This is a genomic window from Ruegeria sp. HKCCD7559 (assembly GCF_013110575.1).
GTDB lineage: Bacteria > Pseudomonadota > Alphaproteobacteria > Rhodobacterales > Rhodobacteraceae > Ruegeria.
The window spans coordinates 1-56,309 of the sequence record NZ_WVQU01000001.1; the positions used below are offsets into that span (position 1 = coordinate 1).

A 56,309-nucleotide genomic window follows, 5' to 3' on the forward strand; every position below is an offset into this window, starting at 1 on the left:
CGTCGGTCAGCCAAAACAGATCAGACATGTTCACCGCCCGTTTTTCGAACCGTGAGTCACGCAACCCCGCTGAAATCAATGGGTCCTGACCCTAGCTCGAGATCTCGACCCGACATTCGAGACCACCGAGGGTACTGGAAGCGCCCAAAATCAGATGGGTGTCATAAGCTTTCAGCAAATCGACTGCTATTGTCAGTCCTAGCCCGCTGCCGGTGACCGATGTGTCCAAACGACCGCCGGACCGAAGTGCATCGCGGCGGGCGTCTTCCGGAATCCCGGGGCCGTCGTCTTCGATGCTGATTTCGATGCAACCGGGGTTGCGCTTGGCCGTCAAGCGTACACTTTTCCGGCACCACTTGACTGCGTTGTCCAGCAAGTTGCCCAACACCTCTTCAATATCTTGTGCATCCATGCGTACCCAGAGACCGGGGTCACGCACGATCTGCAGAGATTTGCCTTCGCGATCCGCTATTGTTGCAAACAGCCGTTCCAGCCTGTCGATAGCGTTTGTCAAATCCGTTCTCGAATGGGTTAAGTCCGCGGTATGCAAGGCTCTCAATCTGGCGAGAGATCGGCTCAATTGAGCATCGATCCGGTCCAACGCCTCCCGCGCGGTGCCCGTTGCAACTCCTGCACCGGAAAGCGTTTCCAGTTCGTTCCGCAAAATTGTGGCAGGAGTTTTCAAAGCGTGGGCCAAGTCGGCTGCCTGACGGCGAGATCCTGACACGATCTCACGATTCCGACGCAGAAGTTTGTTCAGGTCTTCAACCAGTGGAGCGACCTCTTCCGGATAATCAGCTGGTCTGAGATCTTCATCCTGATCCCAGCGATGCGCGACATCGGAACGCAATCTTCTTAAAGGCCCAAGTATGATAGTCATCAATAGAAGAGATCCGGCCACCCCTATCAGACCGACAAGGGCAAATACGGGCAATAGGCTTTGTTGTGCGGCACGGCGTTCGGCGGCAAGTTGAACCCGACTTTCGGCGACACTTACGCCCCAGACAGAGCCGTCTTCGTACGTGATTTTTTGAAAGGCACTGCGCAGGACCTCACCTTCGGGGCCATTCGTAGTCCACAGTGTTGGCGTATCTGGGTTGCCGGAAGGCTCGGCGATAACTTCGTCAAACAGTGACGCAGACGTAAAGATTTCTCCTTCGTCGTTGCTAACTTGCCAGTATCTACCAGAGTATGGAGAACTGTAAGCCGGATCGAACATCAGATCCCGGAGTGAATCGGGGCTTTGGGTGGTGACGCTCAATCCCACTACAAGCTGTGTGTGGCGGTCCAACAAAGCAGTGTCGAAGCGATCTGATACGCGGTTGTTGATGTAAGAAAAGACGGCAAGTGTACCTAATCCAACAGACACGGCTCCGGATGCAAAGCCTCCTAACAATGCCCGTTGACGCAGTGACAACATCAGGCAGAGTCAATCATATATCCGCGGCCCCGTACCGTTGTAATCAAGTCGGAGCCAAGTTTTTTGCGCAGACGGGTTATGAAGACTGCAATGGTATTGGAATCCCTGTCGCCGTCGTATTCATAGATATGTTCAGAAAGCTCGGTTCTTGAAATCATGCGCCCGGCATTGAGGGCCAGATAGGTAAACACAGCGATTTCCTGAGCCGTTAGATCGATCGGAACGCCATCAACCGTCACGCGCCCGTTGCGCGTATCCAGAACGACGTTACCCATCTCGATCACCGGGTTCAACTGGCCACTTTGCCGCCGCAAAATGGCGCGGACCCGGGCCGCCAGTTCTGGCATGTGGAACGGTTTGGTCATGTAGTCGTCCGCACCGGCATCAAGCCCATCGACACGCTCACTCCAGCCATCGCGGGCGGTGAGTATCAGAACCGGAGTTTGCACGCCCGAACCACGCCACTCGCGCAGCACCGAGATACCGTCCCGTTCCGGCAGGCCGATATCCAGAATGATCACGTCGTACGGTTCGGTCGCGCCCAGATGTAACGCGTCGAGACCGTTGTTTACCACATCCACTACGCGACCTTCGGCATTCAACAGCTTTTTGATCTGATCGCAGAGGTGCGGTTCATCTTCTGCAAGCAAAACTCTCATGCACCAGCACTATATGCGCGTGTCTCGAAGTTTAAACATCATCTTTTTCCGCCGCTGTTTCCCCCGCCATTGCCGCCGGAGTTTCCACCACCGTTGCCGCCGCTGTTTCCCCCGCCATTGCCGCCGGAGTTTCCACCACCGTTGCCGCCGCTGTTTCCCCCGCCATTACCGCCGGAGTTTCCGCCACCGTTGCCGCCGCTGTTTCCCCCGCCGTTACCGCCGGAGTTTCCGCCACCGTTACCACCGCTGTTACCGTTGCCGCCACGGTTTCCATTGATGCCATTGTTCGCCGACTTCCCTTGCGATGCAGCAGCAGGATTGCCTGGCGCTGTCTTGGCAGCTTCAGTTACCTGCCGCCCAACACTTGACCGATTGGGTACAACAACACCAGTTTTTGCATTGACGATAACGCTGATTATCTTTCCATTCGGCTTTTTGACCAGAATTCGATAATAGACTTCATCTGTCTGAAAGGCACGCGCATTAACTGGGGTGCCGCCAAAAACTCGCTCTACACCCTTGATAACCTTTTTAAGCCGAATGGCTTGTCCCGAACTTGTCGCCTTGCGTAACTCCGCCTGCTTCAGTTCGCGGGCAGCCGCATCGCTTTCTCCGGGCTGGAGAACCGCGAAAAGGCAGGCAAGGATCAAAAGCTTTTTCATCTTCGGTACTTTTTACGGCACTGACGCCCGATCAACCTAACGAAGGTTACATGAACCGTTGATGAACGACCAGTTTCCCGTGGGTTCAACATCAATGGGGTTAGATGACAAAAACTAGGACAAGAACCCGGCAAGGACATACGGCCTGTCGGAATCAAGTTTGTAATAGCGCTGACGACAGAAACTCAAAATTGAACAACGAGAAACGCCATGAAAAACACAATGACCGGATTGTTGAAAACCTCAGCTGTTGCCATCGCCCTGATGAGTTCCGCCGCGCTCGTTGGGGCGGTCGCCTTTCCTGATTCTGCCTACGCGAAAGGCGGCAACGGAAAAGGCGGCGGCAACGGCGGAGGAAACAGCGGCGGCAACGGTGGCGGCAACGGAGGCGGTAACGGTGGCGGTCACGGCGGAGGGAACTCTGGCGGTAATGGCGGTGGGAACGGAAATGGCCATGGTAGCGGAAATGACGGAGCCGGAAACAGTAGTGGCAAAGGTTTAGGAAAGGGCGCATCCAAAAATGCAGGAAAGTCTGCAACTGGCAAGACAAGTAACAAAGCAACTGGAATCTCAGGATCGCGATCCCAATCTTCAAAAGGGAAAAAATTCTCTTTGAAAGAGATATTTGGTGGCAGGAAGTCCAAGGCCAATAAACCCAAATCCAAAGCAACGAAAACCGCGCGAACAATCACGTCATCGCCTACGGTCACCAGTTCAGTGCGCCCGGAAAAGCGTCCGACAGGACACAAAATGGCTTCGTTACTTGGGGCTCATCCGTCAGAGTTGGGCGCGTTGAACGCAGCAAATGCGAGTGAGACGGCCCTACTGAACGCCGCACCCAACTCACGAGTCGGCCGAATTGCTACTTATCGTGAAACGGTATTGGCTGGCGATGATCTGCGGGCGGCGCTGGAGGAGCAGCAGGATCTTCTGGACGGGATGACGCCGCCAGATCGTTCTGTTTCTGAAATCGAACAGGATCTTGAAGCGGCACAAACTGATGTTCAGGAAAAGCAGGATCGTGTGACCGAACTTGAAGAGGCGCTGGAAGACGCTGGTGGCACCGACCCAGACATCGAGGCAGCGCTTGAGGAAGCAAACAACGATCTACAGGACGCCATCGACACGGCTGAAAGTTTGGAAACCGAGAAACAGGATGCTGTCGAATATGAAGAAGCGGTTGCTGAGGTCGAGGACTTGACTGAGGCTGTTGAAGATCAAGGGCTGACTGAACGCGAAGCACTGGAAAACGCGGCAAACAAGCCCGTTACAGACGAGGTTGAGGCGGCAGTAAAATCACTGCTTGGGTTAGATGGCTAACAGTATTGGCTTGTTATTCTGCAAGCCGATGGTGGCCGGGTCGACCATGTCTTTACCACGAGCATGGCCGGCCCGGCGTCGTGTCGACACCACCTGACTAGATGGATGGAGATACGCTTTTAGCGTCGTGAACGCATTGAGGTTTCTCAATAATAGACCCGCTCCGATACGGAGCGGGCTTTGCAGTATCCTGATTTGGTCGCCGTAACCTGGAAGCGTGATGGCTTGTAATCGTCGTTTCAGGCGTCCTTGTTTGTCTCATCCAGTCGCTTGTTGTTAATGATGTCAGTTAGTGCATTCTCGATAGGAGGGAAGCGATTGGTGCTCGAATTTTCGGCGTTGGAACGCGCGCCGTGAACGGCGACATTTGAGGACTGCATAGTTGCAGGAACACAAGGCTCAACCCCAATGGCAGACTTGATCATTCTTTTCCCCTTCGACAAAGACGGGCTTTTTTTAGATAGCCCTGCGGGGAGTAGTATGAGCTAAACACTTTGAACACTCAGAGAATACATTGTTCACGTTCGGTTAATGTTGTCGCCCCGGTGTGAACAAAAGGTTGGGGGTAATCTTGCTGCTTGGAATAACCCGCCAATCAGGCGAACCCATCCAGCAGTGGCATTATTTGAGCAGGGCGGTTCAAAGAATGCTGTTGTTTTTAATCGGTATTGCGCTTCTTAGCTGGTACCGTTGTTCTGGATTCATGGAAACCGCCTTGCCAGCGGTGACATGTTTATTCGAGATGCTGCGGTATTTTATGTGGTACTCTTAGATTCAGATTATTAAAAATCTTATAAAAACATAAAATTATGATATTTATTCGAAGACTCCTCGGTCCGCCACTGGTTTCCTCTCGCCCAACGATTGGCGGCGACTTGCTGCGCCCAAATTCACAAGGCGCTGTTCTGCCTGTTCCTAAGCAAGTCCGGTGGCCAATCTTTGCAGGGCCGTCTCATTTTGATCTTTGTCAAGGTTGAACGCGGGCCGCCGAGATACAGTCACCAATGTATCAGGAGGTCTTGCATGGAAAGACTGGTCGAAATTGGGCGGACATTTGTTCAGGCGATGCGTGATCGCAATGGCTTGGCAAGTGTTGACGAGATGTACGCGGAAAACGCTCAGTCCATAGAGGCGGTTGTGCCTCCGGTGCGGCAATTTCGGATTACAAAGGGTCGCGACGCCATCAAGGCAAAGCGGGAAGATTGGCTGAAAACGCATGAAATCCAAACGCTTACGGCAGATGGCCCTTTTGTTCATCCGCCCAATCGCTTTGGGGTGCGTTTCAATGCCGAGGTCGTGCAGAAAGACACCGGACAACGAATGAACCTTAGCGAAATTGCCATTTATTCAGTTGAGGATGGCAAGATTGTATTGGAAGAGTTCTTTATGTTGCCAATATAGCGAACGGTACCTGGCAACACGGCTTCCCAAGCGCTCGCTGCCATTTCAGGAAGCCTCGCCAGGTCCGGCGCTGCAATCAAGTACGTCCAATCAAAATGGGCGGTTGACTGGTCGGTCCGGGGCCTGGTGGGCAGATGGAATTAGGTTTGCAGCATTTTAGCACTCTGCCCGGATCGGAGAACCCAGATGACCGAACTCTCACCTGACAGGCTGTCTGCCGAGGTCGGGGTTTGTGCGGCAGATACCGACGAGAATGCCCCGCCACACCCCTATGAGAAACTTGACCGCGCAACGCGCGCGGCCCTTGCCCGTGCCACCGCCGGTGTTTCCCCGCATTCGATAATGGCCACCTGGATCGATTGGGCCCTGCACCTGGGTCGTTCCCCCGGCCGCCAGCTTGAACTGACAGAACGCGCGGCACGCGATGCGGCCAAACTCTGGGTCTATGCCAGCGAGATGGCGACCGGCGCGAAGGCCACTCCGCCTTTTCAGCCATGTAAGCAGGATCACCGTTTTAATGCGCCCGGCTGGCAAAAGGCGCCGTTTTCCCTTTGGCAGCAGGCTTTTCTGAGCGCACAGGATTGGTGGCAGGCCGCAACGGACGAAATGCCCGGCATCGCCCCCCGCGACGCCGAACGCGGGCAATTTCAGGTTCGTCAGGCACTTGATCTTGTCTCTCCTTCGAACTTCCCGTGGTCAAACCCGGAAATCATCAATCGCACCTTTCAGACCGGCGGTCGCAATTTGATAGAGGGCGCCGCTCACTTTCTTGAGGATGTTGCCCATACCATAACGCAACAGCACGAACCTGCCCCTGAGGGTTATGAAATCGGTAAAGACATTGCCGCGACCCCCGGCAGGGTTGTTTATCGCAACGCGCTGTTCGAGCTGATTCAATACACACCAAGCACCAAGCGCGTGCAGGCGGAACCGATCCTTTTCGTGCCTGCATGGATCATGAAATATTATGTGCTCGATCTGTCCCCGGAAAACTCCATGGTGCGGCATCTGGTCGAGCAGGGCTTTACCGTGTTCATGATTTCCTGGGTCAACCCCACCGCTGATCAGGCTGATCTCAGCCTCGAGGATTATCGCCTGAACGGTGTCATGGCCGCGATCGAGGCCATCGAGAAAATCGTTCCGGGCCAAAAGATCCACGCCAATGGGTATTGCCTTGGCGGCACACTTCTGGCGGTTGCTGCCGCGGTGATGCAACGCGATGGCGATGACAGGCTTGCAAGCGTTACGCTGATGGCGGCGCAGGTTGATTTTGCCGAAGCCGGTGAGCTTTTGCTGTTTATCGATGACAGCCAGGTCGCTTTTGTAGAAGACCTGATGTGGTTGCAGGGCTATCTTGACCGCCCTCAGATGACGCGAACTTTTACGACAATCCGCGCCGAGGATCTGATCTATGCCCGGGCTGTCCGTCGCTATTTTCTGGGTGAAGACGACCTGCCTACGGAGCTGACCGTCTGGAACAATGACACGACCCGGATGCCGGCGCGAATGCATTCCGAATATTTGCGCGGTCTGTTCCTGGAAAACCGGCTGAGCGCTGGGCGCTTTTCTGTCGAAGGTCGGGTCGTTGCGCTCAAGGATATACGCGTACCCATGTTTGTGGTCGGAACGGAGTCCGACCATATTGCCCCGTGGCGATCAGTGTACAAAATTCGGCTGTTTACCGACGGAGACCTCACCTTCGTGCTGACCAACGGTGGTCACAATGGCGGCATCCTGAGCGAGCCGGGGCACAAGCACCGCCACTATCGGTTGGGCCACAGGCCGGCGGACGCGCTGTATACCTCGCCGGATGAGTGGTTCGAGTCGGCCGAAGTAAAGCAAGGTTCCTGGTGGCCTGCGATGGTGGATTGGATCAAAGACCGTTCATCGGGCGAAACCGCGCCGCCGCCGATGGGCGGAAAGCGAAGGGGGGCTGAAAACCTGCCCAAAGCGCCGGGCAGCTACATTCTTCAGGCCTGAAACCGGCGGCGAAGGTCAGACCCGTCAGTGCCCGGTCGATCTCCTTTGGACATCCTGCGCAAGCCCTTCAGGTGAAGTTGAGATTTTGGTCGCTCGGTTGGATCTGGGACTTTGCGATGGATCAAGCCTTGCTGCGGCGCAGGTGTGTTATCGTGCAGGTCGTCGAAACCCTGTGCCACATTTGCGGGTTAGTCGAAGGCCAAGCCCGCAATTTGCAACGAAAAGAGGCAATACACAGATGATTTCGGGCGGATGTATCTGGAGAGTTGGACCATGACACGCGCAATGGTTTTGAACGAGCCCGGCCGCGCGCTGAGACTGGAAGACATCGAACTTCCGACGCCGGGCCCTCATGACATCGAAATCCAGATCGAGGCTTGTGGTGTTTGCCGAACGGATCTTCACATCGTCGATGGTGACCTCGAACATCCTGAACTTCCACTGGTTCCGGGCCACGAAATCGTTGGGCGGATCGTGCGAAAGGGGGATGCCGTTACAGGGCTGGATGCCGGTCAGCGCGTGGGTGTGCCATGGCTTGGATCCACATGTGGGAAATGTCCGTATTGCCATCGCGCACAGGAAAACCTGTGTGACGCGCCGGTGTTCACGGGATACACGCGAAACGGAGGATTTGCCGAAGCCTGCCTTGCGGATGCACGGTATGTTTTTGCCCTGCCAGAGGTTGCCGATCCGGTTGCACTGGCGCCGTTGTTATGTGCCGGGCTTATCGGGTTTCGCTGTCTGCGAATGGCCCAGGATGCCAAGGAAATCGGCTTTTATGGCTTCGGAGCTGCCGCGCATATCCTTGCACAACTGGCCGTCTGGCAGGGCCGGAATGTATATGCGCTGACCCGGCCCGGCGATATCGAGGCACAGGAGTTTGCGCGTGATCTTGGTGCGGTTTGGTCTGGTGGGTCTGACGAGCGACCACCGGTGGAACTGGATGCTGCAATCATATTCGCACCTGTCGGGGCCCTTGTGCCCAAAGCGCTGCAAGCTGTCCGCAAGGGCGGCCGCGTGGTTTGCGGCGGAATTCACATGAGCGACATTCCGTCCTTTCCCTACAGCGATCTTTGGGGGGAACGCCAAATCCTGTCTGTCGCAAACCTGACGCGCCAGGATGGTGAGGCGTTTTTTGCAATGGCCCAAGCCGCTGGCATCCAGACACGGACCCAAAGATATTCACTGAAGGACGCCAACACAGCCCTCGCGGATCTGAGCGCCGGACGATTGCAAGGGGCAGCGGTATTGGTTCCCTGACCAATGGTCTGTCGCGCCCCGCACCGGCTTGACAAGTCACAGCGGACGTCAGCATCCGAAATTAGGGTGGTGCCTTAGGCAAACGGATCCTGATCGTGGAATGGACGAAACACCGGAACACGAAAGACCGCTCAGCGTACTGGGATGTCGCCCACGCGTGCAGGATATGATCATACCGGCGGACTCGTGGACGATCATGCGCCAACAATCAAACTGGACCGTCAGATGAGCGAAGAGCTTGTTTCCATTCAGTGTGTTGAAAATGCTGGCTTTGTATTGCAAATCGGCTTTTGGTGCCGCAGAGAACGAATATTGGTGTCATCCCTGACAACCGTGTCATTGATATTTACATTTAAATATATGAAAAATATGTATTTAAATTAAATCAAACAAAAAAGTTTTTCAAACGATCTTGGTTTTCGTCAAGACGTTTACAAAATTTTGTTTCAAATCCAGTAATTTGTTGTGAAATTTTCCACCGCCTTTCCATTATTGAAATGCACATAAGTGCGCTTTCGTCTGCTGGAAGAGGAGCCAGACGACGAGAGAAAGGGAAATGGGAGGAATTAATGACCAATAAATCTGTCACACGCCGCGGCGTGTTGAAGTCTGGTGCCGTTGCAGGCACCGGTCTGGCCCTGCCTACGATCTTCACGGCTTCGTCGGCGGCCGCTTACACCAACGAACCAACCGGAGGGTCCGTGACCCTGGGCTTCAATGTTCCCCAGACCGGGCCGTATGCGGAAGAGGGCAATGACGAGCTGCTGGCGCAACAGCTGGCGGTGGAACACCTGAACGGAGAGGGTGACGGCGGTTGCCTGAACACCTTCACGTCGAAGGCGCTGAAGGGCAATGGCATCCTCGGCAAGAAGGTCGAGTTCGTCACAGGTGACACCCAGACCAAGTCAGACGCCGCACGTGCGTCCGCAAAGTCGATGATCGAAAAAGACGGTGCGATCATGATCAACGGCGGGTCGTCCTCGGGCGTGGCCGTTGCGGTTCAGGGCCTGTGTCAAGAAGCGGGTGTGATCTTTATGGCGGGTCTGACCCACGCCAACGACACGACCGGCAAGGACAAGAAGGCCAATGGTTTCCGCCATTTCTTCAACGCCTACATGTCGGGCGCTGCGCTTGCGCCGGTGCTGGCGGCCGAGATGGGCAACGACCGCCGCGCCTATCACCTGACGGCGGACTACAACTGGGGCTGGACCCAGGAAGAGTCGATCGTCGCCTCGACCGAAGCCCTGGGATGGGAAACGGTCAACACCGTCAAAACGCCGCTCGCGTCAACAGACTTCTCGTCCTACATCACTCCGGTTCTGAACTCGGGCGCGGATGTTCTGGTTCTGAACCACTATGGCGGCAATATGGTGAATTCGCTGACCAACGCGATTCAGTTCGGCCTGCTCGACAAAGTTGCCAACGGCAAGGACTTCAAGATCGTCGTGCCGCTGTATTCGGAGCTGATGGCCGCCGGTGCGGGCGAGAACATCAAGGGCGTGCTGGGTTCAATGAACTGGAACTGGCAGTTGCAGGATGAAGGCACAAAAGCCTTCGTGAAATCCTTCGGCGAGAAATACGGCAAGCCGCCGTCCAACTCGGCCCAGACCTGCTATGCTCAGGTTCTGCTGTACGCGGATGCGTGCGAGCGCGCCGGCACCTTCAACCCATGCGGCGTCGTCGAGGCCCTGGAAGGCTTCGAGTTCGACGGGCTGGGTAACGGTCCGACCCTGTACCGCGCCGATGACCACCAGTGCTTCAAAGACGTGCTGGTCGTGCGTGGCAACATGAACCCGACCAACGCCTATGACACGCTGGAGATCGTCGAGATCACCCCACGCGCGCAGGTCGAATACGATCCGGAGCATCCGATGTTTGCCGGTGGCGCACTGGGTGAGTGTAACCCGGGCGCATAAGACCGCGTATCAAAGTCTGGCTGCCAAAATGGTGGCCAGACATCTACAGCAGGGTTGATCCTGTTGTGCCACTCAATTCACACTGACCAACCCTGAGGTGGGCCAATGGACGCCATCCTATTGCAAATTCTGAACGGTCTGGACAAAGGGTCGGCTTATGCGCTGATTGCGCTAGGGCTGACGCTTATTTTTGGGACGCTCGGCGTTGTGAACTTTGCCCATGGGGCCCTGTTCATGATCGGTGCGTTCTGTGCCGTCACTTTGCAAAAGCTCATGAACCTGAGCTTTGTAACCATCGACGAGAGCCAAACCGACTTTCTTGGCAACCCGCTGAAAGTGGAAACCCCTTATGTCGAGGCATGGTTCGGCCCGGAGTTTGGTGCGACGATCATCGACTGGTCCGTTCCATTGGCAATCCTGTTTGCGATCCCGATCATGCTGGCGGTTGGCTATGTGATGGAACGCGGGCTTATCAAGCATTTCTACAAGCGCCCCCACGCGGACCAGATCCTTGTCACGTTCGGCCTGGCGATCGTGTTGCAGGAAATCGTAAAGTACTTCTTCGGTGCCAACCCCATTCAGACGCCGCCGCCCGACGCGCTGAGTGGCTCTATCGACCTCGGCACGATGATCGGGTTTGATCCCAACGCGATCATCTACCCGATCTGGCGCCTGGTCTATTTTGGCTTTGCGGTTGCCATTATCGGTGCCGTCTTCTCATTCCTGCAATTCACCACCTTCGGCATGGTTGTGCGCGCCGGCATGGCGGATCGCGAAACTGTGGGTTTGCTGGGGATCAATATCGACCGGCGTTTTACGATCATGTTCGGTATCGCTGCCGCGGTGGCCGGTTTGGCGGGCGTCATGTACGGGCCGCTCAACCCACCAAACTATCACATGGGGATGGATTTTCTGGTCCTCAGCTTCGTTGTGGTTGTCGTTGGTGGCATGGGTTCTCTTCCCGGCGCGGTGCTGGCTGGCTTTCTGCTGGGCATTCTCGAAAGCTTCGCCTCTACGACCTGGGCCACAACGACGATCCCGGGCATCAACCAAATCATCATCTACCTTGTTGCCATTATTGTGCTGCTCACACGCCCGCGCGGTTTGATGGGACGCAAAGGCGTGATGGAGGAATAATCGATGTTGGGACTGAACAAAAAAGATACCAGCCTGCTGATCATCGTCGGCATCCTGACGATGCTGGCACCCTTCATCCTGAATCCGTTCCCGGAAGGCAGCGCCATGGCGCAGTTCAACGCGGGCTATCCGGATCTGATGCAGCGTTTTGTGATTTTCGGCATCTTTGCCATCGGCTTCAACATCCTGTTCGGCCTTACCGGATACCTGTCATTCGGACACGCGGCCTTTCTGGGCGTTGGATCCTATTCCGCCGTATGGATGTTTAAGCTGCTGAGTTACAACATCATCCCGGCCATCGCACTCAGCGTTGTGGTCGCCGGGGTATTCTCATTGCTGATCGGATTTGTCAGCCTGCGCCGGTCGGGCATCTATTTTTCGATCCTCACGCTGGCCTTCGCCCAGATGAGCTTTGCGTTGGCTTACTCGGTGTTGTCCAACCCCAAGTTCAACTTGACGAACGGGGAAACGGGATTGCAGGTTTACGCGGATGATCCACAGATTCTGCAAGGGGCGAACTCGCCGGACCTGCCGCATCTGTTCGGGTTGCCGATGCGCGCAACCTACACGCTGGACGTGGGCGCATGGAGTTTTGATTTCAACGCGGGATACTATCTGTGTGCGGTGATCATGATGGTGGTATTCTATCTGTCCATCCGAATTTTTCGTTCACCTTTCGGGATGATGCTGCGGGCCGTCAAATCAAACCAGCAGCGGATGAACTACACTGGCCTGAACTCGAAACCGTACACGCTGGCAGCTTTTGTCATCTCGGGCATGTATGCCGGCCTGGCTGGTGGGCTGATGGCCGCAATGGACCCGCTGGCAGGTGCCGAACGCATGCAGTGGACCGCATCGGGCGAGGTCGTTCTGATGACGATCCTGGGCGGCACCGGCACACTGATCGGGCCGGTGCTGGGTGCAGGCTTCATCAAGTACTTCGAAAATATTTTCTCGAAGATCAACGACAACGTGTTGCACAGCTGGTTTGCATTCCTGCCTGACGGGCTGGAGGACGCTGTGGTTTTCTTGATCCATCCGTTCATCGGCAAGGGATGGCATCTGACGCTGGGCATTCTTTTCATGCTTGTCGTTATCTACTTGCCGGGTGGTCTTGTCGAAGGTGGTCAGCGTTTGCTGAACCGGCTCAAGCGCAAGAAATCAAAATCCGACGACGCGACGTCGGGCAAAACGGAACCGGCGGAATAAGGGGCGAGCCATGGCAATTCTAAGAGTCAAAGACGTCAGCAAGCGCTTCGGCGGCCTCAAGGCGCTCACGGATGTGAGTCTCAGCGTCGAGGAGAATTCGGTTCACGCAATCATCGGGCCCAATGGTGCGGGCAAGTCGACCTTGCTGAATTGTCTGGTCGGCAAGCTCATGCCAGATACCGGGTCCGTATTGTTCGACAACGCATCGGTCTTGGGGCTTGAACCCTTCCAGATCAACCAGATGGGCATAAGCCGCGTGTTTCAAACACCAGAGATTTTTGGTGAATTGACGGTGATGGAGAACATGTTGATTCCGATCTTCGCCATGCGGGATGGCGCGTTCCGGATGCATGCATACGAGACCATCGCCAACGAAAAAGCTGTTGTTGAACAGGCCGAAGCCATGCTGGAAGAGATGAACATGGCCGACAAGCGTGAGATGCATGCGGCCTCGCTGTCGCGCGGCGACAAGCGCCGGCTCGAGATTGGCATGTGCCTCAGCCAGAATCCGAGGCTGTTGCTGCTGGACGAACCGACGGCGGGGATGGCGAGGGCGGATACCAACAACACGATCGACCTGCTGAAACAGATCAAGGAAGAACGCGACATCACCATCGCGATCATCGAGCATGACATGCATGTTGTCTTCAGCCTTGCCGAACGCATCACTGTTCTGGCCCAGGGGACACCCCTGGTTGAAGATACTCCTGAAAACATCCGCGGAAACCCAAAGGTTCGCGAAGCCTATCTGGGCGAGGCTGCGTAAGGAAACGCTATGAACGAGAAACCTGACTTTTCGAAAAACGCCAATCTGGCCAGCACCGCCCCTGCGTTTCTTTCCGTTTGGGATATGCACTCCTATTACGGAGAAAGCTATATCGTGCAGGGTGTCAGCTTCAATGTGCATGAAGGCGAGATTCTTGCTCTTCTTGGGCGAAACGGTGCGGGCAAAACCTCGACACTGCGCTCGATTGCAAGGGTCGCAGAACCCGAAGTAAGACATGGCGAAATCTGGTTGGACCACAAACCGCTGCACAACATGACAAGCTATGAAGCAGCAGCGGCTGGCCTTGGCCTTGTACCGGAAGACAGGCGCATTATTCCCGGCTTGACAGTCGAAGAAAATCTGCAACTTGCACAGATTGCTCCTCCGATCGGATGGTCCCTTGAACGGCTTTACGAGCTGTTTCCGCGTCTCGGTGAGCGCAGGAAGCAGGAAGGGATTACATTGTCGGGTGGCGAACAGCAGATGCTGTCAATCGCCAGAGCGCTTGCCAGGGACATCAAGGTACTGCTTTTGGATGAGCCGTATGAAGGTTTGGCGCCTGTTATCGTCGACGAAATCGAAAAAACCCTCATACATGTCAAGCAGCAGGGTATGACCACGATCATCGTTGAACAGAACGCCGTGCGCGCTTTGGAGTTGGCGGACCGCGCGATCATTCTTGACACCGGTACCATCGTGTTCGACGGAACGGCAAAAGAAGTGCTTGAGGACACCAGTCTTCGTGAGGAGTATCTGGCGATCTGAGCGTTGTTCTGATTGGCAAACAGACCCGATGGGTATCACCAGTTCGTGGCTCACCATGACCCGCGTTCAGGGCAGATACTGCCCATTCGCGCGATCAAAGGTGTTTCACCCCAAAAAATGATGATCGTCGGCTCAAACCCGAATGCGGGTTTGCGGCATTAGGTTCTGTCGGGCCTGCGCTGAATGCGCGCCTCATGCAACGCGCCCCAAAGGACGAGGGGCAAGTTTGCAATGCTTCGCGACATCCGCCACTGCGCCGACCAGAAGATTGCGCCGCGGTGTTCCAGGTCGTTGTGCAATGGATAAGAAAGTCAGGCTCTGCCCCTGGGCTGCCAGTGCCTTCGCCGCAGGGGCCTGCAAGCCGAACCTTCCCCAAATCATTTCGGGCAACCGTTTGATCGTGTGCCCATGGTTTCGATCGATCTGCAAACGCGCCGACGAAATCTGTGCCCGGAGTTGGGCAGTGGGTCTCGCTTTACTTCCGGCTTGTACTATCCGGCTGGCCCATTTCGGCTTCCGGTTCCCAGCACCTTCACTTCCAGCCAGTGGAACATCAGGGCAATAATACCGGCAACGAGAATGTAGAATACGGCCAGCAGGATGAGCGGCTCGTAGATGATGAACGTGTCGGACCGCACCCGCGATGACACGGCATAGATATCAACCACCGTAATCGTGGCGACCAAGGGCGTCGCCTTCAACTGGAGGATGGTTTCACCGCCCAGGGTTGGCAGAACGTTGCGGATTGCCTGCGGTAGCCAGATGCGGCGGAACATTGTCAGCCTGGGCATGCCAAACGCCCTTGCCGCCTCCAGCTGACCTTTGGCGACGCCTTTGAAGGCTCCGCGCATTACCTCACCTTCGTAGCCGGCATAAGAAAGCGTTAGTGCCAGCACCGCATAAGGCCAGGCCTGACGCAGATACGGCCAAAGCTCGGACGATCGTATCCAGGGGAATTGAGGGAACAATGAGCCGAGGCCATAATACAGCAACCAAAGCTGCAAAAGCAGGGGTGTGCCCCGAATGATGGTGCAAAACGCCTTGGCGGGGGCCGCAAGGTACCAGGGTCCAACGGCCTGGGCCAACCCGAGTGGTACGGCCAGCAGAAATCCGAGAACGACGGTGACAACAAGCAGCCAGAGCGTGGTCCAGATTCCCTGCAAGGCAAGCGGGGCGTATTTTGGCAACCAGTCCCATCGCAAAGACATGGCACACCAGATTACGATCCCGGCAAAGATCAGCATCATCACGATGCGATGGGGTTGCATCAAAGACCTGAGATCGATCATCTGCCACCTCCTTTCAGAGAAGGTTGACCGCGACGCGCCCATTTTTCGATCCGCGCGAAGATGGCGCCCGAAAACAGGGTGACCATGAGATAGAGAAAACCCGCCGCCAGAAAGAAGGTGAAATAGGCGCGTGTGCTGCTGGCGGCCTGCCGGGTTTCCAGTGTCAGTTCGTTGAATCCCACGACCGCGAGCAGGGCGGTGTCCTTGGTGGCGATCAGCCACAAGTTGGCCAGGCCGGGTACGGCAAAGCTCATCATAGCGGGGATCGTCACGCGGCGCATGGTCATGAAGGCGGGCATCCCGTAGGATTTGGCGGCCTCGATCTGTCCGGGTGGAACCGCCTGTATGGCTCCGCGCAGGATCTCGGTTGCATATGCGCCCTGTACAACGCCCAGAACCCAAATGCCCGCAGCGACGCCATTGACCTCGACCCGACCTCCACCCATTGCAGCAGAGATTTTGTTGATGATGTCAGATCCCACGTAATACAGGATCAGGATCAGGACCAGTTCCGGCACGGCCCGGATCACGGTCGTGTAGATGGCAAGAAGATCGCGCGTGACCTTCCCGCCATAAAGCTTGCCATAGGCTCCGAACAATCCGATCACGAGGCCGAGCGCATATGCACCAAAAGCGATCTGCAATGAGTGGGACAATCCGCGCAGCAGATTGCCCCCCCAACCCGGTGGCGACAGCGACAGAAGCTCTGCGCTCTGCGCCAATCCAAGCGATTCCAACAGTCCGGTCACGGCAGCCGCTTAGTAGATGCTGGCCGAGAAATAGTTCGAAGTGATCTTCTCGTGCGTTCCATCGGCAAGAATTGCCGCGATGCCCTTGTTCAGCGCTGCAAGCAGGTCATCGTCGCCCTTGCGAACACCCGCACCAACACCCCGGCCCAGGATGGCCGGATCATCTGCGACGGCGCCTTTGATTTCACAGCATACCCCGGCATCCGAGTTCACGAAGTCCGCCATGGCGATACTGTCGGCCTGAGTGGCGTCAATACGACCTGCGAACAGGTCCTGGTTGGCCTCATCCTGAGTTTGATAAACCTTCAGTTCGGAATCCTTGAAATATTCCTGCGCATAAGCCTGGTGGATGGTCGACGCCTGAACGCCGACAACCTTACCGGCCAGCGACTCGGGGGTCGCTTCGATATCCATCGATTTGTCCGCGACGATGACGGCAGGTGTGTTGTAGTAAGGATCGCTGAAATCAATGGTTTTCAGCCGCTCTTCGGTGATCGACATAGACGCCATGATGGCGTCGATCTGCTGTCCGGTCAGCGACGGGATGATACCATCCCAGGCGACCGGCGTGATGACACAGTCAAGTTCCGCAGCAGCGCAGACCGCATTGATAACATCGATCTCCCAGCCGACCCAATTGCCTGAACTGTCCAGCGACGCGAATGGCGGGTAAGGTTCGGCTGCGATGCCGATCTTGACCTCTTCTGCACTGGCGATACCAGCCGAAAGGACAGCGGCGGCAAGGCCGGACGCGAGCAGTTTCTTGACGTTCATTTTGATACTCCCTTTTGGTTTATTTGTTTTGTTATTCCGATTCAGGCGACCGAGCTGAGGAACTGCTTCAGGCGCTCTGATTTTGGGTTTCCGAAGACCTCGGCAGGTGGGCCCTGCTCTTCGATGCGGCCCTCGAAGAGATAGACAACGTGGTCTGCGACTTCGCGTGCGAATTTCATTTCATGGGTGACAAGCAGCATTGTGCGCCCTTCGGCGGCAAGATCGCGGATCACGGTCAGAACTTCGCCAACAAGCTCGGGATCAAGCGCCGACGTCGGTTCATCGAAAAGCATCACCGAAGGATCGACCGCAAGCGCCCGGGCAATGGCGGCGCGCTGTTGCTGACCACCCGAAAGATAGGCCGGATAGGTGTCAGCCTTGTCGCCAAGGCCCACCCGCGTCAGCAATTCATGCGCCCGTGCGATCGCCTGGGCCTTTGGCACCCTGAGCACATGCACTGGCACTTCGATCACGTTTTCCAGAAGCGTGCGGTGTGTCCACAGATTGAACTGCTGGAAAACCATGGCCAGACGCGTGCGGATACGTTCGATCTGGCGGCGGTTGGAGGGGCTGCCATCGGTGTGCATTTCAACGGGTTCCCCGCCGATGGTTATCTTTCCGGAACTCGGCGTTTCCAGAAAGTTGATGCAGCGCAGCATGGTGGATTTTCCAGAGCCTGACCCCCCGATAATGGCAACAACATCCCCCTTGTTTGCGGTCAGGGATACGCCTTTCAAAACCTCCAGCGTGCCAAAGGATTTGTGCAGATCCTCAACCTTGATCGCTTCGTCGGGCGTGGTTGTTTCGGGTGCGGGTGAAACTGCTTTGGCTGTGTCCATATCCAAGAATCTTCTGATTTCAGCTTGCAGTAAGCCCCGAATCTCGCAATTATGCAAGTGTATAATAACTCCGTGCCATGGATGACACTGACGTGCAGGACGAAAGCCGCAAATTCAAACGTGAGTCTGCCGAGGTTCGCCGCGAGGCGCTGATTCTGGCGACTTTGGACCTGATCGCCGAGATGGGCGTTCGGGGTGCCACGGTGCGCGAGATCGCAGCCCGTGCGAATGTGACCCAAGGTTTGATCCGGCACTATTTCTCATCCAAGGACGAACTGGTTCAGGCGGCATATGAGCACCACATGAATACGCTGACGGACCAGACAGCGGCGTCATCAGGAACCGGAAGCGCGGTTTCTCAGTTGACCAACTTCGTCGACGCGTCACTGCGACAGCCGATCGTCGATCCAAGCGCCGTGGCGTTGTGGGCGGGTTTCCTGAACAAGGTGCAGCATGACCCGAAAATGCAGCGCATTCACCAGCGAACCTATGACTATTTCCGGGATCACCTCGAGAAGCTGATCGTCGCGGCATTGCAGGAAGCCGGGCGTTCGGTTGACGCGTCAGAGGCAATGCAACTGGCCATCGCCTGCAACGCGGTGATCGACGGCCTGTGGCTGGAAGGGGGCGCGCTTCCGGATGCGTTTTCCGAAGGCCAGCTGGCGCGGATCGGTTTGGATTCCGTCAGCGCCATCGTCGGGATTCCATTGACCAAAGGGGTGGAGCAGTCATGAAGACCACATCGGTGACAGAACGGTTGGCGGGCTTGGGTGGCGCCAAATGGGGCGTACATCTGAAAGCCCGCGACCTTATCAAGGCCGGAGCGGACATCGTCGAAATGACGATAGGAGAACCGGACGTTCCGGTGCCGGACGTGCTGGTCGAAGCCACCGTTGCATCATTGCGGGCGCAGCGGACAGGGTACTCCAACGGGCGCGGTGAAGCAGGGCTGCTTGACGCTCTGGCTGCGCGCTATTCTGCCTCTCGCGGGCGGGCTTTCGAGCCCGGGAATTTTCTGTGCTTTCCCGGCACGCAAACCGCCCTTTTCGCAGCCATGGCCGGGGTCGCCGAGGCGGGCGACGAAGTTCTGGTCGGCGACCCGATGTACGCGACCTATGAAGGTGTCATTCGTGCATCCGGGGCCGAGATGGTACCCGTACCGCTGCGGCCCGAGAAAGGGTTTCGCATGCAGGCCGCAGATATCGCGGCCCGCATCACTCCGCGCAGCCGCGCCATTCTTCTGACAACACCGCATAACCCGACTGGCGCGATCCTGACCGCCGCGGACATTGCCGAGATCGGGCAGCTGGCGATTGCGCGTGATTTGTGGATCATCTCGGACGAGGTCTATGAAGAACTGATCTTTGACGGTGCACGATTTGTTTCACCATTGGCAGATCCGGAACTGGCGGAACGTGTCATTGGCGTATCATCCATCTCGAAGTCTCATGCCGCTCCGGGGTTCCGCAGTGGCTGGTGTGTCGGGCCCGCCGCGTTCTGCGAAGCGCTGCTGCCCTATTCCGAAACCATGCTTTTTGGCAATCAGCCGTTTATCGCGGACATGACCGAAAAAGCGATCCGTGACGGGTCCGAGGTTGCCCCCGGGATGGCCGCCCGCTTTTCTGGCCGCGCCACCCTGTTGGCCGATCGTCTTGAAGCTGAAACGGATCTGATTGTTCACCGGCCCGAAGCGGGAATGTTCGCACTCATCAATGTCTCTGCCACCGGGCTGGATGGCGAAGCCTATGCCTGGGATCTGCTCCAGGCCGGGGTGGCCGTCATGCCGGGATCCGCCTTTGGTGACAGCCTGAAGGACTGGGTGCGGGTCGCTTTGACGATCAATGACACGGATTTTGGTACTGCGGTTTCCCGTATCATCGATCACGCCAACAGCAAATCACGCGAGGTCGCATGAGCGGTATGACAATTGGCGAAGCTCTGGTTGCCGGGCTGCGCCAGCGGGATGTGACCTGCGTCTTCGGAATTCCGGGCGTTCACACGGTGGAACTGTACCGAGGGCTTGCCGCTTCAGGCATACGACATGTGACGCCCAGACACGAACAGGGGGCGGGTTTCATGGCCGATGGCTATGCCCGTGTGTCGGGTAAACCGGGTGTTGCCTTTGTGATCACCGGCCCCGGATTGACCAATACGCTGACGCCGATGGCGCAGGCGCGGGCCGATTCAATACCGATGCTGGTGGTGTCCGGCGTCAACAAAACCGGATCGCTTGGCAAGGGCTTGGGGCATCTGCACGAATTGCCGGACCAAATCGGGCTGGCGAAAACGGTTGCGTTGGTGTCCGAACAGGTCACCGGCCCCAGCGCTCTGGCCCCGGTTTTGGACCGCGTTTTTCACGGCCTCAGCAATGGTCGCTGCGGGCCGGCGCATATCGAGGTTCCGTTGGATGTCGCAGCGGCGTACTATCAGGAAACAGCAGTCGAGACGCCTGACCCTGATCCTCCGGTCAGCCCGGCATTGATTAGACAGGCCGCAGGGCAACTGACTGAGGCAAAGAAAGTCGTCATTCTGGCGGGCGGCGGCGCGAAACGTGCCGAGGCGGGATTGCAAGCACTGGCCGAAGCTCTGGGTGCCCCTGTTGTGCAAACCGTCAACGCGCGCGGCTTGATGCACGGACATGCCCTGACCGTTCCGGCCAGCCCCAGCCTGAACGCGGTGCGCGCATTGCTGGAAAGCGCCGATTGCGTTCTGGCCTTGGGAACCGAGCTGGGGCCAACTGATTATGACATGTATGCCACCGGCCAGTTTGCGAAACTGCCAAACCTGATACGGGTTGATCGGTGCAGCGATCAGCTTTCGCGGCATGATGCAGCGATTGCCATTCAAGGTGACGTAGGCTTGGTTGTGCCAGCGCTGTGTAAGGCCCTGCCGCAGAGGGCACGGCAAAGCGACGGTGCGGACCGTGCCAGAAAAACGCGCGATGCGGCCTGGCAGGAGATTGGTCCGGATTATCGCAAACAGGTGGAGATACTGAATGCGATGCGCTCGGCGTCTCCGGATGCTCTGATGGTCGGGGATTCCACCCAGCCAATTTATGCTGGCAATCTTTACTATGACCACGACCGGGCTGGCGGCTGGTTCAATGCGGCAACGGGCTATGGTGCGCTTGGTTATGGCATACCCGCAGCCATCGGTGCGTCGATTGCCGATCCAACGGCGCGGGTAATATGCATCGTCGGTGATGGCGGGGCGCAGTTTTCTATGCCGGAAGCAATGGCCGCAGTAGACGAAAACCTGCCGGTCACGTTCGTGATCTGGAACAATCACGGGTACCGGGAAATCGCCACATCGATGCAGGATGCAGGCGTGACGGTCATTGGATGTGACCCCACACCCCCCGATTTTGCAGCAACGGCCAGATCCTTTGGCATTCCACACATCAGGGTTCCCGAAAAGCCCCAGTCCATCGCGCAAGCGTTACGCGAAACGGCGTCCATGGGCGGGCCCGCGATGATCGAAGTCACCGCCCGAAAATTCGAACCTCAGAGAGATTGAAGCATGTCAGACCCAACTTTTGAGTTTTCCCGCGCCATCACCCGGCGCCCGGCACCGACCATCGCTGACGGATTGCGCGCAGAAGATATCGGAAACCCGGATTTCGATGGGATGACGGCCGCGCATGGGGCATACGTGGCAGCACTGAAAAGCACCGGGGCCGAGGTGATCGAGCTTGATCCCCTGGATGCGTTCCCTGACGCGCAGTTTGTGGAAGATACGGCCCTGTGCCTGCCGCAGGGTGCTGTGCTGATGCGGCCGGGCGCGCCTTCGCGGATGGGGGAAGTGGCCGAGATCGCCCCGGCACTGCGGACCTGCTATGAAACGGTCACACAGATCAATGGTCCCGGCCATATCGAGGGTGGAGACATCCTTGTAACCGGCCGCGAAATTCTTGTGGGCCGGTCAGACCGCACTGACGCGGAAGGTGTTGAGGAACTGGCGAAAATCACCTCGGAATGGGGTCACAAACTGCGGGAAGTGTTCACACCCGAGGGCGTTTTGCACTTCAAAACGGATTGTTCGCTGATGGATGCCGAGACGATCCTTGCGACCCGGCGATTGGACGCTTCGGGCTGTTTTGAAGGCTACCGGGTGCTGCATGTAGCTGACGGCGAGGAGGCGGCGGCAAACGCGATTAGGTTCAACAATCTGGTGCTGATGGCCGCTGGGTTTCCGCGCACCGCAGAGATGCTGGACCGCGAAGGCTATGAGGTCGTTGAAATTGACAATACCGATTGTGCAAAGCTTGATGGTGGCATGTCCTGTCTTTCATTAAGGTTCTGAGGGGCAGCTGCAGGGTTCAGACCCCAGTGAGTTCGGCAGGTCGCGTGTTGATGGTTCGAAAGACAGGCGGTGAGCAAGCTTGATTTCTTACGGTTGACCGGCGGGCAGGTGGCACTGTTTGAACCCTGTTTGCCAAAGCCCAATGGCTAGGCCCCGCGGCAAGGGTCGGCGGGCCCTGAGTGGGATTGTCTTCCTTGTTCGCATCGGATCGTGCACCGCCGCTGCCGTTGCTGCACACTGCGCGCGCACCGGTGTCTGGCCCGCTCTAATGGCCCGAATTCGGAAGCGCCAGAACACTCGTGAGTGTTGCCGTTGTTGCCAGCACCACCAACACCATCAATGCCTCAACCTGGATGGAGCGGGCGAGGCGTTGCGCTGCCTTGACCTCTCCACCTTGCATGGCCGGAACAAATCGGAGCTTGTTTGCGGCGGCAAGAAACAACAGCAGCGCCACAAAAAACACTTTGAGCAACAACGCCTGCCCGTAGCCAGTGAACAGCAGCTCTTGGAGATTGCCGACAAGCAACCAGGCCATCCAAAGGCCCGCCACGATCAACGCCGGCACAAGCCAAGTGGCAGCTTGCCCAAAGACATGACCGAGTTCAGCAGCATCCTTCAGGTGTTCAGGAGCAAGGGCCAGATTCCGCAGCGGGCTGAAGATGCCCACCCAGAAAGCTACACACAACAGGTGCAGCAGGAGCAGGAGCTGGATACCAAAGCTCTCCAGTTCCGGCACGTGCCCGATCTGCGCAAACGACCACAGAGCGATCGTGCCACCCAACAGCGCGATCCACTGACCAAAGCGAGGAACGGACAGCCCCACAAGGATCAACGATGCGCCAGAAAGGCGATAAACAAGTGCGTCGCCCACGGATGTCTGCCACAGCAGGCCAAGCATCTTCGGATCGACCATGCCGTCAACCCCGCCTGTCAAGGCGGCCCCACGAAGCAAGAAGCCAACTGCTGTCGCGACAAGAGCAAGCCATGCCAAGGCCCTGGCATGGCGCGTCATCGCAAGGTTCACCGGCGCGACAAGGCCGGAATAGAGGCATCCAACAATCACAAGCCCGGCGGAGCCCGCAAAGCCGATGTAGAGCACCAGCTTTGCAAGGATCGCGCCAATCGCCCAGATGTCTGGCATGCTCAATCCACGGTAAAGGAAAACGCGCCCTGCATCGCATGGCCGTCTTCACCCAAACCGCGCCATTCGATGACATAGGTGCCCGTTCCATTGCTCGGCAGTGGGATCGTGAACGCCTGACCAAAAATTGTCTGGTCACCCAAATCCAAGCTTACTGCCGAGTGTTCTTCATGGGCCATCTCTATCCGTGTCAGCCGGATGTTTTTTGAGAAGTTGAGGCCAATTTCAGCAGGCACATCCGTTATCCTGGAGCCGTTGGCAGGGGTTGTTTCTTCGACCTTGGAATGCGCCAGTGCGCCGTTGGCAAGCGCAACCATAAGCGCAATTGTCATGATCTTCTTCATTGGGTTACCCTCAGTTTATTCCGTTGGCACGCTGGATTTCGCGAATGTAGGCGATCACCATGGCAACGTCACCTCGTGTCAGCCCCTCCACGGGCGGCATGTCGCCAAATTGCCAATGGTGGCTTCTTACACCTTGTGAAACCGCCCTCTGAAAGGCTTCATCCGCATGGTGACTGGGTTCGTATATTTTGTGGATCAGGGGCGGCCCCGCACCCTCTACACCGACCGCGTTGGCGCCGTGGCATGACGCGCAGGAGACCTCAAAAACACGCTGGCCGATTGCGGCATTGCCTTCGATGGTCGGCATCCGAATTGCGACCATGGCGTCGCCTATGCGTGTTTCATGCGGTGTGGCTTCTTCGATTCCGCCGGGGCGAAGAGTTATGAAAGCGGCGACCGCAGCGACAGTGCATGCGCCGATTAGAAAGTGACTTTTATTCATGGATTGGTCCTGACATTTTGGAAGCTGGTAACGCTGCGGCACATCGCGAACAGCCGCACGTGCTGGTCGCGTACATCCGCAGGGAATTGCGCTGCTTCAAAGGTCAGGGGGCCTGTAGATTGCGCCCGGTTCACTCAGCTTGACTTGGGTTCCAGCATGGAGCTCCGGGTCAGTATCACGCCGACCCTTGGTATCTTCACTGACTTGGAACGGCAATGCAACGGCTTGGCAGATAAAGGGATTGCACTCTCCGGTTTCGGAACTCTCCGGATCATGATGATGACCTGAAGCCGAGACGTCTTCGCTCGTTGCCAATGCAGAGTGTTCGGAAGGTTGCGTATGGTGCTCACAGTGAAGGCCCACGCAGCCCTTCGACAGCGCGTGCGCAACACCGCCAATGCCGGTCAGGATGACCAGAACGCCAACCAATAGAACAAGTGAATATCGCCGGATGACCATGGTGCTGGACGCTAATGCACGGGAGCGCCCGTGACAACGCCATACAGTTCATCCCCCCGGAACAAGATCGCTTACTGGTGGTCTGAGATGCAAAATAGCAAACCGTGTCTGCGATGCGGTTTTGTGCGCTGCATTCTCACCTTAGTCTTCATGGCCCAATTCGCAGTATCGAATGGTATCAATCATGCGCTCCCTCTGAGACTCATTGAAAAGGCTGAATTTATCCCACGCGCCTTTGTCCTTGCCAAAGCACTCTTGAGACCCCGGGCATCATTGTGCGTAGTTCATGCCCGACTGTTATTTGTGCTTTTTGTCTGACGTCAGCGCCAATGGGACAGTTTAGGTCGATTTAATAAGAGAGGGTTTCTGGCACATCGTAACCACCAAGGAGTGGAGATGAGACAGAAACCCGGAACCAAGCAAAGCCACGGTGAGAAGGTCGTCAAAGACATCCGTCGCGCCACACGCAAACAGTATTCAGCGGAGGAGAAGATCAGGATCGTGCTGGACGGCCTGAAGGGCGAGGATAGCATTGCTGAGCTGTGCCGCCGCGAAGGCATTGCCCAGAGCCTGTATTACAGTTGGTCCAAGGAATTCCTTGAGGCTGGAAAGAAGCGTCTGGCTGGCGACACGGCCCGTGCAGCTACTTCGACCGAAGTCAAAGACCTGCGTCGGGAATCCCGCGATTTGAAAGAGGCCGTCGCTGAGCAGGCCTTGGAACTTCGACTGCTCGAAAAAGAGCATGATTGCGCCCTCTCGGCAGCATGCTTTGCATGCGCCTGTCAGGTGACAGATGGGGGCGACGACGAATGAGGTACCCCGCATCTGAGAAACTGGAGATCATCCGCCTCGTCGAAGGCTCGCACCTGCCGACAGGGCGCACGTTGGACAAGCTCGGTATTCCTAGAACGACCTTCTATCGCTGGTACGACCGGTATCTGGCCGGTGGCCCCGAAGCGCTTGAGGATCGCAGTCCCAAGCCATCGCGGGTCTGGAACCGCATTCCCGAGCCGGTTCGTGAGAAGGTCAAGGACCTGGCCCTGAAGGAAAGCGATCTGTCGCCACGTGAGCTGGCCGTGCGCTTCACCGACGTGGAAAAGTATTTTGTGTCAGAGGCTTCGGTCTATCGCATCCTCAAGTCCTACAACCTGATCACCAGCCCATCCTATGTGGTTCTGTCCGCCGCTGACAAGTTCCACGACAAGACCACACGGCCGAACCAGCTCTGGCAGACCGACTTCACCTACCTGAAAGTGATCGGCTGGGGCTGGTTCTACCTATCGACGATCCTCGACGACTACAGCCGTTACATCATCGCGTGGAAGCTCTGCACGACGATGAAGGCCTGCGACGTAACCGACACGTTGGACCTGGCGCTGCAAGCCTCAGGGGGCGATCAGGCGACGGTCCTGCACAAACCAAGGCTGCTCAGTGACAACGGGTCCAGTTACATCTCCAGCGAGTTGGCCGATTGGCTGGAATATCGGCAGATGGATCATGTTCGAGGTGCCCCGTATCACCCGCAAACTCAGGGGTAGATCGAGCGATGGCATCAGACTTTGAAAAACCGCATCCTGCTGGAAAACTGCTACCTGCCCAGTGATCTCCGGCAAAAGATCGATGCCTTCGTCGATCACTATAAAGTGACCGTTGTGAAAGGCAGCTTTGACGGGCCGCATTGCAGCATTACCCAAGCGAATCCAAAGTATGCTATGGGCCGGCCACAGAACTTTGCGGAGCCCGTCAGACGCCCGGCGGATCGGCGTCGCGAGAGTGAGGTAACGATAAACAGTGATCCCCTGACCACATGTGAAGCCATCCAGATGGCAATCTGTGTCGAATTCAGAATTTCACTGTCGCAATTCACCGGCGCCGGTCGGACAAGGGATGTGACTGTTCAACGCCTTCTCCCGGCCCGGATGATCAGGGCGCGAACAAACACGAGCCTACCAGAGATTCCAATGGCGTCTGGCTTCACCTCTCTCGGGTGGAGGTGGGTGGCGAAATCGGTCAGATCGGCATTGCCACGGTGCCCGAGTGGTTGGCTATCGAGAAGGAATTGATTTAACTGATTTCGATCTGCGTCATTCGCTTGCACAATTTGACCGATCGGCGTTGAATTTCACACATTGAGGTGAGTGGATTAAAAGCCTTGTCCTGGTGACTCTTTCGACTCGGGACTGGTCGCATCCGCAGAATACGGCCTCGGTGTTGTCTGGTTCAACGGGAACAGGCCCGATGGATTGTGGGCCGGCGTTTAGTGTGTAGCGATTTGCCACATCGTTAGAGTTCACTAAGCAATCAGGAAACCTTTTCATGAAAACGTCAAGAAGCTGCTCTGGTTCAACTCCGTCGGTTTTGAAATCCGAACAAAACAACAATGCAGTAGGTTTCCCAGACTCCCAGTCGACCGCTACTCCCTCGGAACGCATCAATGCCAACATATCGTTCGCATACGCATAACCGGGCCCGCCTTCTGAAACATCTCGGAATCGTGGATCGTATTGGGGCGGTTCCGATGGAAGAAGCAGTGCAAGTAATCCAGCTACTGAAGACCCCCCATAGAGAAAGAACTTTATAACTTCTTTGACGGCGTCATCTCTAATGTCCTGAAATATTTTGACTATGTACCAAATAAGGCGCTTGAACGGATTGCTCCAACTTGGGGGGGGATCGGGTGCGTGGTCTCCATCCCCGCCACCGTTACCATTGTCGCCACCCCCACCGTCGCCGCCGTGGCTAACTTCGTCTCGATCTCCTGTATCGCCGCTACCGCCTGTTTCACGGTCGGCTAATTTGGGGTTTTGTTCGATCGCATTGGGTTTCGACTTTCTTTCGTCTTCATCAGTCATCGGGAATTCTCTACCGGCAGGAAAAGGATTTCGACTGAACTTCCGCGCTCATTCACAAATACCAGTTGAGGTAGGAATAACTCTTCAACGGTCACATTGCCTTTCAAAAAACTGTTTAAGCTCTCCAAAGCATCCGGGGGAGACGCCACCCACGCACATCGTGCACCGAAAAAAGACAAGTCCGCATCATGGGCGTCTCCAAAGAAGATGGCTTGACCTTCCTTTAACGCAGTCATGCGAATGCAGGCTTCTATACCTTCTTGGGCTTCGCTCGTTAGTAGCTCGTCGTCAGGCGTATCCTCTGGTGATGCGGCAGCCAGCAACAGCGCGATGCTTTTTGCAATGTCTTCGGAGTTCGTTGAACTCCCACTCGAAATAGCGTTTCTAGCTAAATCGAGAGCATTGAATACCTCCGATTGGGGAGGGCTCCCTGCCGTCACACCTTCTACCGAGAAGCGACATATCTTACTGCTGGTATCGACGGCTATAGTCATGGAAAGACTGTCCGGCCATCCGATCCTTGCTTCACTGTCCACAGCATTGCACACGTCTCGGGCGGCATAAGCCTGGTCAAAGAAGATCGTAGAAAAAATAATTGTTAAGAGTCCAAAACAATATCGATACATTTAATCACCCAAAAAACAAAAAATTCTTAATTGCCTGAAATTACCACAAAACTCGGTAATTTGACACTTTCATCAGAGGACACCGTTCGTGACTGGCATCGTTTAAGGTTAACGTTGATAAAAGGAGTCCTGCCGATTCATAACTTGGCACAATAGAGAGGTGCGCCCTACAAGATGTAGTGGCGCATTTTACGTTTCAGGGAGGCAGTTATGCACCCGCGCCGGGGAAAGCCCGACATTCCGAAATTCTCAGATTTCCATGGGGACGCGCCTCGGACAGCCCATGGTCACAGATTCTCCGGGCGCGCAGGTAGAGTGGGCGACGGCCCTAGGTGCCAGAGGGGACGTGAAACAGGTCAGTAGGCACAGGTTGCTGGTTCAAGTCCTGCTCGCCATGGCGGTAGCTCAAGGGGATAGAGCGGTGCTGAATACCTGCCCATGAATTCCACCCCAACTAACTTGTTTGGGGTAGCCCGTCAGCCCTGGTTGGCGGGTTTTACTATTCAAAGCCAACCCTCCGGATTCTTCCCCTAGGTCACTGAGAACTGGCTTTGACTAACACAGTTGCGGGTCGCATGCAGCGCCCGAAAGGTCGCGTTGGCCAGAAAATGGAAGAAACACGCGAGTTAATGGAAGAACTATGGAGAGTTTTTCAAGTGCGGGATGGTGGAGCCTAGGGGAGTCGAACCCCTGACCTCTTGCATGCCATGCAAGCGCTCTCCCAACTGAGCTAAGGCCCCATCTAAGTACCGCTGATGCGGTGGACGGACGTTTAGGAGACAGTGACGACGAGTGCAAGTCCAAAAATGGAATCGAACGCGAATTTCCGCACTAAGCTGTCCGTGGAACGAAAAAGGCGACCCTGTGGTCGCCTTTGACTTGATCAGTTTTCGTCTTCCGAAGACATGTCGGTGATATCATCCAGCGACACGTCATCACTGGTGTCATCATCGTCATCCAGCAGATCGTCATCCAGTTCGACGTCGACAGAGTCGTCGTCATCCAGAACCAGATCCTCTTCCGACGCGTTTTCACGCGCTTTGACCGAGGCGGCATCTTCTGCATCGGCCGCGATCATGCGGCTTTTGGATGTTTCAAGCTCCACGATCTCGCCAGTGTAGGGGCTGATGATCGGGTCCTTGTTCAGGTCGTAGAATCGCTTACCGGTGGTCGGGCAAACGCGCTTTACGCCCCATTCTTCCTTGGGCATGTCAAATCCCCTTGATATCAGGTGAGTCGTCTAAATGATTCAGCTCACCTGCCACAGGCAGAGAGCACTGTCAAAGTCTTTGCGCAAGAGAGGTCGCGATATGGGAAAGCATGCACTGCCAGGGACACCACCGGTGCCGCTGAGGCTGCGCAAATCCGCCCGGGCGCGGCGCATCAGTTTGCGAATTTCTCAACTGGATGGCAGGGTTACGCTGACCTATCCGGTCGGTGTGCCTGAATCCGAGGCGCTGAGTTTCGCACGTACCAAGGAAGAGTGGATTCGCCAGCATTTGCAGGACAGGCCGGAAACGGCCGTGGTGCAGTTCGGACAGAGAATACCGATTGAAGGCATTGTCCGGCGAATCGTGCCCGCCAAGGGTCGGCGTGTTCAGTTGATGGCGGATGAGGTCGCAGTGCCCGAAGGGGCCGAGGCGCGCAGATTGGCCCGGTTTCTGAAGGAATTGGCGCGGGATCGATTGATCGGCGCGTGTGATGATTACGCGGCAATGCTGGGGCGGTCGTACAGCACGCTCGGCCTGCGCGACACGCGGTCACGTTGGGGATCATGCAGTTCACAGGGTGGATTGATGTTCTCGTGGCGGCTCATTCTCGCGCCGTCCGAGGTGCTGCGCTATGTGGCCGCGCATGAAGTGGCGCATCTTGTCGAGATGAACCACTCGCCCGCGTTCTGGGAACAGGTGGAAAGCATTTTCGGCCCCTGCCAGCAACCCCGCCGCTGGTTGCGTGACAATGGGGCAGAGCTGCATCGTTACAGGTTTGACGCAAAGCCGAGTTGACCTTGCACTGTTTTGTGATCACATAAGCGGATGTTGAGCACACGCCCGTCTGACACCCAAACTGCCACTCATGACCGGGTGTACCGAGCCCTGAGGTCTCGAATCATGCATGGTGAGATGGCGCCGGGACAGGCGCTGACCTTGCGTGGCATCGGCAAGGAATTCGGCGTCTCGATGACCCCGGCGCGAGAGGCCGTGCGCCGTCTGGCCGCCGAGGGGGCTTTGTTCCTGTCCAATTCCGGCCGGGTCTCGACACCTGAGTTGACCAACGACCGGATAGAAGAATTGGCGGCGTTGCGCGCGTTGCTGGAAGTCGAGCTGGCCAGCCGGGCTTTGCCCCGGGCGCATATTGCGCTGATCGACCGCTTGCAGACCATCAACATGACCGTTGCCGAGATGGTGACCAAGCGGGACGCGGTTGGGTACATCCGTTCAAATCTGGAATTTCACCGCACCCTTTACCTGCGCGCTCAGGCGCCCGCGATGTTGGCCATTGCCGAAACGGTCTGGCTGCAACTCGGGCCGACGATGAGGGCGCTTTACGGGCGTCTCAGGCGCACTGAGCCACCGCATTATCACAAGCTGATCATTGCGGCCCTCAAGGCCGGGGACGAACCGGGCTTGCGCCTGGCGGTCCGTTCGGACGTGACGCAGGGATTGCGCTTGCTGGTGAGCTGAGCGGCATCCCGCCGACATTCCCGCGCCTACTGCTCAAGGTTTCACCGTTCTGGCCTGTTCAGTCCGACTGGGTTACTCTTGAGGCAAATCACAAACAAGAGCAGACCACAGCCATGATCACTCGACGGACTTTTTCCATTTGCCTTGGATCAACATTGTTGGCCGCCTGCACGGGTGGCGGTGCGCCATCCAGCGCGCCTGCATCGCGTATGCGGGCTGTTCCCAATGCGGGTTGGGATGCCTGGGTTGCCGGGTTCAAGGGCAGGGCGGCATCGCAAGGTATTTCACAATCCACGATTGACCGCGCCTTTCAGGGGGCAGGGTATCTGCCCGATGTAATCGAGCGCGACCGCAATCAGGTAGAGTTCAAACGCTCGCTCGAAGACTACCTGGCCATTGCCGCTTCGGACGAGCGGATCAGCACCGGCCAGAAGATGCTGCGGCAATACAACGGGACGCTGTCGCAGATCGAGGCGCAGTACGGGGTGGACAAGGAAATCGTCGTTGCAGTGTGGGGGCTGGAAAGCCGCTATGGCGCGCGTCGCGGCGATGTGCCCGTTGTGTCAGCCCTGTCGACGCTGGCCTATGACGGGCGGCGTGGTCAGTTCTTTGAAAGCCAGTTGATCGCGGCGCTCAAGATCCTTCAGAATGGTGACACCACGCCAGACAGGATGACCGGCAGCTGGGCCGGTGCGATGGGGCACACGCAGTTCATTCCAACCTCTTACCTGGCCTATGCCGTGGATTTCACCGGCGACGGGCGGCGCGATATCTGGTCGGACGATCCGACGGATTCGCTGGCTTCGACCGCTGCTTACCTGTCGCGCGCAGGCTGGGTGCGGGGGCAGCCTTGGGGGGGCGAGGTCGGAACCGTTTCCGGCACGCCGGTCGCCGTGCTGCAACCGCAGAAACCCGGGCCGCGCATTGCCGTCTTCCGCAATTTTCAGGTCATCAAGCGCTATAACAATTCGGACAGTTACGCGATCGGGGTCGGTCATCTGGCGGACAGAATCGCCGGTGGCGCGCCGTTTCAGGCCTCGTTCGGGCCAGATGCAAACGGTCTGACATTGGACGACCGCAAGGAATTGCAACGGCGGCTGACATCCCAAGGGTATGATACGAAAGGCGCGGATGGGGTGATCGGCAAAAACACGACGTCTGCCATCAGCGCGTATCAAAGCGCCAATGGCCTGGCGGTCACCGGAGAACCCTCGGTTGCGTTGTTGCGCAGGTTGGGCGGCTGACGGTTACGCCGCCAACCCTTTCGAGCCGATATCGAGGAATTTTTGACGGCGGTCCTGTATCAGGGTCGCCGCGTCTTTGCCGTCCAGTTCCGCCAGCATATCGGTGAGAGCCGTGCGTACAGCCTCGACAGCGGCCGGACGATCGCGATGCGCGCCGCCCTTGGGTTCAGGGATGATCCGGTCGCAAACGCCAAGCTTGTGAAGATCCTGAGCGGTCAGACGCAGCGCCTCGGCTGCTTCACGCATCTTTTCTGCATCTTTCCAAAGAATCGATGCGCAACCTTCCGGCGAGATCACCGAATAGACCGAGTGTTCCAGCATTGCCACGCGGTTGGCGGAGGCAAAGGCCACGGCCCCGCCCGAGCCGCCTTCGCCGATGATGACCGACACCAGGGGCACGCCGATCTTCAGACACATCTGGGTCGAGCGGGCAATCGCTTCGGACTGACCGCGTTCCTCGGCGCCTTTGCCGGGATAGGCGCCCGCGGTGTCGATCAGGGTGATCACTGGCAGGCCGAACCGCCCGGCCATCTCCATCAGCCGGACCGCCTTGCGATAGCCTTCGGGACGGGCCATGCCGAAATTTCGTTCGATCCGCGATTTGGTGTCGCTGCCTTTTTCATGGCCGATCACCATGACGGGTTGATCGTTGAAACGTGCAAGCCCGCCGATCACCGCCAGATCATCGGCAAAATTGCGATCTCCGGCCAGAGGGGTGAATTCGGTAAACAGGGCATTGACGTAATCGTTGCAATGCGGGCGTTCCGGGTGTCGGGCGACCTGGCATTTCCGCCATGGGGTCAGGTCGGCATAAAGCTCATCCAGAAGCTTGGCGGCTTTGGCGTCCAACGCGGCGGCTTCTTCGGTTACGTCCATCTCTTCGTTGGTGCGGGCCAACGCACGCAGTTCTTCAGCCTTGCCTTCAATTTCAGCCAGCGGTTTTTCGAAATCCAGATACTGGGTCATGACGCCTCTCAACGCGAAAGTTCCCTGCTATATGGCCTGACGGTGCTCCGGATGCAACTCGGCAAGGAAGATGTTCGATTTCAGATGGGCGACTGGAAAAACGGATACTGATGGCCACCGCCAAGAAAGACCCCGCGCTGCGCGCTCTGGCCTGCACCCACGACAAACTAACGCGGCGTCTGACCCTGTACCCACCCGACACCGCGCCCGAGGATGTGCTGGCCGAAACCTGTCTGGGTCAACTGGGCCAGAGAACGGGATAGAGCGAGGCCACAAGCAGCACCGCCATTGTCCAGTTGAACGCAACCAGCCTGCGCGGGTTCGTCAGCACCCGCGACATCTGCTGCCCGAGAAAGGTCCATGTGCTCACCGATGGCAGGTTGACCGCCCCGAAAACCAACGCCACAAGCGCAATCGCATGCAGGGTCTGACTGGGCGTGTAAGCGGTTGTGGCGGTCAGGGCCATGGCCCAGGCTTTGGGGTTCACCCACTGAAAGGCGGCGGCTTGCAAAAACGTCATGGGTGTCCCCGCTGCCAAATCGCCTGCGGCTGGCGCGGCATGCGCGATCTTCCATGCCAGATAAAGCAGATAGATCACCGATACGACCTTCAGCACTGAATAGCTGACCGGGTACCGGTCAAAGACCTGAACCAGCCCTGCACCGACCAGCAGCACCATGAGCGTGAAGCCAAGGCCAATGCCCAGCATATGCGGGATCGAACGCCGAAAGCCGAAATTCGCACCCGATGCCATCAGCATCAGATTGTTCGGCCCGGGCGTAATGGATGTCACGAAGGCAAAAGCGATGAGCGCCAGAAGGATGTCGTAAGTCATGCTGCGAAGTATCGTCTGACCGGCAGCAAATGAAATTGCTTTTTCGTGCGCATTTCCGCTATTTCTGCAACTTATGATGAAGAATGATCGGATAAATCGCCAGATATTGCACGAACTGACCCGTGATGGGCGCATCAGCAATCTGGAGTTGGCCGAACGGGTCGGGCTGTCTCCGTCCGCCTGCCTGCGTCGCGTTCAAGAGCTCGAGAAGGCCGGCGTAATCACAGGCTATCGTGCGGTTCTGAAACCGGCCGCGATGGGTGTCGGCTTTGTCGCCTATATCGGGGTCGGTCTTGGTGAACACACGAAAGCGGCGCAAGAGGGGTTCGAGCGGGCCCTGCAACAAGCCCCCGAAGTGGTCGAATGCCACAACATAACCGGTACAATCGAATACCTGCTGCGTGTCGAATGCGCCGATCTGCCGTCCTACAAGAGCTTCCATACCGAGGTGCTGGGAACGCTGCCTCATGTCACGTCGATCACATCCTATGTGGTCATGGGGTCACCCAAGGATCTGCGTGCTTAACCACTGGAAATGTGAAGCCACACTCTCTTGCAGCGCAAATTTTCAGGGCCTAGTGTCATTGTAATGACGTTGCCAGGGGAAACGCCCAGCCAAAACGGCACGCAAACAGGGAGATTACGATGAAACTCGTTCGAACAGTGGCGACCGCAGTTGCCATCTCGGTCATTGCCGGGGCTGCTTTGTCTGCCCCGTTGAAACTGCAACCTGCCAATCCACAGCCATCTCCGAAGGCGGGGTTGAATGTCAAATACTCTGGTACAGGCAATCAACACAAGAAGATCCGGGATCTGAGTCAGGCAAAAAGCATGCTGTCTAAGGCGAAGCCCGGAAAGCCGTTGCGCGGGTTGGACTACAGGGACACCAGCAAGGGTGAGGATGTCTTGACCTTCGACCAAGCCTACAACGTTGCCGCCGAGGTCACAGGCTATATGCGCTTTGACTCACCTGGCGTTTACGAGCTGGAAACCTGGTCGAATGACGGGATAGAGGCTTGGGTTGGCGGTCAGCAGATTGGCCGGGTAAATGGCATTCAGGGCTGTGAAGCCAATCAACGCACCGAAGTGGAAGTGCCCAAGGCGGGCTGGTATCCATTGAAGATCGTCTATTTCCAGAAACTGGGAACCTCTTGCCTGATGATGAAGTCAGGAAAGAAGGGGGAACGCTTCACATGGACGCCCAATGACGTTTTTGGCCGTTGAAGAATTTGAAAGGGGCGCTCGATGGAGCGCCCTTTTTATGGCTTAGCAGCCCGCCGCAATCAGTTCGGCCTGCGCCACGATGACTTCGGCCTGCTTGATTGAGGCGATGTCGACAAGGCGGCCTTTATAGACGGTTGCACCCTCACCGTTGGCTTTGGCCTGTTCCATTGCGGCCAGGATTTCGCGCGCCTCGGAAACGGCCTCATCCGACGGGGTAAAGACCTGATTGGCCAGTGCAATCTGCTTGGGGTGGATCGCCCATTTGCCGACCATGCCCAGCGTGGCCGAGCGTTTCGCCTGAGCGATGTATCCCTCATCATCGCTGAAATCCCCGAATGGCCCATCCACTGGCAGCACCCCATGGGTGCGGCAGGCGGCAACGATGGCGGCTTGGGCCCAGTGCCACGGATCGGACCAGTGTTTTTCACCCTCGCGCAGCATGTAATAGTTTTCCTGTGTGCCGCCGATGCCCGTGGTCTGCATTCCCATCGAGGCCGCAAAATCTGCGGCTCCAAGGCTCATGGCCTGCAAGCGGGGAGAGGAGGCTGCGATCTCTTCCACATGCGCGATACCGGCTGCGGATTCGATAATGACCTCGAAGCTGATCGGTTTGGTCCGGCCCCTGGCGCGTTCAATGGCGGTGACAAGGGCATCCACGGCATAGACATCCGATGCGCAGCCGACTTTGGGAATCATGATCTGGTCCAGGCGGTCGCCTGCCTGCTCCAACACGTCGACAACGTCACGATACCAATAGGGGGTATCCAATCCGTTGATGCGAACGGACATGTATTTGTTGCCCCAATCAACAGTGTTCAGGGCTTCGATGACATTGGCGCGGGCTATGTCCTTGTCCGAAGGCGCAACCGAATCCTCAAGGTCAAGGTTGATCACATCCGCAGCAGAAGCTGCCATTTTCGGGAACAGTTTGGTATTCGATCCCGGACCAAACAGTTGGCAGCGATTGGGTCGTGCAGGCGCGGCGGGTTGGATGCGAAAGCTCATCTGGACCTCGTGTGGGTAATGAAATTGCGATATTCTCGCCCAATGAGGTATTAAATTGCGCAACCTGGCGCAAGGGAGATTGTGCATCTGCGGCAATGCGGGTGCAGAATGCTGCGTGTCAGCAGCTGGGAAGTGGTGATTAAAGTTTAATCATTTTAAAAACTTCGAAGAATTTTGCGTCTTTTGTGTCCGTGGCGCAAGAATGTCGCGTACCTGCCGTGTTTGGCGGACCAAAACGCGAAACGCTCGTTTAAACGCTTCTCTAGCTTAGGCCGGAATCAAAGGAGTGACCGCAATGATCGAGACACCGTACCTGCTGTTTTTGGGCGATGCGCCCGACCAATTGGCGGCCAAAGTGGCTGTGGGCATCAAGGATTGGCGCCCGGAAAACGCCGTCGGCCAATATCGTATGGACGGCTGCAAGGCTGATCTGGGTCTGAAGGATATGACCCTGACCGAGGCCAAAGCGGCCGGCGCTAAAACGCTGGTTATCGGTGTCGCCAACCGTGGCGGTGTGATCAGCAATGCCTGGAAAGAAGTTTTGATTGAAGCGCTGGAAATGGGCTTTGATCTGGCTTCGGGCTTGCACAACCTGCTGCGCGATGAAGGTGATCTTGTTGCCGCGGCACAAACGCATGGTTGCACCTTGCATGACGTGCGTGTGCCGACTGTCGGATACCCGATCGCAAATGGCCGCAAGCGCACTGGCAAGCGTTGCCTCGCAGTCGGAACCGATTGCTCGGCAGGCAAGATGTACACGGCGATGTCGATGGATGCCGAGATGCGCAAGCGCGGCATGAAATCCACATTCCGTGCCACGGGCCAGACAGGCATCCTGATCACCGGGCAGGGTGTTCCGCTGGACGCGGTCATTGCAGACTTCATGGCTGGCTCGGTCGAATATCTGACACCGGACAATGACGAGGATCACTGGGACCACATTGAAGGGCAGGGGTCGCTGTTCCATGTCTCTTATTCGGGTGTGACCATGGCGCTGATCCATGGCGGGCAGCCCGACGCACTGATCCTGTGCCACGAACCGACCCGGACCCATATGCGTGGTCTGCCCGAGTATTCCCTGCCGACATTGGCGCAATTGCGTGACACGGCCCTGCCGCTGGCGCGGATTGCAAATCCGGCCTGTCAGGTTGCGGGTGTGTCGGTCAACACGCAGAACTTGAGCGAAGGCGACGCCAAGGCTTATCTGGCCAAGGTCGAGGAAGAGCTGGGTCTGCCCGCAACCGACCCGTTCCGCTTCGGTGCCGGTAAGCTGGTGGACGCGCTGGCCGCAATGTGATCTGAACAATGCGCCGGTGGCGGGGGTGTTTCGCCTCCGGCGTGAGTATTCCGGAAAAGATGAAGGAGCGGGTGCGTGCAGATAGAGGTCTCTCGCGATGTGTTTCAGTTGGCGCAGGTGTTTACCATCTCGCGCGGGTCACGGACCGAAGCAAAGGTGCTGACGGTGCAGGTGTCGGACGGAACGCATCAGGGCTGGGGCGAATGCGTCCCTTATGCGCGTTATGACGAAACGCTCGAGTCGGTCGAGGCCGAGATCGCCGGTCTGCCTGCTGAGTTTAGCCGTCGGTCGCTGATGGACCTGCTGCCTGCCGGTGCCGCCCGGAACGCCGTGGATTGTGCTTTGTGGGATCTGGAAAGCAAGCGCGCAGGAAAACGCGCCTGGGATTTGGCGGGCCTGCCGGTGCCCGGACCCGAGATCACGGCCTATACTCTGTCGTTGGATACTCCGGAGGCAATGCAGTCTCAGGCGGCCGAGAACGCGCACCGCCCGCTTCTGAAGATCAAGCTGGGCACGCCAGATGACATGCCCCGGCTCGAGGCCGTGCGCGCAGGTGCTCCGAACGCCAGGATCATCGTGGATGCGAACGAAGGCTGGTCGGCCGAGGTTTACGCCGACCTCGCCCCGCATCTTGTGCGTTTGGGCGTGGCACTGGTCGAGCAGCCATTGCCGGCCGGTGACGACGACGCTTTGATCGGAATGGACCGCCCGGTGCCCGTCTGCGCCGACGAGTCCTGCCATGATCGCGCCAGCCTGCCCGGGCTTAAGGGGAAATACGATGTCATCAACATCAAACTCGACAAGACCGGTGGCCTGACCGAGGCGCTTGAACTGCGCAAAGCCGCAATCGCGGAAGGGTATGACATCATGGTCGGCTGCATGGTTGGCAGTTCGCTTGCCATGGCACCCGCGACACTGTTGGCGCAGGGTGCGGTGGTGACGGACCTTGACGGCCCGCTTCTGTTGGCCGAAGACCGCGACACCCCGCTGATTTTTGACGACGCCGGAGTTCACCCGCCCGAAGCGGCGCTCTGGGGCTGAGGAGACAAACATGACCCGAACCGTTTATGTAAATGGCGAATACCTGCCCGAGACCGAGGCCAAGGTATCCATCTTTGACCGTGGCTTCCTGTTTGCAGACGCGGTTTACGAAGTGACCAGTGTGCTGGATGGCAAGCTGATCGATTTCGAGGGCCACGCGGTGCGCCTGAAGCGGTCTCTGGACGAGCTGGAGATGGCCGAGCCCTGCACCAAGGAAGAGCTGCTGGAAATCCACCGCAAGCTGGTTGATCTGAATGGCATCGAAGAGGGCCTGGTCTACCTTCAGGTTTCGCGCGGCAGTGACGGCGACCGGGATTTTGTCTTCCCTTCGGCCGATACCAAGCCAAGCCTCGTTCTGTTCACCCAGAACAAGCCCGGGCTGGCTGACAGCCCGGCGGCACGGAAAGGTGCCAAGATCATCTCTATCGAGGACATCCGTTGGGGCCGCCGCGACATCAAAACCGTGCAACTGCTTTACCCCTCGATGGGCAAGATGATGGCCAAGAAAGCGGGGTGCGACGATGCATGGCTGGTCGAGGACGGCTTTGTAACCGAGGGCACCAGCAACAACGCCTATTTCGTCAAGAACGGCAAGATCGTGACTCGCCCGCTGTCCAACGACATCCTGCACGGGATCACTCGCAAGGCCGTGCTGCGCATGGCAGCCGAAGCACAGATGGAAGTTGAAGAGCGGCTGTTTACCATCGACGAAGCCAAAGAGGCTGATGAGGCCTTCACGACCTCGGCCAGTGCTTTCGTGATGCCGGTGGTGGAAATTGACGGAGTCACGCTGGGTGATGGTACACCCGGTCCGATTGCCAAACGCCTTCGTGAAATTTACCTGGATGAAAGCCGAAAGGCCGCGATCTGAAGAAACACCATGTTGGACGGCGTTGCAGCAGACTGCAGCGGCGCCGTGTCGACATCAGTCGGGTCCAAGGGGCCGTGAATTTCGCTGTAAATCCCGCCAAGCATGAACAGTTCACATACGGCTTTCGGCCGAAAGGCAGGTCACTTACAAGGTTGAGCCGGAACACTGGTATTATCGTCGGACCAGTTCCTGCTGTGTCACAGGAATATGGTTGAAGGCGGGGTTACCCGACCTTGAAAGGGCTCAGGCTTTCCTGAAACTGTTCGATGAATTCCAGCGTTACCAATGACGGTTGCTTCAAAATTGGACGCACTAACGAGAGGGTATGCGTCAAAGACGGCTTGAATGGCCGATAACTCAATCCCCTCGACGTGTATTGGACAGCATCCAGTTCGCTAACGACCGAGACACCGACACCTTCCAGCGCCAATTCACATGCTGCCGTGAACTGCCTGACCTCGATATGCGAGTTCAATTCGACATTGGCATGTTGAAACACTTTTGAAAGCCGCCCGAAAAAGTCGCTGTCGCGTCGGGTGTGGATGATTTTGCTGTGTGCGAGATCCGCCGGAGTAATTTCGGACAGGCCTTCCAACTCGTGCCCAGTGGGGAACACGCACACCGTGCGAACGTCGATGTTCCTGCTTTCTACGGCCGGATGACCGTGAAAGCTGTCAGTGATTCCGAAATCATACTGCTCGCCGATCATCCATTCCAGAATGCGTTCAGGTCTGTCAGGTTCGATCGTCAGGGTGACACCGGGCCGATCCTTCAGGAAACCGGCAACGACTTTGGGCAAATGGCTGGTGGCAAATCCCGGCAGGCACGCGACACGGATGTGCCCTGCTTTGCGTTGCGTGATATCCTGGCTGACATCCGAAATCTGTCTCATCAATTCGAGAACGCGCTCGACACTTGGCAAGAGATAGCGAACCTCCTGCGTTGGCACCAATCGGCCTTCCCGGCGGTCAAAAAGCTGAAACCCAAGCGATTTTTCGAGATCGGACAGCAATCTGCTGACAGCTGGCTGGGTCACGCCCAGATCAGCCGCTGCGGCCGTGACAGACCCGTTGGTGGTCACGGCCATCAGGGCCTCCAACTGCCGAACTCTCAGAATTTGACTCATTGCTGATCCCGATCTGCTGCGCCATTTCATAACACTATGTTATTTTTTCACCAAGTAGATAGGCCTTGAATTATATTTTTGTAACGTTAACGTCGTGAAATCGTCATGTGGGCCGTTTACGCGTTGCGGTCGGTATTCAACGAAGCATCAACCCTGATGCATGGGAGGAATCATGAAAAAGAATCTGCTTGGCGCTCTTGCCATCACCACGGCCTTGTCCCCCTTGGCGGCAATGGCGCAAACCGAAGTCCAGTTCTGGCATGCCTTCACCGGTCGCCTTGGGGAACTTGTCAAGGGACAGGTTGAAGAATTCAACGCCAGTCAGGATGAGTTCGTCGTGGTCGAAAGCCACAAGGGCAACTACTCGGAAACCCTGAATGCCGGGATTGCTGCATTCCGGGCCGGTGAACAACCACATATTCTGATGGTGTTCGAAGTCGGCACAGCGACAATGATGTCAGCCAAAGGGGCGATCAAGCCGGTCTATGAAGTGATGGCCGAAAGCGGCGCGTCTTTTGATCCCGACGCGTATATTGGCGCAGTCAAAGGCTACTACACAACCACTGACGGAGAGATGCTGTCGCTTCCCTTCAACTCCTCGACGCCGGTCCTGTGGGTCAACCGCGATGCCATGCAAGCGGCAGGCGTTGATCCGGACACGGATCTGTCCACTTGGGAAAAAGTCGGCGAAGTGCTCGAGCAGCTGAAGGCAGGTGGCGCGGATTGCCCGCTGGTGACAGCATGGCAAAGCTGGATTCACCTTGAAAACCTTTCAGCCTATCACGATGTTCCCTTTGCCTCACGTGACAACGGATTTGCCGGTCTGGATACCGAGCTGATGCTGAACGGTCCGGTGCAGGTCGCACACCTGACCGCGATGGGTGACTGGGCCAAGGATGGCAAGTTCATCTATACCGGCCGCAGAAACGAAGGTGGTGCGAACTTCCGGTCAGGCGAGTGCGCATTGTTCACCGAAAGTTCGGCCGGATACGCCGGCATCAAGGCAGAGGCTGAGTTTGATTTCGACGTGCGTCCGCTGCCCTATTGGGAATCCGTAACCAGTGAGCCGCAAAACACCATCATCGGTGGCGCGTCTCTTTGGGTAATGGAGGGTCATGAGCCGGAAGAGTACAAGGGCGTCGGAGAGTTCCTGAGCTTCCTGTCATCACCTGACGTACAAGCGGCCTGGCACCAGAACACCGGTTACCTTCCAATCACGACAGAAGCGGGTGAGGTTACGCGTGCCGCCGGTTTTTATGACGAAAACCCGGGCACCGACGTCGCAGTGATCCAGATGACCACGAAAGAGCCGACCGCAAATTCGAAAGGCTTGCGCTTGGGATCGTTCGACCAGATCCGGGGCATCATCGACGAAGAGCTTGAGGCGATCTGGTCCGGTGAGAAGACCGCTCAGGAAGCGATGGACAGCGCGAAGGAGCGCGGCGATGCGTTGCTGCGCCGGTTCGAATCCGCCAATCAATAAGTCGTAACGTCATGCGGGCCCTTTCGGGGCCCGCATTTTCTTTCTTCGGTGGGTTTTCAGGATGGAAAAACGCGTCACCTTTCGCGGCTGGCTGTTGCCATTGGCGTTGATCGCCCCTCAGGTCATCATTTCCGCTGTTTTCTTTTTCTATCCCGCCGGTCAGGCCATCTGGCAGTCGCTGTTCATACCTGACCCGTTCGGGCTGTCCTCCCAGTTCGTGGGGCTCGGCAACTTTGAATTCCTGCTGAGTGACAAGTTTTATCGCGCCTCCTTCGTGACGACGGCGGTGTTTTCCACGCTGGTCACGTTGTGCTCGATGATCCCTGCCTTGTTTCTTGCGGTCATTGCGGATCGATTGATCAAAGGGTCCGGGGTCTATCGGACGTTGCTGATCTGGCCCTACGCTGTTGCCCCTGCGGTTGCGGGCGTTCTGTGGCTGTTCATGTTCAACACGCGCGTCGGCGTCGTGTCATGGTATCTTGGCCAGCTTGGATATGATTGGAACCACGTTCTGAACGGCACCGAAGCCATGGGGCTGGTGGTCGTTGCCTCTGCCTGGGGGCGCATAAGCTATAACTTCCTGTTCTTTTTCGCTGCCCTGCAATCCGTTCCAAGATCCGTGATCGAGGCGGCGGCGATTGACGGCGCGCATTTCTGGCGCCGATTCTTCACGATCGTGCTGCCGCTGCTGTCGCCGACGGCGTTCTTCTTGCTGGTGGTGAACGTCGTTTATGCCTTCTTCGAGACCTTTGGCGTGATCCACACGATCACCGGCGGCGGGCCGCAACAGTCGACAACAATTCTTGTCTACAAGGTATTCTCGGACGGGTTTGTGGGGCAGGACCTCGGCTCGTCTTCGGCGCAATCGGTCATCTTGCTGATCGTCGTCGGCCTGTTGACGGTCATCCAGTTCAAATACGTGGAAAAGAGGGTGCATTACTAATGGCGGCCCAACAGCACGGAATGGTCGAAAAACGCGGCGCGGGCATCTGGTTGTCCCATGCCCTCATGATCCTCGGTGTCCTGATCATATTTTTCCCGATATGGCTTGCCTTCGTGGCTTCGACCGTGACCCAGGCCGAGATCGTCTCGCCACCGATGCCTGTCGTGCCCGGCGATCAGTTCTGGGTGAACTACAAGGCGGCGCTGTTCTCGGGGGTAAATGTGCCCGTTGCCACGATGCTGTTCAACAGTCTGGTGATGGCAATCGGAATTGCAGTCGGCAAAATCATCATCTCACTGCTGTCCGCTTTCGCGATTGTCTATTTCCGCTTTCCCGGACGAACGACGTTCTTCTGGCTGATCTTCCTGACCCTGATGCTGCCGGTCGAAGTCCGCATCGTTCCGACGTTCGAAGTTGTCGCCGGGTTCGGCATGCTCAACAGCTATTACGGGCTGATCTTTCCCCTGATTGCCTCGGCCACGGCAACCTTCCTGTTCCGTCAGTTCTTTCTGACCATCCCCGATGAGCTTGCCGAGGCAGCCCGGGTCGACGGCGCGCGACCGATGCGGTTTTTCATCGATATCGTCGTCCCCATGAGCAGGACCAACATCGCCGCACTGTTCGTGATCCTGTTCATCTATGGGTGGAACCAATATCTTTGGCCGCTGCTGATCACGACCGATCCCGAAATGAATACCATCGTGATGGGTATCAAGCAGATGTTCCCGTCCGGTGACGACTTTGCGCATTGGCCGACGATCATGGCGACGTCCATTCTGGCGATGATCCCACCGGTCATCGTGGTGGTGTCGATGCAAAAGCTCTTTGTCCGTGGCCTTGTCGATAGCGAGAAGTAAGAAATGGCAACAGTTACCCTAGAGAATGTCAAAAAGAGCTTTGGCCCGACGGATGTGATCCACGGCGTTGATGTCGATATCGCCGATGGAGAGTTCATCGTGATCGTCGGCCCGTCAGGCTGCGGCAAGTCCACATTGTTGCGGATGGTGGCGGGGCTGGAAACGGTCACGTCCGGGGAAATCCGGATCGGCGGTGAACGCGCCAATGACAAAGAGCCCATGGATCGCGACATCGCCATGGTGTTCCAGAACTACGCGCTCTATCCACATATGTCCGTGCGTCAGAACATGGGGTATGGCCTGAAGATCGCGGGGCTGCCCAAGGCTCAGATCGATCAAAAGGTGACCCAGGCGGCTAAGCTGTTGCAGCTTGAACCTTTGCTGGATCGCAAGCCCAGGCAATTGTCCGGCGGTCAGCGCCAGAGGGTCGCGATGGGCCGGGCCATTGTCCGCGAGCCCGCTGTTTTCCTGTTTGACGAGCCGCTCTCGAACCTGGATGCCAAGCTTCGTGTTCAGATGCGTCTGGAAATACGCGAACTTCAGGAAAAACTTGGGATCACGTCACTTTACGTCACGCATGACCAGGTCGAAGCAATGACGATGGCGGACAGGATGATCGTGATGAACGGCGGCATCGCCGAACAGATAGGCACGCCGCTCGAGGTCTATGAAACTCCACAAACGCTGTTTGCCGCGCAATTCATCGGCAGCCCGGCAATGAACATATTCGAAGCACGGCGCCAAAACGGGGCGGTCAAGATCGGAGAAATCGAAGTCGGCCCCTCTGGGGGTCCGGACTGCGCCGTGAAGCTTGGCATAAGACCGGAGCACCTGTTGTCGGATGACAACGGCCCGCTTGAAGCCGCGATTCAGATGGCTGAACCGCTTGGGGCCAACACGTTGCTGCACGGTCACCTGTCGGGCTCTGAAAGCGCGATCACGGCAAGCCTTCCCGGTGTCCACCCGATCGAAGGACGCCATCCGATTATGCGGTTCTCGGTGGCACCTGAGAACATGCATTTGTTTGACCACGCGACAGGCAAAAGGCTGGAAGGCTGATGGCGTCTCAACAGGTTGAGGCCTTTCGCGGCGGGGAGAACCTGATCCGGGTCGTGGGGCATCGAGGGGCACGGGGCGTGTTGCCTGAAAACAGCATGATCGGCTTCGACTTTTCACTTTCCATCGGCGTCCCGCTTCTTGAATTTGACGTTGTCCTGACAGCCGATGATGTGCCGGTCATTACGCACAATCATCGTCTGCATTCGGCCAGTTTCCGTGATTGCAATGGCCTGTTTCTGACCGGGGAAGAGCCAAAAGTTTCCTCGCTGACTTACGAACAGATCCGACAATTCGATATTGGGCGTCTGGACGGCCATTCCGCCTATGGCCAACGCTTCCCGGATCAGGCGCAAATAGACGATGTTCGTGTTCCAAGGCTGTTGGATCTGCTCGATTTGGTCAATGACCCGAATTACAGTGATGCCCATTTGATGCTCGAGCTGAAGTCGGACCCCGACGTGGCCCATGATGCGCTTTACCGGGAAAACTTTGTCCGCAGAGTACTTCGGGATGTTCGCGGCAAGGGTTTATCTTCGCGCGCGGTGCTTCACAGTTTTGATTGGAACCTGTTGGCGGAGTGTCAGAGGCAAGCTCCGGAAATACCTTCATCCTACCTAACGCAACTTCCGGATAATGCCGACGATGTTGGCGAGGATTCCTCAAAATCCGTTTGCCCGGACTTTCGTGGCCGTCGCGACGAAATTCCAAACTTGGTAAAGCAGGCTGGCGGTTCGCTTTGGTGCCCGTACTTTGCGGATGTAACACCCGAAAACGTCAAGCGCGCAAAAGAGCTGGGCCTGTGCGTCGTCGTGTGGACAGTCAATGAACACGAAGATATCGGCAGGATGATCGATCTGGGAGTGGACGCAATCGTATCCGACTATCCCGGGCGGGTTCAAAGACAACTGTCGGAGTCAGGCTTCCGTTGGCAGTAGCGTACCGGTGATCCCGGCACCCCGAGGGTGACGTGGATGAATTTCTTGCGCCGATTGAAAATTGCCTCAAACAAAGGCCCTTCAGCCCGTTATCGCTCAGGATCAGTATGTTTTTTCAACATGATTTGATGAGAGCCTTTGCTCAGGACACCGTTCTTGGGCCCGCGGCTGACGGAAATCCGGAACGCTGCCCCCATTTCTCTGAGCGTCACGCTTGCGGTTGTCGGGATAGTGTTCCGTACCTTTGGGCGATGAAGAAGAATTGATACCTGCACATCAGTTCGTTCAATGCCATCAGGTTTATTTGGTATTGGTTTCGGCCATCGCTGGTCACAACCGTCATCGACGGGCCGGCGCCCCTGACGAACAGCGCCAAAAATTGAGTCACATTAACAACAATCTTGGGTTTGCTACAGTTCTGTCTCTTTTCCGCCGGAATTTGTGCTGATAAGGAAAAAATTGAGTGTTGGGGTGTTGGTAAGTGCGAGTGGGCAGATGAGAGCCGGAACAAACGGTCAAATAGCTATTACTTGGTGTCAGACGGAAATTGATGGGCTAGAAGACGCGCCCCTTTCCTGTATGACGGTCGGAGCAGCATGGTCATGGCGTGGACAAGCAATCGTCATGAGTGAGACTGCCGAGCAAAGCATCGGAAAAATCGGAAATGTCGGGGGCGTTTCCAGCCCGGTGACCAGCCACTTTCCTATTGTCCGCGAGATTTCGGGCGATGTGACCGGAACCCTTACCCTTACCAACGGTGCGCAGAAGTTCTCTGCCAAGCTTGTTGCCGATGGCAACGATACGTCGCGGGCTCTTGTGTTCGAAGGCGCTTGCCCGCCACGGGACGAAGAGTTCTGGATTGTCGAAGTGACCGAGCTTGCGATGATCCCAAACCCCGCCGCGAAAAGCGGCGCGACGGTAGTTTCTTTCCCGACCTCAAACTAGGACTTCAAGCCGCCGCCTGGCGGTTTGGGTGCGGAGCCCGGTCCGCTGGTTGTCTGCCCTGATCGTTTTTCTGAATTTTGCGGGATGTTGTGTTGACTCCGCCAGCATTGCGGATATAAGCGCGGCTTCATTGGTGTTGGTGGCCCCCGCAAGGGGATGCCTGTCATGGGGGAGACCTCAAGAGGACAACGCCCTTCATAGTGGCCCGTCAGGGCTTCGACCTAACGAAGGAGATCAGCCGTGACCAAACGCACGTCTGCCAAGTACAAAATCGACCGCCGGATGGGCGAAAACATCTGGGGTCGTCCGAAATCCCCAGTCAACCGTCGCGAATACGGCCCCGGCCAGCATGGCCAGCGCCGCAAGGGCAAACTGTCTGACTTCGGTCTGCAACTGCGCGCCAAGCAGAAGCTGAAAGGCTACTACGGCGACCTGACCGAGAAGCAGTTCCGCCGCATCTACGCTGAAGCCGAGCGTGTAAAGGGCGACACTGGTGAGAACCTGATCGGCCTGCTGGAACGCCGCCTGGACGCTGTGGTCTACCGCGCCAAGTTTGTCGCAACTGTTTTTGCCGCGCGCCAGTTCGTGAACCACGGCCACGTCAAAGTGAACGGCAAGCGTGTCAACATCCCGTCCTACCGCGTCAAAGAAGGTGACGTGATCGAGGTGCGTGACAAATCCAAACAACTGGCTGTTGTCCTGGAAGCCGTCGCACTGGCCGAGCGTGACGTTCCTGACTACATCGACGCCGATCACTCGAAAATGACCGCGACGTTCGTGCGCGCGCCGGGCCTCAGCGATGTGCCTTACCCGGTCGTCATGGAACCGAACCTGGTCGTCGAATTCTACGCGAAGAACTGATCTTCGCCGAAATCGAATTCCGAAAGGCCGCGCTTTTGCGCGGTCTTTTTTTTGGTTTGCCCATGGCGCAGCCGTCATCGCGACATTGCCTGCGACTCCTTAGGGTGTTTTTGGGCAAATGAAGTGCGTGTCAGATCGGCAGGGGCCTGCCTTCGGCGATCGCTTCCATCGCGAAATACGAGGTCACGCTGTCCAGCTCGACCTTTTCGATCAATCGTTGATAGACCTTGTCATATGACGACATGTCCTGCGTTACGACTTTCAGCTGATAGTCGTAATCCCCTCCGATCCGATGAAAATCCACGACTTCCGGGATTGTCAGAACATGGCTCCGAAACGCCTGAAGCCACTGGGCAGAGTGGTGTCGGGTGCGGAGCATGACGAAGACCACAAGGCTCAACCCCAGTTCTTCTCGTGCGATGCGGGCCGTGGATCCGATCAGCACACCGTTTTCGTTCAGGGCCTTCAAGCGCCGCCAGCAGGCATTCTGGGACAGGCCAACCCGATCCGCCAATTCCCGCTGTGACAGGGTGGCGTCCTTTTGCAGCTCTTTCAGTATGCGTGTATCAATTTGATCTATTTTTGATGCCATAACTGATCATATGACACAAAAATTCAAAAATCCACGCAAAGATATGTGAAGTTTCCTCGGGCCAGAAATATCACATTGGTATGGCAGTAAGGAGCCAATGCCATGACCCTGTCCAAATTCCGTGCGGAACTCTGTTCCACCGCTCACAATTCAAATCTGCGCGATGGGCTGATCGGCGAGAACGTTCTGATCCCGGGTCTGCTTGGAGACGTGCCGCTTGTCTATGCGGATTACGTCGCTTCGGGCCGCGCGTTGCGGCAGGTCGAGGATTTTGTGGCGCAGGACGTTTTGCCGTTTTACGCAAACAGTCACACCGAGGCCTCCTACTGTGGGTCCTACATGACACGTCTGCGCCGCGAAGCGCGGGCGGAAATAGCCCGCATTGTTGGTGCTCGGGAAGAGGACGCGGTGATCTTTACCGGGTCCGGCGCCACTGCGGGGCTCAATCGGTTGGTCAGCCTGCTAGGGGTGGCAGAGGCTGACCAGCCGATTGTCTTGATCGGACCGTATGAACATCACTCAAACATTCTGCCGTGGCGCGAAAGCAAGGCATGTGTCATCGAAATCCCCGAGGCCGAGGGCGGTGGCGTGGACCTGCATGCGCTGAAAGCCGCGCTGGAGGCCCATGTGGATGCCGATTTGGTGGTCGGATCGTTTTCTGCCGCGTCCAACGTAACGGGCATTGTCACCGATCCTGATCCGGTCACGCGGATGCTCAAGGCGTATGGTGCCTTGGCCGTTTGGGACTATGCCGGTGGTGGGCCTTATCTGCCGATGGACATGGGGTCCGAAGGGGCCCGCAAGGATGCGATCGTGGTTTCGCCGCACAAGTTTCCCGGTGGCCCGGGCGCATCAGGCGTTTTGGTGGTGAACCAATCGGCCGTTAAACGGACGTGCCCCAGCTGGCCCGGCGGTGGAACCGTAAGTTTCGTTTCACCGTGGCGGCATGACTACAGCACCGATCTGTCCACCCGGGAAGAGGCCGGGACGCCCAACGTGATCGGAGACATTCGTGCGGCGCTGGCCTTCATCGTCAAGGATGTCGTCGGAACGGACGAAATCGCCCGGCGTGAAGCGCAGTACAATCAAATGGCGCTGGACGGCTGGAAGAACAACCCGAACCTGACCCTGCTTGGGGTCGAAAAAGCGCACCGTCTGCCGATCTTTTCCTTCCTGGTGAGCGACAATGCGGGCCAGCCCGTGCACCAGCAGCTGTTTACGCGGATGCTCAGCGATATCTACGGCATTCAGGCGCGGGGCGGCTGTGCCTGTGCCGGACCCTACGCCCACCGCTTGCTGGGGATCGATCAGGCAACGTCAGAGGCGCTGCACGCTGCCTTGTCCGCTGGGGAAGAAATGAAAAAACCCGGCTGGGTGCGCCTGAATTTCTCATATCTGATGAGCGAAGAGACGGTTCAGTTCATCATCGACAGCGTCAATGACCTGTCGCACCGGACCGAAGAATTCACGCCTTACTACAACGCTGACCCGGCAACAGCGCGCTTCAAGGCCGCATGAGGGAATTGCCGCTTTTCTCAACCCTTTGAGACAGGTATGAGAGGCCCATTCAACGGAGCCTCTCATGACCAAGATCACCCCACAACCCGGCATTATGGACATCGCGCTGTATCAGGGCGGTCAGTCGTATGTGGCGGGAGTGGAGCATGTGATCAAGCTGAGCTCGAACGAGAACCCGTTTGGACCCAGCCCCAAGGCCATAGAGGCGGTGCGCGACAGCGCGGCCACTCTGCATCGTTATCCCAGCACCGACCACGCGAGCCTGCGCGCGGCCATCGGCGCACGCCATGGGCTGGACCCGGCGCGGATCATCTGCGGTGTCGGCAGCGACGAGGTATTGCAATTCGTCGCCCAGGCCTACGCGGGGCCGGGGGACGAGGTGATCTATACCGAGCACGGGTTTTCCATGTACCCGATCATCGCCCGCATGGCCGGCGCGACGCCGGTCATGGTGGCCGAACGTGACCGCAAGGTGGATGTGGATGCCATTCTCGCCGCGGTAACGGGGCAGACGCGGATCGTGTTTGTCACCAACCCCGGAAATCCAACTTCGACCATGATCCCGAACGACGAACTGGAACGTCTGGCGCTGGGTCTGCCCGACACCTGCCTGATGGTTCTTGATGGCGCTTATGCGGAGTTTGTCGATGGGTTCGATGGCGGGGCGTCGCTGGTTGACGCCCATGAGAATGTAATCATGACGCGCACCTTCTCAAAAGTGTACGGGCTGGGCGGTATGCGTGTCGGATGGGGCTATGCGCACCGCCCGATCATCGACGTGCTGAACCGGGTGCGCCAGCCCTTCAACCTGTCAATGACCGCATTGGCGGCGGCTGAAGCTGCGGTAAACGATGTGGAATTCCTGACCTTCTGTCAGGCCGAAAACGCGCGCCTTCGTGTGTGGCTGGCCGATCAATTGGCCAAGACAGGCGTGCCGTCGGACCCGTCCTGCACCAACTTCATCCTAACGCGTTTTGCCGATCAGGCCGAGGCCGAGGCCTGCGATGACTACCTGAAAACGCAGGGTTTGATTGTCCGCCGGGTTGCAGGCTACAACCTGCCGAACGCCTTGCGGATCACCGTGGGCGACGAAGAAGCCTGCCGCCGTGTGGTTGCGGCGATCACTGCATTCAAAGAGGGCGCAGCATGAGCCAGATTTACGACCGCGTTGCGCTGATCGGGCTGGGCCTGATTGCTTCGTCCATGTTCTGGGCGATGAAACGTGCAGGGCTGGCCGGGGAAGTGACGGGTTATGCCCGGTCTGAAAAGTCCCGTGAAACCGCGCGCAGGATCGGATTGTGTGACCGTGTTTGCGACACGGCACGCGAGGCGGTTGAAGGCGCCGATCTTGTCGTGCTCTGCGTGCCTGTGGGGGCTATGGGCGCAGTTGCAGAAGAAATTGCACCCGTGCTGAAACCCGGTGCCACCGTTACGGATGTGGGTTCGGTCAAGCGGGGCGTCATTCGGGCGGTACAGCCTCATATCCCCGACGGAGTGCATTTCGTTCCCGCGCATCCCTTGGCAGGGACCGAGCATTCCGGCCCTGAATCCGGGTTTGCCGAACTGTTTGACAATCGCTGGTGCCTGTTGGTCCCGGTCGAGGGTTCGGACCCGGATGCCATTGCCCGTCTGCGCGCGCTCTGGGAGGGCATGGGGTCGAATGTCGATGAGATGGATGCGGATCACCACGATCTGGTCCTCGCCGTAACGTCCCATGCGCCGCACCTGATTGCCTACACGATGGTTGGCGTGGCCGACGATCTGCGACGGGTAACCGACAGCGAAGTCATCAAATATTCGGCCGCCGGCTTCCGCGACTTCACCCGGATTGCCGCGTCCGACCCGATCATGTGGCGGGATGTGTTCCTGTCCAACAAGGATGCGACGCTGGAAATCCTGGGCCGGTTCACCGAAGAGCTTTTTGCCCTGCAACGCGCCATACGCACTGGCGACGGCGATCATTTGTTTGACTACTTCACCCGCACCCGTGCTATTCGTCGCGGCATCATCGATGCCGGGCAGGATACGGATGCGCCGGACTTTGGGCGGGGAAAGGCAAGTTCATGAGACTGCGCTGGGGGCATATTCTGATCGGGGTCGTGGCTTTGAGCGCCGCGCCGGTTCATGCCGCGCCCCTTGACCAGTCTTTGGTGCCCCTCATGCGCCCTTTGACTGTTCAGCAGGCTGTCAGCGCGCCTGCCCCTTCTGACATTGCCAACCTGCGTCCGGTTTCGCGTCCGGTTTCGCCGCAAGTCACGGCTGCGGCGGCGCGCCCGTCGGAGCTGCCACTTCTGGGGCCGGACACATCCTTGATGCCTTATTTGCGACCCGAGTCTGTCGAGCAGCAGGTGTTGTTCAAAAGGCGCAAGCTGCGCAAAGGGTCTGTTTGCGGGGATATTGCCATTCAAGGCAAACCTGTTGGCCGTGTGGGCAGCAAGAATTCAGCCTGTGGTGTCAAGGATGCGGTGCAGATCACCTCGGTTTCGGGTGTGATGCTCAGCCGCCCCTCGACGATGGATTGCGGCACCGCCATTGCGTTGAACAAGTGGGTCGACAAGACCGTCAAACCCACCTTCAAACGCCGCGGGCCCGTGGTCGAGCTGCAAATCGCCGCCCATTATGCCTGCCGAACCCGCAACAACCGCAAAGGTGCGCGGATATCCGAACATGGTAAGGGTCGTGCGATCGATATCTCAGGTTTCAAAATGGCTGACGGTGAGGTGGTGACCGTCCTGAACGGGTGGCGCAAGAACCCGTCTCAGAAACAGCTCAAGAAGATCTGGCGCGGGGCGTGCGGCCCGTTTGGTACCGTGCTGGGGCCGAATTCCGATCGCTATCACAAGGATCATTTCCACCTTGATACGGCCCGCTATCGCAGCGGACCTTACTGCCGTTAACGCAGGATCAGGCGCGGGGCAGGGCCCAAAGGCAATGGCCCGAGCGCCACGAAACCATCGCGGAAATTCAGTTGCAGATCCAGCGCGTTGGGGTTTCCGCCCAGCCCTGCCAGAAAGTTCAGCCCTCGGGTGACGGGATCAACGGCCTGATCGGGCAGGGCACCCGCCGCGTTTGCCATTGCGATCATATCCCGCCAGTTTTCGGCTTTGACGGCAATCTCTCCGGTCGGGATACCTTGGGCGTCCACATCCAGATCGCCGGTCGCGAACAGGCGCAGCTCACCCCATTTGATCTCGGCCAGACGCAGATCGATGGCCACGGGCTGCGGACGGCTGTCTTCGAGGGCGGACCGGCTCCAAACCTTGTCGAAAGTGGTGACCATATCCAGTTCCAGCGTCTCAAAGCTTTGCGGTAATGAACTTGCGGAATGCATCAGGGCCCGCAGTTTTTCCCCCGGTGTAAACCCATCCGCGCGGGCCGTGATGGAATAGGCTTCTGAAATTGGCGTTTGTTCCATGATCAGGCTCAGCGTGTCGCCCGAGGCCAGCGTGGTGGAGTTTTCCGTCACCGACCAGGCCTCGGCCGTCAAAGCCATTTTCTCCAGCACGAGTGAGACGCCGGGCTGCAATTGCAGCTCGGCCAGCAATTCGTCGGCCACGATTGTTGATGTCTGGTCGAAATATGACAGGCGTTGCGGTGTGTCCGCGAACCGCAATATCTGACGGCCGGGCCAGATGGCGGGGCTTTTGAATTCGATCCAATCCGCGCTCCATGCCGTGCCGTTCACCGGATCCGCCAGCGCCGGATTGTTCAGACGGGTCATGTGGTGGGTCGGATAGCCCGCTGTCGCGACATTCGAGAAATCCGCTTGCCAGCCGCGCGCCTCCTGCTGTTCGAACCAGCCAGTGATCGCAGAGCGCAGGCCATACCCGGCCACGAACCAATAGGCGCTCCATGCCAGGGAAACAAAAATCAACACTCGTATCATACGCATTCGAAAGGCCCTTTTTCCCGCCTTGGAATTGATGTTTATAGGCCGAAACAGGCGAGGACCAGTGCAATGACGATGTGGGTATTCGGATATGGATCGCTGCTGTGGAATCCGGGCTTTCCGGTGGCACGCAGTGAACGCGCGACACTTCATGGTTATTCCCGCTCCTTCTGCATGAGCTCGATCCACCACCGCGGGACCGAAGAAAAACCGGGCCTGGTGCTGGCACTGGACGAACAGGAGAACGCAAGTTGCACCGGTTTGGCCCTTGCGGTCGAGGCGGGTCACGAAGACCGTACGCTGCACGAGCTGCGCGAGCGCGAGCTGATTTCCTCGGCCTATGTTGAACGTATGCTGGATGTGCACCTGGAAAACGGCGAAATCGTTAATGCCGTTACCTATGTGATCGATGCCGACCACGTCCAGTATTGCGGCGGGATGCCGTTGGAGGAACAGGCCCGGATCATCGCTCATGCGGTTGGCGGGCGCGGTCCGAATGACGAATACCTTTACAACACCGTAGAACATCTGGCCGAGATCGGGCTGCGTGACCATGATCTTGAGTGGTTGGCGCAACGGGTGCGCGACATCACCGCATAAACTCTTGGCGTCACGCGCGGAATCCCGCTAGATTCGACGCAAAGCAGGCAAATACCGGGAACCACGCGCATGGCGCAGGCACATCAGGGCGCGAGACCCCATTTCTCGCATCCCATTCGACAAATTCTGTTGATGTTGATGGCGATCGGCTTGTCCGGGCTGGGCGTGTTTCTGGCACTGCCTTACGTATTGCCGGTTTTCTATGCCAATCCGTATCTGAATGGTTTCATTCTGATCGTATTTCTTATCGGCGTCCTCGCTTGTTTTTATCAGGTTACGCAACTGATCGGGTCCGTGCGCTGGATCGAGGCCTTTGTCGGGGGCGTCGTTCGCGAAGATGCGCGTACACCGCAATTGCTGGCGCCTTTGGCTTCGCTGCTGCGGGAGAGAGGCGCGCGCTCACAGATCAGTTCCACCTCAACCCGGTCCATTCTGGACTCCGTGGCCGAGCGTGTCGAAGAAGAACGGGAAATCACGCGTTATATAACCAATGTTCTGATCTATTTGGGTCTGCTGGGTACATTCTTTGGCCTGGCGACAACCGTTCCAGCCATTGTCGACACCATCCGCAGCCTGAACCCGCAGGAAGGCGAAGAGGGGCTGGCCGTCTTCAATCGCCTGATGACCGGACTCGAGGCGCAGTTGCAGGGGATGGGCGTTGCGTTCGGGTCCTCTCTGCTGGGTTTGGCGGGATCGCTGATTGTTGGTCTGCTCGAAGTGTTTGCCGGGCACGGGCAGAACCGCTTTTATCGCGAGCTCGAAGAATGGCTGTCCTCGATCACCCGCGTCGGATTTGCCGGCGGTGAAGAGGGCGGGGCAGAGATCGCCGTACTGACACCTGTGCTGGATGCCATGTCCGAACAGATGGATGCGTTGCAGGATCTGTTTGCCGCTCAGGAAAGCGAGCGGGCTGAGGTTTCGGCCAAGCTGGGGCAACTGGTCGATGTGATTGCCGAGATGAACAATCGCCAGGCCAATACCGAAAGCGTCACTTCGGCTCTGGAGCGTGTTGCGCTGGGGCAGGATGCGTTGCTTGACCACATGCGCGAACACGGTGCAGGCGATGGCATCGATGCCGAAAGCCGGATGCGCCTGCGCTCGATGGACGTGCAGTTGCTGCGCATTCTCGAAGAGATTTCGGCGGGTCGTCAGGAAAGCATGAACGAATTCCGCAAGGATATCGAACTGCTGGTCAAGGCCCTGACCCTGCCGCGGGGCGCGGTGCGCACCACGCCGGAAGGAGAGTAACCCATGGCGCTGTCCCGCCGCACCGGTCAACGCTTCCAGGGCTCGGTCTGGCCCGGATTCGTGGACGCGATGACCGGGCTGCTGATGGTGCTGACATTCGTTTTGACCATCTTCATGGTGATTCAGTTCGTTCTGCGCGAAACCATTTCGGGTCAGGAAGACGAACTGACGACGCTGGCAGACGAGGTTGCTGCGCTTGCGGGCGCGCTGGGTTTGGAAGAGCGTGAAAACAGCCGCTTGCAGGCAAGGCTGGGTGCGTTGAACACGACGCTGTCGCAGGCCGAAGACGATCTGGCGCAAGCGCAGTCGCTGATCGCCTCTCTGACCACCGAACGCGACCGTCAGGCCGCCGCGTTGGATCAGGCGCAGACCCGTATCACGAATTTCGAAGCACAGGTTGCGGCGCTGCTTGCCGAGCAAGAACAGGCTTTGGGCGACATCGCAGCGCTTGAGACTGAGCGCGAGCAATTGCTGACGGAACAAGAGGCGCTGAACCTTGCCCTTGCACAAAGTCGCGAGGAAATCGATGCGCAGACGGAAGCTGCCCGATTGGCAGCCGCCCGCCGCGAGGCACTGGAAGCATTGGTTGCGGATCTGGAGCAAAGCGGCGATGAACGCGCGGCGGAAATCGCTACCCTTGAACAGCAACTGAGCGATGAAGAAGCCGCCCGCCTGGCCGAAGCCGCTGCTGCCGAGGCATTGCGAAACCGCCTTCAGGATGCGGATGCCGAGCTGACGGCCATGACGCTCGCGTTGGAGGCACAACGCAAAGAG

56 protein-coding genes, 1 tRNA gene and 1 pseudogene (1 of these 58 running past the window's edge) are annotated in these 56,309 nt (G+C 57.4%); 37 read left to right on the plus strand and 21 right to left on the minus strand.

The window, feature by feature from the left end; all coding sequences use genetic code 11:
- Positions 1-91: 91 nt before the first annotated feature.
- The 3 genes from GS605_RS00005 to GS605_RS00015 are packed head-to-tail and all read right to left on the minus strand — an operon-like array spanning position 92 to position 2,741.
- Complete coding sequence (locus GS605_RS00005) at positions 92-1,420, minus strand: sensor histidine kinase (protein ID WP_171634614.1); 1,329 nt, start codon at positions 1,418-1,420, stop codon at positions 92-94.
- Positions 1,420-2,079: a response regulator transcription factor gene (locus GS605_RS00010; RefSeq protein WP_171634612.1), complete on the minus strand. Its 660-nt coding sequence runs from the start codon at positions 2,077-2,079 to the stop codon at positions 1,420-1,422. The genes GS605_RS00005 and GS605_RS00010 overlap by 1 nt, the downstream gene beginning before the upstream one ends.
- 38 nt (positions 2,080-2,117) lie before the next feature.
- Positions 2,118-2,741: a hypothetical protein gene (locus GS605_RS00015; protein ID WP_171722705.1), complete on the minus strand. Its 624-nt coding sequence runs from the start codon at positions 2,739-2,741 to the stop codon at positions 2,118-2,120.
- Between the two features lie 210 nt (positions 2,742-2,951).
- Between GS605_RS00015 and GS605_RS00020 the strand changes: the two genes are divergently transcribed.
- Positions 2,952-4,061 carry a hypothetical protein gene (locus tag GS605_RS00020; RefSeq protein ID WP_171722703.1) on the plus strand — a complete coding sequence of 370 codons (1,110 nt, stop codon included), beginning with the start codon at positions 2,952-2,954 and terminating at the stop codon, positions 4,059-4,061.
- Between the two features lie 239 nt (positions 4,062-4,300).
- Here the strand turns inward: GS605_RS00020 and GS605_RS00025 are convergent, their stop codons facing one another.
- A complete protein-coding gene (locus GS605_RS00025; protein WP_171634610.1) occupies positions 4,301-4,486 on the minus strand; it encodes a hypothetical protein in 186 nt (61 codons plus the stop codon).
- Positions 4,487-5,084: 598 nt separating this feature from the next.
- On the opposite strand from GS605_RS00025, the gene GS605_RS00030 reads away from it, so the two are divergent.
- From GS605_RS00030 to GS605_RS00065, 8 genes are all read left to right on the plus strand, one after another.
- A complete protein-coding gene (locus GS605_RS00030) occupies positions 5,085-5,462 on the plus strand; it encodes a nuclear transport factor 2 family protein (protein WP_171722706.1) in 378 nt (125 codons plus the stop codon).
- A gap of 186 nt (positions 5,463-5,648) precedes the next feature.
- Positions 5,649-7,442: an alpha/beta hydrolase gene (locus tag GS605_RS00035; protein ID WP_171722707.1), complete on the plus strand. Its 1,794-nt coding sequence runs from the start codon at positions 5,649-5,651 to the stop codon at positions 7,440-7,442.
- Between the two features lie 273 nt (positions 7,443-7,715).
- The gene (locus tag GS605_RS00040) at positions 7,716-8,702 is read left to right on the plus strand and encodes a zinc-binding alcohol dehydrogenase family protein (RefSeq protein WP_171722708.1); all 987 of its coding nucleotides are present in this window, start codon (positions 7,716-7,718) and stop codon (positions 8,700-8,702) included.
- A gap of 569 nt (positions 8,703-9,271) precedes the next feature.
- The gene (locus GS605_RS00045; RefSeq protein ID WP_171634601.1) at positions 9,272-10,618 is read left to right on the plus strand and encodes a substrate-binding protein; all 1,347 of its coding nucleotides are present in this window, start codon (positions 9,272-9,274) and stop codon (positions 10,616-10,618) included.
- Positions 10,619-10,723: 105 nt separating this feature from the next.
- Positions 10,724-11,755, plus strand: a complete 1,032-nt coding sequence (locus GS605_RS00050; RefSeq protein WP_171118891.1) for a branched-chain amino acid ABC transporter permease — start codon at positions 10,724-10,726, stop codon at positions 11,753-11,755.
- A 3-nt stretch (positions 11,756-11,758) separates the two neighbouring features.
- Positions 11,759-12,964, plus strand: coding sequence for a branched-chain amino acid ABC transporter permease (locus GS605_RS00055; RefSeq protein ID WP_171118889.1), 1,206 nt, complete (start codon positions 11,759-11,761; stop codon positions 12,962-12,964).
- 10 nt (positions 12,965-12,974) lie between these two features.
- Complete coding sequence (locus tag GS605_RS00060; protein WP_171722709.1) at positions 12,975-13,730, plus strand: ABC transporter ATP-binding protein; 756 nt, start codon at positions 12,975-12,977, stop codon at positions 13,728-13,730.
- 9 nt (positions 13,731-13,739) lie between these two features.
- Positions 13,740-14,495, plus strand: a complete 756-nt coding sequence (locus tag GS605_RS00065; protein ID WP_171634599.1) for an ABC transporter ATP-binding protein — start codon at positions 13,740-13,742, stop codon at positions 14,493-14,495.
- 491 nt (positions 14,496-14,986) lie between these two features.
- Here GS605_RS00065 and GS605_RS00070 read toward each other — a convergent pair whose 3' ends face one another.
- Genes GS605_RS00070 through GS605_RS00085 form a run of 4 tightly spaced genes read right to left on the minus strand, consistent with a single transcriptional unit; the run spans position 14,987 to position 18,146 of the window.
- Positions 14,987-15,784, minus strand: coding sequence for an ABC transporter permease (locus GS605_RS00070; RefSeq protein WP_171634597.1), 798 nt, complete (start codon positions 15,782-15,784; stop codon positions 14,987-14,989).
- Positions 15,781-16,533 carry an ABC transporter permease gene (locus GS605_RS00075; protein WP_152459071.1) on the minus strand — a complete coding sequence of 251 codons (753 nt, stop codon included), beginning with the start codon at positions 16,531-16,533 and terminating at the stop codon, positions 15,781-15,783. Before GS605_RS00075 ends, GS605_RS00070 begins: the two co-directional genes overlap by 4 nt.
- Positions 16,534-16,542: 9 nt before the next feature.
- A complete protein-coding gene (locus tag GS605_RS00080; RefSeq protein WP_171722710.1) occupies positions 16,543-17,307 on the minus strand; it encodes a transporter substrate-binding domain-containing protein in 765 nt (254 codons plus the stop codon).
- A 41-nt stretch (positions 17,308-17,348) separates the two neighbouring features.
- Positions 17,349-18,146, minus strand: a complete 798-nt coding sequence (locus GS605_RS00085; protein ID WP_171634592.1) for an ABC transporter ATP-binding protein — start codon at positions 18,144-18,146, stop codon at positions 17,349-17,351.
- A gap of 77 nt (positions 18,147-18,223) precedes the next feature.
- Between GS605_RS00085 and GS605_RS00090 the strand changes: the two genes are divergently transcribed.
- From GS605_RS00090 to GS605_RS00105, 4 genes are read left to right on the plus strand one after another with little or no spacing between them, the layout of a single operon-like run.
- On the plus strand, positions 18,224-18,880 hold the full coding sequence (locus GS605_RS00090) for a TetR/AcrR family transcriptional regulator (protein WP_216598219.1): 657 nt from the start codon (positions 18,224-18,226) through the stop codon (positions 18,878-18,880).
- On the plus strand, positions 18,877-20,061 hold the full coding sequence (locus tag GS605_RS00095) for a pyridoxal phosphate-dependent aminotransferase (RefSeq protein WP_171722711.1): 1,185 nt from the start codon (positions 18,877-18,879) through the stop codon (positions 20,059-20,061). The genes GS605_RS00090 and GS605_RS00095 overlap by 4 nt, the downstream gene beginning before the upstream one ends.
- Positions 20,058-21,662: a 5-guanidino-2-oxopentanoate decarboxylase gene (locus tag GS605_RS00100; protein WP_171722712.1), complete on the plus strand. Its 1,605-nt coding sequence runs from the start codon at positions 20,058-20,060 to the stop codon at positions 21,660-21,662. The genes GS605_RS00095 and GS605_RS00100 overlap by 4 nt, the downstream gene beginning before the upstream one ends.
- 3 nt (positions 21,663-21,665) lie before the next feature.
- Complete coding sequence (locus GS605_RS00105; RefSeq protein ID WP_171722713.1) at positions 21,666-22,448, plus strand: dimethylarginine dimethylaminohydrolase family protein; 783 nt, start codon at positions 21,666-21,668, stop codon at positions 22,446-22,448.
- Positions 22,449-22,713: 265 nt separating this feature from the next.
- Here GS605_RS00105 and GS605_RS00110 read toward each other — a convergent pair whose 3' ends face one another.
- From GS605_RS00110 to GS605_RS00120, 3 genes are all read right to left on the minus strand, one after another.
- On the minus strand, positions 22,714-23,547 hold the full coding sequence (locus tag GS605_RS00110) for a copper resistance D family protein (RefSeq protein WP_371807715.1): 834 nt from the start codon (positions 23,545-23,547) through the stop codon (positions 22,714-22,716).
- A gap of 44 nt (positions 23,548-23,591) precedes the next feature.
- Complete coding sequence (locus tag GS605_RS00115; protein WP_371807733.1) at positions 23,592-23,882, minus strand: copper resistance protein CopC; 291 nt, start codon at positions 23,880-23,882, stop codon at positions 23,592-23,594.
- 61 nt (positions 23,883-23,943) lie between these two features.
- Positions 23,944-24,375 carry a cytochrome c gene (locus GS605_RS00120; protein WP_171634577.1) on the minus strand — a complete coding sequence of 144 codons (432 nt, stop codon included), beginning with the start codon at positions 24,373-24,375 and terminating at the stop codon, positions 23,944-23,946.
- Positions 24,376-25,230: 855 nt separating this feature from the next.
- On the opposite strand from GS605_RS00120, the pseudogene GS605_RS00125 reads away from it, so the two are divergent.
- Positions 25,231-26,474, plus strand: a pseudogene (locus GS605_RS00125) (IS3 family transposase); the annotation flags it as partial.
- Positions 26,475-26,918: 444 nt separating this feature from the next.
- On the opposite strand, the gene GS605_RS00130 reads toward GS605_RS00125, so the two are convergent.
- From GS605_RS00130 to GS605_RS00145, 4 genes are all read right to left on the minus strand, one after another.
- The gene (locus GS605_RS00130) at positions 26,919-27,686 is read right to left on the minus strand and encodes a hypothetical protein (protein WP_171722716.1); all 768 of its coding nucleotides are present in this window, start codon (positions 27,684-27,686) and stop codon (positions 26,919-26,921) included.
- Positions 27,683-28,312, minus strand: coding sequence for a hypothetical protein (locus tag GS605_RS00135; protein WP_171722717.1), 630 nt, complete (start codon positions 28,310-28,312; stop codon positions 27,683-27,685). Before GS605_RS00135 ends, GS605_RS00130 begins: the two co-directional genes overlap by 4 nt.
- Positions 28,313-28,976: 664 nt before the next feature.
- A tRNA-Ala gene (locus tag GS605_RS00140) sits at positions 28,977-29,052 on the minus strand.
- A gap of 143 nt (positions 29,053-29,195) precedes the next feature.
- Positions 29,196-29,522, minus strand: coding sequence for a TIGR02300 family protein (locus GS605_RS00145; protein WP_171634574.1), 327 nt, complete (start codon positions 29,520-29,522; stop codon positions 29,196-29,198).
- Positions 29,523-29,622: 100 nt separating this feature from the next.
- Here GS605_RS00145 and GS605_RS00150 point away from each other — a divergent pair, with 100 nt between their 5' ends.
- From GS605_RS00150 to GS605_RS00160, 3 genes are all read left to right on the plus strand, one after another.
- On the plus strand, positions 29,623-30,318 hold the full coding sequence (locus GS605_RS00150; protein WP_253283225.1) for a M48 family metallopeptidase: 696 nt from the start codon (positions 29,623-29,625) through the stop codon (positions 30,316-30,318).
- 30 nt (positions 30,319-30,348) lie between these two features.
- Positions 30,349-30,996: a GntR family transcriptional regulator gene (locus tag GS605_RS00155; RefSeq protein WP_170346010.1), complete on the plus strand. Its 648-nt coding sequence runs from the start codon at positions 30,349-30,351 to the stop codon at positions 30,994-30,996.
- Between the two features lie 113 nt (positions 30,997-31,109).
- Complete coding sequence (locus tag GS605_RS00160) at positions 31,110-32,240, plus strand: lytic murein transglycosylase (protein WP_171634569.1); 1,131 nt, start codon at positions 31,110-31,112, stop codon at positions 32,238-32,240.
- 3 nt (positions 32,241-32,243) lie between these two features.
- Here GS605_RS00160 and GS605_RS00165 read toward each other — a convergent pair whose 3' ends face one another.
- Positions 32,244-33,206 carry an acetyl-CoA carboxylase carboxyltransferase subunit alpha gene (locus GS605_RS00165; protein ID WP_171634566.1) on the minus strand — a complete coding sequence of 321 codons (963 nt, stop codon included), beginning with the start codon at positions 33,204-33,206 and terminating at the stop codon, positions 32,244-32,246.
- A 110-nt stretch (positions 33,207-33,316) separates the two neighbouring features.
- Here GS605_RS00165 and GS605_RS00170 point away from each other — a divergent pair, with 110 nt between their 5' ends.
- The gene (locus GS605_RS00170) at positions 33,317-33,469 is read left to right on the plus strand and encodes a hypothetical protein (RefSeq protein ID WP_171722719.1); all 153 of its coding nucleotides are present in this window, start codon (positions 33,317-33,319) and stop codon (positions 33,467-33,469) included.
- On the opposite strand, the gene GS605_RS00175 is transcribed toward GS605_RS00170, so the two are convergent.
- Entirely contained in the window at positions 33,445-34,041 is a 597-nt protein-coding gene (locus GS605_RS00175; protein WP_171118858.1) for a LysE family translocator, read from the minus strand. The two genes, GS605_RS00170 and GS605_RS00175, sit on opposite strands and share 25 nt — an antisense overlap.
- A 73-nt stretch (positions 34,042-34,114) precedes the next feature.
- Here GS605_RS00175 and GS605_RS00180 point away from each other — a divergent pair, with 73 nt between their 5' ends.
- Both GS605_RS00180 and GS605_RS00185 read left to right on the plus strand, forming a co-directional pair.
- A complete protein-coding gene (locus GS605_RS00180) occupies positions 34,115-34,567 on the plus strand; it encodes an Lrp/AsnC family transcriptional regulator (protein WP_171722720.1) in 453 nt (150 codons plus the stop codon).
- Positions 34,568-34,686: 119 nt separating this feature from the next.
- Positions 34,687-35,265, plus strand: a complete 579-nt coding sequence (locus GS605_RS00185) for a PA14 domain-containing protein (RefSeq protein ID WP_171722721.1) — start codon at positions 34,687-34,689, stop codon at positions 35,263-35,265.
- Positions 35,266-35,307: 42 nt separating this feature from the next.
- Here GS605_RS00185 and GS605_RS00190 read toward each other — a convergent pair whose 3' ends face one another.
- A complete protein-coding gene (locus GS605_RS00190) occupies positions 35,308-36,270 on the minus strand; it encodes an L-malyl-CoA/beta-methylmalyl-CoA lyase (RefSeq protein ID WP_171722722.1) in 963 nt (320 codons plus the stop codon).
- Between the two features lie 295 nt (positions 36,271-36,565).
- Here GS605_RS00190 and dgcN point away from each other — a divergent pair, with 295 nt between their 5' ends.
- The 3 genes from dgcN to GS605_RS00205 all read left to right on the plus strand — a co-directional run bounded on the left by dgcN (position 36,566) and on the right by GS605_RS00205 (position 39,479).
- Positions 36,566-37,567: an N-acetyltransferase DgcN gene (gene dgcN, locus GS605_RS00195; protein ID WP_171722723.1), complete on the plus strand. Its 1,002-nt coding sequence runs from the start codon at positions 36,566-36,568 to the stop codon at positions 37,565-37,567.
- 75 nt (positions 37,568-37,642) lie between these two features.
- The gene (dgcA, locus tag GS605_RS00200; RefSeq protein WP_171722724.1) at positions 37,643-38,608 is read left to right on the plus strand and encodes an N-acetyl-D-Glu racemase DgcA; all 966 of its coding nucleotides are present in this window, start codon (positions 37,643-37,645) and stop codon (positions 38,606-38,608) included.
- A gap of 10 nt (positions 38,609-38,618) precedes the next feature.
- Positions 38,619-39,479, plus strand: coding sequence for a D-amino-acid transaminase (locus tag GS605_RS00205; protein ID WP_152459035.1), 861 nt, complete (start codon positions 38,619-38,621; stop codon positions 39,477-39,479).
- A gap of 223 nt (positions 39,480-39,702) precedes the next feature.
- Here the strand turns inward: GS605_RS00205 and GS605_RS00210 are convergent, their stop codons facing one another.
- Positions 39,703-40,605, minus strand: coding sequence for a LysR substrate-binding domain-containing protein (locus tag GS605_RS00210; RefSeq protein ID WP_171722725.1), 903 nt, complete (start codon positions 40,603-40,605; stop codon positions 39,703-39,705).
- 172 nt (positions 40,606-40,777) lie between these two features.
- On the opposite strand from GS605_RS00210, the gene ugpB reads away from it, so the two are divergent.
- The 7 genes from ugpB (at position 40,778) to rpsD (ending at position 47,688) form a co-directional block, all read left to right on the plus strand.
- A complete protein-coding gene (ugpB, locus tag GS605_RS00215) occupies positions 40,778-42,088 on the plus strand; it encodes a sn-glycerol-3-phosphate ABC transporter substrate-binding protein UgpB (protein ID WP_171722726.1) in 1,311 nt (436 codons plus the stop codon).
- Between the two features lie 61 nt (positions 42,089-42,149).
- Positions 42,150-43,031, plus strand: a complete 882-nt coding sequence (ugpA, locus tag GS605_RS00220; protein WP_152459032.1) for a sn-glycerol-3-phosphate ABC transporter permease UgpA — start codon at positions 42,150-42,152, stop codon at positions 43,029-43,031.
- A 20-nt stretch (positions 43,032-43,051) separates the two neighbouring features.
- Positions 43,052-43,888, plus strand: coding sequence for a sn-glycerol-3-phosphate ABC transporter permease UgpE (ugpE, locus tag GS605_RS00225; RefSeq protein WP_152459916.1), 837 nt, complete (start codon positions 43,052-43,054; stop codon positions 43,886-43,888).
- 3 nt (positions 43,889-43,891) lie between these two features.
- Positions 43,892-44,947, plus strand: a complete 1,056-nt coding sequence (locus tag GS605_RS00230) for a sn-glycerol-3-phosphate import ATP-binding protein UgpC (protein ID WP_171722727.1) — start codon at positions 43,892-43,894, stop codon at positions 44,945-44,947.
- A complete protein-coding gene (locus GS605_RS00235) occupies positions 44,947-45,882 on the plus strand; it encodes a glycerophosphodiester phosphodiesterase family protein (RefSeq protein WP_171634543.1) in 936 nt (311 codons plus the stop codon). The genes GS605_RS00230 and GS605_RS00235 overlap by 1 nt, the downstream gene beginning before the upstream one ends.
- Positions 45,883-46,506: 624 nt before the next feature.
- The gene (locus GS605_RS00240) at positions 46,507-46,827 is read left to right on the plus strand and encodes a hypothetical protein (protein WP_171722728.1); all 321 of its coding nucleotides are present in this window, start codon (positions 46,507-46,509) and stop codon (positions 46,825-46,827) included.
- A 240-nt stretch (positions 46,828-47,067) separates the two neighbouring features.
- Positions 47,068-47,688 carry a 30S ribosomal protein S4 gene (rpsD, locus tag GS605_RS00245; RefSeq protein ID WP_152459028.1) on the plus strand — a complete coding sequence of 207 codons (621 nt, stop codon included), beginning with the start codon at positions 47,068-47,070 and terminating at the stop codon, positions 47,686-47,688.
- 130 nt (positions 47,689-47,818) lie between these two features.
- On the opposite strand, the gene GS605_RS00250 is transcribed toward rpsD, so the two are convergent.
- Positions 47,819-48,280: an Lrp/AsnC family transcriptional regulator gene (locus GS605_RS00250; RefSeq protein ID WP_171634539.1), complete on the minus strand. Its 462-nt coding sequence runs from the start codon at positions 48,278-48,280 to the stop codon at positions 47,819-47,821.
- Positions 48,281-48,382: 102 nt separating this feature from the next.
- Here GS605_RS00250 and GS605_RS00255 point away from each other — a divergent pair, with 102 nt between their 5' ends.
- The 4 genes from GS605_RS00255 to GS605_RS00270 all read left to right on the plus strand — a co-directional run bounded on the left by GS605_RS00255 (position 48,383) and on the right by GS605_RS00270 (position 52,695).
- On the plus strand, positions 48,383-49,798 hold the full coding sequence (locus GS605_RS00255) for an aminotransferase class V-fold PLP-dependent enzyme (RefSeq protein WP_171722729.1): 1,416 nt from the start codon (positions 48,383-48,385) through the stop codon (positions 49,796-49,798).
- A gap of 64 nt (positions 49,799-49,862) precedes the next feature.
- Complete coding sequence (hisC, locus tag GS605_RS00260) at positions 49,863-50,948, plus strand: histidinol-phosphate transaminase (RefSeq protein WP_171722730.1); 1,086 nt, start codon at positions 49,863-49,865, stop codon at positions 50,946-50,948.
- A complete protein-coding gene (locus tag GS605_RS00265) occupies positions 50,945-51,865 on the plus strand; it encodes a prephenate/arogenate dehydrogenase family protein (RefSeq protein WP_171634530.1) in 921 nt (306 codons plus the stop codon). Before hisC ends, GS605_RS00265 begins: the two co-directional genes overlap by 4 nt.
- Positions 51,862-52,695 (plus strand): extensin family protein, encoded by an 834-nt coding sequence (locus GS605_RS00270; protein WP_171634528.1) that lies wholly within the window; start codon positions 51,862-51,864, stop codon positions 52,693-52,695. Before GS605_RS00265 ends, GS605_RS00270 begins: the two co-directional genes overlap by 4 nt.
- Here GS605_RS00270 and GS605_RS00275 read toward each other — a convergent pair.
- Positions 52,692-53,690, minus strand: coding sequence for a DUF2125 domain-containing protein (locus GS605_RS00275; RefSeq protein ID WP_171722731.1), 999 nt, complete (start codon positions 53,688-53,690; stop codon positions 52,692-52,694). The genes GS605_RS00270 and GS605_RS00275 overlap by 4 nt on opposite strands.
- A 66-nt stretch (positions 53,691-53,756) precedes the next feature.
- Here GS605_RS00275 and GS605_RS00280 point away from each other — a divergent pair, with 66 nt between their 5' ends.
- From GS605_RS00280 to GS605_RS00290, 3 genes are all read left to right on the plus strand, one after another.
- Positions 53,757-54,287 (plus strand): gamma-glutamylcyclotransferase, encoded by a 531-nt coding sequence (locus GS605_RS00280; protein ID WP_152459021.1) that lies wholly within the window; start codon positions 53,757-53,759, stop codon positions 54,285-54,287.
- Positions 54,288-54,356: 69 nt separating this feature from the next.
- Complete coding sequence (locus GS605_RS00285; protein WP_152459020.1) at positions 54,357-55,535, plus strand: biopolymer transporter ExbB; 1,179 nt, start codon at positions 54,357-54,359, stop codon at positions 55,533-55,535.
- 3 nt (positions 55,536-55,538) lie between these two features.
- A protein-coding gene (locus GS605_RS00290; protein ID WP_171722732.1) for a peptidoglycan -binding protein crosses the window boundary here: on the plus strand, positions 55,539-56,309 show its 5' end (the start). Its footprint extends 972 nt past the window's final position; only the first 771 of its 1,743 coding nucleotides appear in the window; its start codon is at positions 55,539-55,541; its stop codon lies beyond the right edge, outside the window.

Bases quoted from the DNA above. Each gene is read 5' to 3' on its own strand.
- GS605_RS00175 (WP_171118858.1), bottom strand. From the start codon at position 34,041: ATGACTTACGACATCCTTCTGGCGCTCATCGCTTTTGCCTTCGTGACA.
- GS605_RS00150 (WP_253283225.1), top strand. From the start codon at position 29,623: ATGGGAAAGCATGCACTGCCAGGGACACCACCGGTGCCGCTGAGGCTG.
- GS605_RS00205 (WP_152459035.1), top strand. From the start codon at position 38,619: ATGACCCGAACCGTTTATGTAAATGGCGAATACCTGCCCGAGACCGAG.
- GS605_RS00080 (WP_171722710.1), bottom strand. From the start codon at position 17,307: ATGAACGTCAAGAAACTGCTCGCGTCCGGCCTTGCCGCCGCTGTCCTT.
- GS605_RS00045 (WP_171634601.1), top strand. From the start codon at position 9,272: ATGACCAATAAATCTGTCACACGCCGCGGCGTGTTGAAGTCTGGTGCC.
- GS605_RS00240 (WP_171722728.1), top strand. From the start codon at position 46,507: ATGAGTGAGACTGCCGAGCAAAGCATCGGAAAAATCGGAAATGTCGGG.
- GS605_RS00040 (WP_171722708.1), top strand. From the start codon at position 7,716: ATGACACGCGCAATGGTTTTGAACGAGCCCGGCCGCGCGCTGAGACTG.
- dgcN (WP_171722723.1), top strand. From the start codon at position 36,566: ATGATCGAGACACCGTACCTGCTGTTTTTGGGCGATGCGCCCGACCAA.
- GS605_RS00180 (WP_171722720.1), top strand. From the start codon at position 34,115: ATGATGAAGAATGATCGGATAAATCGCCAGATATTGCACGAACTGACC.
- GS605_RS00160 (WP_171634569.1), top strand. From the start codon at position 31,110: ATGATCACTCGACGGACTTTTTCCATTTGCCTTGGATCAACATTGTTG.
- hisC (WP_171722730.1), top strand. From the start codon at position 49,863: ATGACCAAGATCACCCCACAACCCGGCATTATGGACATCGCGCTGTAT.
- GS605_RS00090 (WP_216598219.1), top strand. From the start codon at position 18,224: ATGGATGACACTGACGTGCAGGACGAAAGCCGCAAATTCAAACGTGAG.
- GS605_RS00060 (WP_171722709.1), top strand. From the start codon at position 12,975: ATGGCAATTCTAAGAGTCAAAGACGTCAGCAAGCGCTTCGGCGGCCTC.
- GS605_RS00025 (WP_171634610.1), bottom strand. From the start codon at position 4,486: ATGATCAAGTCTGCCATTGGGGTTGAGCCTTGTGTTCCTGCAACTATG.
- GS605_RS00050 (WP_171118891.1), top strand. From the start codon at position 10,724: ATGGACGCCATCCTATTGCAAATTCTGAACGGTCTGGACAAAGGGTCG.
- ugpB (WP_171722726.1), top strand. From the start codon at position 40,778: ATGAAAAAGAATCTGCTTGGCGCTCTTGCCATCACCACGGCCTTGTCC.
- GS605_RS00095 (WP_171722711.1), top strand. From the start codon at position 18,877: ATGAAGACCACATCGGTGACAGAACGGTTGGCGGGCTTGGGTGGCGCC.
- GS605_RS00035 (WP_171722707.1), top strand. From the start codon at position 5,649: ATGACCGAACTCTCACCTGACAGGCTGTCTGCCGAGGTCGGGGTTTGT.
- GS605_RS00145 (WP_171634574.1), bottom strand. From the start codon at position 29,522: ATGCCCAAGGAAGAATGGGGCGTAAAGCGCGTTTGCCCGACCACCGGT.
- GS605_RS00255 (WP_171722729.1), top strand. From the start codon at position 48,383: ATGACCCTGTCCAAATTCCGTGCGGAACTCTGTTCCACCGCTCACAAT.
- GS605_RS00030 (WP_171722706.1), top strand. From the start codon at position 5,085: ATGGAAAGACTGGTCGAAATTGGGCGGACATTTGTTCAGGCGATGCGT.
- GS605_RS00105 (WP_171722713.1), top strand. From the start codon at position 21,666: ATGTCAGACCCAACTTTTGAGTTTTCCCGCGCCATCACCCGGCGCCCG.
- GS605_RS00280 (WP_152459021.1), top strand. From the start codon at position 53,757: ATGACGATGTGGGTATTCGGATATGGATCGCTGCTGTGGAATCCGGGC.
- GS605_RS00010 (WP_171634612.1), bottom strand. From the start codon at position 2,079: ATGAGAGTTTTGCTTGCAGAAGATGAACCGCACCTCTGCGATCAGATC.
- GS605_RS00055 (WP_171118889.1), top strand. From the start codon at position 11,759: ATGTTGGGACTGAACAAAAAAGATACCAGCCTGCTGATCATCGTCGGC.
- GS605_RS00065 (WP_171634599.1), top strand. From the start codon at position 13,740: ATGAACGAGAAACCTGACTTTTCGAAAAACGCCAATCTGGCCAGCACC.
- GS605_RS00135 (WP_171722717.1), bottom strand. From the start codon at position 28,312: ATGTATCGATATTGTTTTGGACTCTTAACAATTATTTTTTCTACGATC.
- GS605_RS00235 (WP_171634543.1), top strand. From the start codon at position 44,947: ATGGCGTCTCAACAGGTTGAGGCCTTTCGCGGCGGGGAGAACCTGATC.
- GS605_RS00250 (WP_171634539.1), bottom strand. From the start codon at position 48,280: ATGGCATCAAAAATAGATCAAATTGATACACGCATACTGAAAGAGCTG.
- GS605_RS00020 (WP_171722703.1), top strand. From the start codon at position 2,952: ATGAAAAACACAATGACCGGATTGTTGAAAACCTCAGCTGTTGCCATC.
- GS605_RS00085 (WP_171634592.1), bottom strand. From the start codon at position 18,146: ATGGACACAGCCAAAGCAGTTTCACCCGCACCCGAAACAACCACGCCC.
- GS605_RS00185 (WP_171722721.1), top strand. From the start codon at position 34,687: ATGAAACTCGTTCGAACAGTGGCGACCGCAGTTGCCATCTCGGTCATT.
- GS605_RS00210 (WP_171722725.1), bottom strand. From the start codon at position 40,605: ATGAGTCAAATTCTGAGAGTTCGGCAGTTGGAGGCCCTGATGGCCGTG.
- ugpE (WP_152459916.1), top strand. From the start codon at position 43,052: ATGGTCGAAAAACGCGGCGCGGGCATCTGGTTGTCCCATGCCCTCATG.
- ugpA (WP_152459032.1), top strand. From the start codon at position 42,150: ATGGAAAAACGCGTCACCTTTCGCGGCTGGCTGTTGCCATTGGCGTTG.
- GS605_RS00285 (WP_152459020.1), top strand. From the start codon at position 54,357: ATGGCGCAGGCACATCAGGGCGCGAGACCCCATTTCTCGCATCCCATT.
- GS605_RS00170 (WP_171722719.1), top strand. From the start codon at position 33,317: ATGGCCACCGCCAAGAAAGACCCCGCGCTGCGCGCTCTGGCCTGCACC.
- GS605_RS00070 (WP_171634597.1), bottom strand. From the start codon at position 15,784: ATGATCGATCTCAGGTCTTTGATGCAACCCCATCGCATCGTGATGATG.
- GS605_RS00230 (WP_171722727.1), top strand. From the start codon at position 43,892: ATGGCAACAGTTACCCTAGAGAATGTCAAAAAGAGCTTTGGCCCGACG.
- GS605_RS00130 (WP_171722716.1), bottom strand. From the start codon at position 27,686: ATGACTGATGAAGACGAAAGAAAGTCGAAACCCAATGCGATCGAACAA.
- GS605_RS00155 (WP_170346010.1), top strand. From the start codon at position 30,349: ATGTTGAGCACACGCCCGTCTGACACCCAAACTGCCACTCATGACCGG.
- GS605_RS00270 (WP_171634528.1), top strand. From the start codon at position 51,862: ATGAGACTGCGCTGGGGGCATATTCTGATCGGGGTCGTGGCTTTGAGC.
- GS605_RS00015 (WP_171722705.1), bottom strand. From the start codon at position 2,741: ATGAAAAAGCTTTTGATCCTTGCCTGCCTTTTCGCGGTTCTCCAGCCC.
- GS605_RS00165 (WP_171634566.1), bottom strand. From the start codon at position 33,206: ATGACCCAGTATCTGGATTTCGAAAAACCGCTGGCTGAAATTGAAGGC.
- GS605_RS00265 (WP_171634530.1), top strand. From the start codon at position 50,945: ATGAGCCAGATTTACGACCGCGTTGCGCTGATCGGGCTGGGCCTGATT.
- GS605_RS00100 (WP_171722712.1), top strand. From the start codon at position 20,058: ATGAGCGGTATGACAATTGGCGAAGCTCTGGTTGCCGGGCTGCGCCAG.
- GS605_RS00190 (WP_171722722.1), bottom strand. From the start codon at position 36,270: ATGAGCTTTCGCATCCAACCCGCCGCGCCTGCACGACCCAATCGCTGC.
- GS605_RS00005 (WP_171634614.1), bottom strand. From the start codon at position 1,420: ATGTTGTCACTGCGTCAACGGGCATTGTTAGGAGGCTTTGCATCCGGA.
- GS605_RS00275 (WP_171722731.1), bottom strand. From the start codon at position 53,690: ATGCGTATGATACGAGTGTTGATTTTTGTTTCCCTGGCATGGAGCGCC.
- GS605_RS00120 (WP_171634577.1), bottom strand. From the start codon at position 24,375: ATGAATAAAAGTCACTTTCTAATCGGCGCATGCACTGTCGCTGCGGTC.